This is a genomic window from Pseudogulbenkiania sp. FW507-F1, assembly GCF_058781125.1.
Genome location: NZ_JBYSWM010000005.1, coordinates 113,559 through 169,728, shown reverse-complemented (window position 1 = coordinate 169,728; position 56,170 = coordinate 113,559). Strand labels below are relative to the sequence as shown.

The following is a 56,170-nucleotide window of genomic DNA, read 5'->3' as shown; positions in this document are numbered from 1 at the left end:
GAGACTGCCGTTGAAGATGGTGTAGTTCACTGCCGAACGCAGGGCCTGGCGCGACGCCATGGTGGCACGCCGCATCAGCGCGTCCGGCTCCTGGCCGTGCCCCGGAAACAGCGAGAGTCCGATACGCAGCCGCGCATCGACCTGGATACCGGCCACGGTGAGCGGCTCGTCGAACTGGCGCAACAATCGCAGCGCCTCCTGCGAGGCGCGCTCGGCGTCGGTGTTGGGCTGCAGGATGGCGAACTCGTTGTCGCTCACGCGCCCGAGGAAATACCCCTGGTCGATCTGCGGCTGCAGGCGGGCGGCCACCTGCAGCAAGAGTTCGTTGGCTTGCTGGTAGCCCAGTACGTCGTTGATCTCCCGGAACTGGGTGACGTTGAGGATGCCCACCGCGAACGGGCGGAAGGGGGGGCTCGAAGCAGCAATCATGCGCCCGAGCTGATCGAGAAACAGGGTACGGTTGGGCAGCCCGGTGAGCTGGTCGTAATACGCCATGCGGTGCATGGCCGCTTCGGCTTCCTGGTGGCGCTCCCGGCTGCGCAGGGCGCTGATGCCGTAGGCGACGTCTTCGGCCAACTCGCTGAGCACGCGCAACTCTTCCTCGCCGAAAGCGTTGTATTCGCCGGCGACAATGCTCAGGTTGCCGCCGATTTCGCCGTCGATCACCAGCGGATAGGCGCTCGCCGCGGCGTAGCCGCGCCGTTTTTGCTCCTCGAACAGTGTGGCTAGGGCGGGGTCGTTCAGGACGTCATGCCCGACCTGCGGCTTGCCGGTACGGATGGCGAGGCCGGACGGTGTGGTGCTCTGCTCGGACCAGGTCAGGTCGAGCAGTTGCAGGAAGCCTTCTTCGACGCCGGCATGGGCCATCGGCTTGATGCTCTGGTGCTCGTCGTGCTCGATGTAGCCGATCCAGGCCATGCGGTAGCCGCCTTGCTCGACGATGGCGTTGCACATGTCCTGCAGCAAGGTTTGCTCGTCCGGCGCCCGCGCCAGCGCCCGGTTGCCCGCGCTCAGGGTGCGCAGCGCACGGTACAGGCGAGCGTAGTCGTCCGGGGTGACGCAGCTGGCCCCGATCGCATCGTTTCCCGCAACCTTTGGTGTCGTCATGATCTTTGCCTCCAACCATACTTTTCAGTATAGGTGGTGTACGGCTGGGGGCAGGGAGGCGTGCCGGGCCTCGATCCGGGCGGGGCGGTCTACGGAGCGTTCGCGTCCGAATACGACCCCGCCCCAGATGGCTTACTCCGAATCAGTACTCTAGACTCACATCCGATTTGGCCTTGGTACAGCAAGTGAGCACATAGCCTTCGGCGATTTCTTCGTCCGTGATGCCGCCGTTGTGATTCATCTCCGTCTCGCCCTCCAGCACCCTCACCCGGCAGGTGCCGCAGATGCCCATGCCGCAGGCTTTGGGGATGGTGAGACCGGCACTGGCCGCGGCCGCATGCAGGGTCATCCCGCTTGCCACCTGCACCGACTTGCCGGATTCCTTGAAGCTTACGCAATGAGTGTCCTGTGCAATCTCTTCGTGTTCGTGGGCCTCGGCCGCATGCTCCTCGGCTCGCAGCCGCACCCTACCAACCGTAGGAGAGGCGCTTTCAGAATCACTCGTGATCTGTGTGTAATGCTTGGCTACAGCGTATCAAGTCTGCCCCCAGCATCCAGTTACATTTCCTGCACCCTTTCACTGACTTTTGGTAATGCATCACGGGTGCGGAGTGTTCGCGTAAATGAAGTAGGAGGATGTGGGGTACCTGAAAAGCGTGTATTGACGGGAGATTGCGGTCAGGGAAGACCCGCAACCGTCCCATTGCAGCGGCATGGAGCGTCAACAACCAGTCTCTTGGGGGACACCCCCGGACTTCCAGTGAGAACTTGACTGGCCTTGGCAAGCGTTGCAATTATCGAACGTAACAAACAGAAAGATGCTCACGATTGTGCAGGGGCATCCGGGTCATCGAAGGGAAAGACTTCACCAGCAAATGGCAATCATTTAAAGCTGCGTGGGAGGGCTATCAAGAATGGATAGTATCGTTATGGGTAACAATCATTTAGTGTCCAAGCAGAATGAAGTAGTAAAGCCATTGTCGGTTGCCTTCATACTCGCGCCTCAGTTTACGCTGAGTGCGTTTTCAAACTTCGTTGATGCGCTGAGGCTGGCAGCAGATGACGGCGACTTTAGCCGGCAGATTCGTTGCAAATGGAAAGTTTTAAGCCATGACAGTCGACCGATTGCCTCCAGTTGTGGCCTGGAGGTGATCCCCACCGCAGGGCTGGAAGATCCAAAGTCATTTGACTATATTGTCGTCGTCGGTGGTCTATTGCACTCCGGGAAGAAAATATCCAATCAATTGCTAAGCTATCTGAAAAGCGCAGCGGAATTGGGTATACCGCTTGTGGGTATTTGCACGGGAAGCTTCATATTGGCACGCGCAGGGCTGATGCAAGGCCATAATTGCTGTGTTAGTTGGTTTCACCATCAACATTTTGAGGCCGAATTTCCAAAGCTGCCGGTTAGTTCGGATGAATTATTCATCATAGATGGCAAGAGAATGACGTGTGCCGGCGGGGCGGGGGTAACGCATCTGGCTGCGCATCTCATCGAAAAACACTGTGGAAAATTCGAAGCAGCACGGGCTCTCCGCATTATGCTTGAGGAAATGCCTCTGCCGGCAGCCACTCCTCAGCCACAGCCTGTTTTGACAGAAAAAGTATCGAACCTGGTGGTGCGAAAAGCCATGCTTTTGATCGAACGCAACCTGAGTAACCCGCTTTCAATTGAGGATGTTTCTCGGAAGGTCAATGTCAGCCTTAGGCAGCTCGAAAGATTGTTTCATGTTGAGTTGGGCATGACACCTGCGTCTTTTTCCTTGAAGCTAAGGTTAAACCATGCCCGGCATTTCCTGCTTAACACCAAGCATCAAATATCTTATATTGCATTCGAGTGTGGATTTATCGGGTCTTCCCATTTTACTCGTTCTTTCAAGACGGAGTTTGGTATCACTCCGACCGAAATGAGAAATAGAGGGGCCGTTAAAAATCATGCATCATAGCGGGAGCTGATAATCCCGGGCAGCTTCTTTGGGTGCATCGAAAAGCCTTGCTTTTGAATGAGGTGGCAATCATTCACAATCGAGAGGTATTCGAAGAGCCGGAACGTTTGCATGGTATTTGTAAAAAACAGCCCGATACGGATTTTTCCAACCGTGTTAAAGAGGCTAGGGGCCTCTTTGGTTTTGAGCAGCATCAGTCCTTTCCCGTCAAGCCGCCTTTCGCCTGTGGCGGTTGTACCCTTGCTCCGCACTGTGTGATCACTGCCTTGGGCATCTTCCTGTAGGTTTCGACGTCGTTCGTGGAGAAGTCGGCGAATACGGCGCCCCGCTGCTTGGCGGCAGGGAGCCAGTGCGTGGTGCTCGCAAGGTTTTTCCATGGCCGCGACCCGGTCGAGTGGATGGATCGCCATCCATTTTTTTTTCGGGCACAACGGGTGCGATGTGATCGACAGTAACTACCGTTGCCGACCGGAGTGCGATTATCGATGTGGCTGGAGCAAATGAGGCGACCTAAGCTGGAAGCGCTCACTCCGCATTCCGGGCCGAAAATGGTGTGGGCACCGTCCGAATGGACTCTTTCTGGGGAGGTGGCTATGAAACACTGGTTGCTAGGCGGTTGCGCGGTCTTATTGGTTTGTTTGCCAACGTTGGCCGAAGAGAAGGTCGGCAAGAGCATTTTTGACGGCCCCCCGGAGCAGCGGATCGATGCCTTGGCCGAGATTCAACCCGGCCTCGGGGTCGTCATGAACGAAATCGGTACGCGGTTTGCCAACCTCTACTGGGCGGCCAACGGCGGTAACTGGGGCCTGGCCGATTATCAGTTGAAGGAGTTGCTGGAAGCCCAGGAGGTGGGCGAGGCGACGCGGCCCGGGCGGGCGCCCATGTTGAAAGCGCTTGAAGAGAATTATCTGGTACCGCTCCAGACAGCCATCAACAAGAAGGACCTCAGTCAGTTCAATCCTCGCTTTGCCGAGGCCGAAAGGGGCTGCAATGCCTGCCATACCGCGTTGGGCTATGGATTCATCCGCTATCACGTTCCCCGTAACCCGCCTTCGGGCTGGCTCGACTTCAAGCTGAAAACCTCGCCCGGTTATAAGGAAAAGACCGAGACTCAGTAAACCGATAGTTCGCGAGTACCTGGACCGCCGGGCGGAGGCCGCGGCGTAGGATGATGCTAGCGGGAGGCGGCGACCGAGAGGGCTCCGCTCCCCATATGGCAATGGCTCTCACTGGTACGGTCAGGAGCTGCCGGAATGGCGGTGCCAGCTTGCACCTGGCGGCGCGAGTCCGACATCGAGCGAGGACATCAAGGTTTCCAGCTCGCTGGTGATGTCGGCCTGGCGTTGGCGGAAGTAGGCTCGCTTCAGGCGGGTACCGGTATCATCCAGATGGTCTTGTGCCCGCTGCATCTGCGCCAGACGCCAGCGATTTTCCTGCTGCAGCGACTGGAACAGCGCGCCTAGCAACGCGACGCGCAACCACTCGGTCTGCAGCTTTGGCCGCAAGACGGCATCGGGCAGCGTGCGTAGCGGGGGCGGCCCAGGGGAGGGGGGCGGCAGTGTTGGCAGCGGCAGCAGGCGTTGCTCGCAAAGTTCATGCTCCGCATGGTGCAACACGAACAGTTCGGTCCCGGGTTCGCTGTCACTCCAGCGTGGCCACAGCATATCGAGCCAAGCCTCGATGCAGTCCGCAGCCTCTTCTGCCGTGTTGCAGCCGGGAAGAGCCTCGAACGAAAGAGGCAGCGGTTGAGTGTTCTGGCTCAGACGGTCACCCGACACGAACCAGACCGCATCCGGGTAGCGGGCACACAGCGCTGGCAAGGCGGCTTGCAGGCGCTCGTTGAAGCCGCCACAAAAGCCCCGTTCCGCTCCAATGACCAGCCACAAGGGCCGGCCTTTGCTGCTCGACGCTCCACCATGACTCTCCGCCAAGCCCTGCCGCAGCACTTCCTCCGCCCGAGCTTGCGACTGGGTCAGGCGGTTGAGCCGCTGGACTTCGGCGTAGGCAAGGTTGCGCATGGCGCCAACGATCTTGCCCAGTTCCGCAAGCATGCGCAGGTGCCCGCGCAGGGCCGCGCCGCTCATGGGCGCCCCAGCCAGGTGGCCACGCTCATCACCCACTGTTCGCGCGGCGCGGTCAGCGCCGGAGCGCTGGCGCTGTGCTGGGCCAGTTGAGCGAGAAGCGGCGCCAAGGCATTGGCATCCAGATCCAGCCAGCCTTGGTTCAGGGCAATCAGCCAAGCCATTTGGTAGGTGATCGGGCGGGGCTCCAGCCGGCTTTGCCGGAACAACTCGCGTAGCAAGTGGCCACGTGCAACGCGCTCCGCCATGCCGGGCTCCAGCCGCGTGCCGAAGCGGGTGAACATTTCCAGTTCGAGAAATTGCAGGTAGTCGAGCCGTAGCCGACCGGCTTCCCTGGCAATCGGTTTATCCTGCGCCTTGCCGCCGATGCGGGATACCGAACGGCCGATATCGATGGCGGGCAGCATGCCGGCGGCGAAAAAGGGCTGGCTCAGATAGATCTGGCCGTCGGTGATCGAGATCAGGTTGGTCGGAATATAGGCCGCCAGCTCGCCTTGCTGGGTCGGCACGATGGGTAACGCGGTCAGGCTGCCGCCGCCTTGTTCTGGCGCCAGCGTGGTAGCACGTTCAAGCAGGCGCGAGTGCAGGTAGAAAATGTCACCCGGATAGGCCTCGCGCCCGGGAGGGCGGCGCAGCAGCAGCGACAGTTCGCGATAGGCCTGGGCATGCCGGCCAAGATCATCGAACACGGTCAACACGTCGTGACCCGCGTGCATCCAGTCTTCTGCCAGTGCGCAGCCGGCGAACGGGGCCAGGTATTGAATACCGGGTAGGGCGCTCGCCTCGGCTACCACCACGGTGGTATGGGCAAGCGCGCCGGACTCCGTCAGCAGGTCGATCGCCTCGGTCACGGCGGCGCGGCGCTGGCCGATCAGCACGTAGACGCAGCGCACGTTCTGGCCGCGCTGATTGATCACTGCGTCGAGTGCCAGCGAGCTCTTTCCTGTGCCGTCGTCGCCGATGATGAGTTGGCGCTGGCCACGCCCGATCGGCAGCAGGGTGTCGATGATGGTGTTGCCGCTGTAGAGCGGGCGGCTTACTGCCGTGCGGGCGATGATGGGCGGCGAGGGGGCTTCGAGCGGGCGTCTGGTGTGGGTTTGCGGTTCTGCCTGTCCATCCAGCATGCGCCCGAGCGGGTCGATCACCCGGCCCAGCAGGGTGTCTCCGCACGAAATGGTCAGCCTGCGCCCGGAGCGGCGCACGCGAGTACCGGCGGCGACGCGGCGCGAGGAGTCGAGCAGAATGGCGCCGATCAGCTTTTCGTCGAGCTGGTCGGCGAGGGCGTAACTACCACCTTCCAGTTCGAGCAGCTCGCCGCGCCGGGCCGAGGGCAACCCACCGACCCAGGCGATGCTGTCGGCGATGCCGACGATCTCGCCGCGTTCTTCGATGGTGAGCCCGATGCCCGCGTTGGCGCTCATGCGGCACTGCCCGGGTTCGGTGCTGTCGCGGTGGTGTGCAGTCCATCAATCGACTTGGCCAGGCTGGCTTCCAGTAGGTGGCCGTCGAGCCGTACCGCCAGCCCGGCGATGAGCGCGGGGTCGCGCTGCCAGTCGAATTGAGGCGTAAAGCCGAGCAGCGTGGTCAGGGCGTTTTCGACCTGATTGCGCTGTGATTCCGTCATTTCATAGGCGCTAGCCACCTCGACGCTTGCCAAGGTGCTGGCTTGCAAGGGGCGGCGGGTCTCTTCGGGCAAGGCGGCCAGATCGGCCAGAAACAGAGCGACAATGGCGTGCTCGAGCTCCGGTCCGGCCAACCGGGTGAGATAACCGCGCAGGAAGGCTTCTGCGCGCTGCGCCGCCTCCTCATCCTGTTGTTGCGCCTGCCGGGCCTGCCAGGCCGCGAGCCTTACCTTGGCCTTGGCGCGTTCGCTGGCGAGCTCGGACGAGAGTTCCGTCAGACGCTTGGCGCGCTCGGCGTCGATCTCCGCGGCCAGCTGGTGGCGTGCGTTGTCACTTTGGCTCTCCATCTCGGCGTGCCGAGCCGCCAGTTGCCCCCGCTGGGCTTCCAGTTCGGCGCGCTCGGCCTGCAACGTCTGATAGGCCTGTTCGTGTTGCTGCTGGCGAGCCGCGATGGCTGCCTGCAGCGGTCGGTACAGAAAGCGCGTCAACAGCCACAGCAGGACCAGGAAGTTGACGATCTCCAGGATGAACGTAGTGGCGTCCAGGTCCATGGCCAGATCTCCCTCAATGCAGCAGGTATTCGAGCAGGGGGTTGCGGAACAGGATGATCAGCACCACGACCAGGCAGTAGATTGCCAACGATTCGATCATCGCCAGACCGATGAACAGGGTGCGACTGATCGCTTTCTCCGCTTCCGGCTGGCGCGCCAGCGCATCGAGCGCCTGGGCGATGGCGCGCCCCATGGCGAGGGCGGGAAAAAACACACCCAATGCGATGGCAAAACCGGCCACCACCGTGGATACCATGCTGAAAAGATGGATGTCGGTCATGTTGCGGACTCCGTGGGGGAAGGGGGTTCGGGCGGCTGTGCGGCTTCCAGCGCGCCCCCGATGTAGATCAGCGCCAGCATCCCGAAGATATAGGCCTGCACCAGCGCCTCGATCACGTGCAGCAGCAGCAAAGGCACCGGCACCAGGAAACCGGCCACCAGCAGCACCAGGAGCGCCGCCATTTCCAGGCTCATCATGTTGCCGAACAGACGCACAGCCAGCGCCAGCGTGCGCGTCAGTTCGCTGACCAGGTGAAATGGCAGCAGGATCGGACTGGGTTGAAGATAGTGGCGCAGGTAGCGGTGCCAGCCGGCGGCGCGGATGCCGTACACGTGCACGGCCAGGAATACCAGCACCGCCAGGGCGGCGGTGACCGAGAGATCGCGCGTGGGGGCCGACAGGCCCGGCACCACGCCCATCAGGTTGGCGGCGAGGATGAACAGCCACAGCGTGGCGATGAAAGGCAGTACGCGCGGCACGGCCGGCGCCGGCACGACCTCGGCCACCGCCTCGGTCATCAGCATGAGTACGGCTTCGGCTGCTATCTGCAGGCGATCCGGTCGGCCGGACAGGCGGCGGCCAAGGGCGTAGGCCAGGACGGCGAACAGTGCCGTCAGCGCGGCGGACAGGATCAGCGGCTCGCTCAGGCCGATGCCGGCCACCGTGAGCCAGACGCTGCCGGACAAGCCGTTCATTGGTCCAGCCCCTTCAGAAAGCGGTACACATTGTAGGCGCCGACGACGATGCCGAGCACGATCAGGCTGATGGTCCACCGTACCGAGTAACCCGCCAGATGGGTGTCGAGCCAGCGTCCCAGGTAGGCACCGAGCAGCAGCGGCACCACGAACAGCAAGCCGACGGTGCCGCCGATCAGGATCAGCCCGATCGGCCCGCCGGGCCGGAAGCGCCGGCGGCGCTGGAGTTGCGTTTGCAGGCTGTCGCGCAGCTTGTCGTCGCGCTGGCTCATGGGTGACGTGTCTCCGACCATTCGCGCAGGCGCTTGATCAGGGCGCGCTCGAGTTCATCACGTGCCTGTTGGTCAACGCTGCGTTCGCCTTTCTCGCGCTGGAGCAGGTGCGCCAGCTGGGCCGTCAACTGATCGTCGCGCTCGGCGCTCACGAAGCGCGTGCTCACCAGCTGAACCAGATTATGGCGGCACACCAACGCGCCGCCGCTGCAGGCGAGGTAGCGCCAACGGCCGTCGACGAAGCGGCAGCGCAGCAGGCCGGGCTGCAGTGCGGTGATCAGCGCCTCATGTCCCGGCAAGAGGCCGAACTGGCCCGTTGCATCCTCTGCCACCAGGCTGGCGATGTCTTCCAGTCGCTCCACGCTGCGTCCGTCGAGCAACTCGAGCGTCAGCGTGCTCATGTCGGCATGGCTCCGCGCATATAACACTCCTCCTCCGCCAGACGGTCGTAGGCGCCGTCGAGAAAGCGCTCGCAGTCACCCAGCGTGGTTTCCAGCGCTACCGTCACGCCGGGCTGACCGGTGTGCTCGGCAACGACCTGGAACGGCTGGGTCAGGTAGCGCTGTAGTCGGCGAGCCCGCGCCACCACGCGCCGGTCGTCGGCCGACAGTTCTTCCACGCCGAGCATGGCGATGATGTCTTCCAGTTCCTTGTAGCGGGCCAGGTGCTCTCGTACCGCGCGCGCCAGCCGGTAATGGCGTTCACCCACCCTGCGCGGGTCGAGCAGGCGGCTGCTGGAGGCGAGTGGGTCCACCGCCGGGTAGATGCCGCGCGCCGCCTGCTCGCGTGACAGGATGACACTGGCGTCCAGGTGGGCCAGGATGGCGGTCACCGCCGGGTCGCTCATGTCGTCGGCTGGCACGTACACCGCCTGTACCGAGGTGATGGCCCCGTTCCTGGTGGAGAGAATGCGTTCCTCCAGGCTGGCCACTTCGGTCAGCAGGGTGGGCTGGTAGCCCACGCTGGCGGGCATACGGCCGAGCAGCCCGGAAATCTCGGTGCCGGCCTGAACGAAGCGGTACAGGTTGTCCATCAGGAAAAGCACTTCGGCGTGGCCGTGGTCCCGCAGATATTCAGCATAGGTGAGGCCGGTGAAGCCGGCGTGGTAGCGCACGCCGGGCGACTCATCCATTTGTCCGAAAACCAGCACGGCACGAGCCATCACCTCGCTTTCGCGCATTTCATGCCATAGCTCGTGGCCTTCGCGTATCCGCTCTCCCACCCCGGCGAAGACCGACACCCCTTGGTAGAGGCTGCTCACGGCGTGCATGAACTCCATCATCAGCACGGTCTTGCCCACGCCGGCACCGCCGAACAGCCCGGTCTTGCCGCCGCGTACGAACGGACATAGCAGGTCGATCACCTTGATGCCGGTGGGCAGCATGGTTTCGGCCGGGACCGTATCGGTCAGTGGCGGCGCCGCGGACAGTATTGGGCAGAGGCGCGCCGCATTGAGTGGTGGGCCGTCGTCGAGCGGCCGGCCCAGCACGTCGAGCAGCCGCCCCAGGCAATCGTCGCCGATCGGGACCGCCAGCGGACCGCCGGTGTCGCTTACCGTCAGGCCGCGGGCGACACCGTCGGTCGGATGCAAGGCGATGGCGCGCACGCGTGTTTCGTCCAGATGCTGAAACACGACGAGTGTGATGCTCTCGCCATCCATCTGTAATGCCAGCGCCTGCCCAATGGGGGGCAGGCGCTGGAAGCGGATATCGACCACCGGTCCGCGCACGGCGAGGACGCGGCCGGGCGCGATGCCCGGTGGGGCGGGAGGAGCGGAAGTAGGGGATGTCATCATGTGTACTATAGCCATCCCGGCCGGCTGTCATATGCAGACTGCACAGGAGGAGGTTGCCGATGCCTTCTTCGCCTGACGACACCGCCCTCGTCATCGCCAGTCGCGTTCCCGTGCGGTGTCCAGCAGTGTGTGACACCTATCGCTGTCGACGGGGCGTCAGCGTTCCAGCACGTAGCGGCCGGGGGCGGCGTCCAGCGCGGGGAAGTCCGTCGTCGCCAGCGGCGGGGCGTCGACCAGTGCTCCGGCTTTCGGCTTGAGCCACGCCATCCAGTCTTCCCACCAGCTGCCCGGGTGCTCCTCGGCGCGCTGCTGCCAGTGCTCGGGGCGGTCGGAGCGGTGCGCGATGTCGGCCCAGTAGCGGCGTTTGGGCGGGGTGACCGGCGGGTTGACGATGCCGGCGATGTGCCCGGAACTCGACAGGATGAAGCGCTTCTCGCCGATGCCGTGGTTGATGATCTTGAAGGTCTGGTTCCACGGCGTGATGTGGTCGTCCTCGGCGGACACCACGTACAGCGGCTGGTCGATTGCGGCGAGGTCGAGCATCTCGCCGGCCACCGTCAGCGCGTTGGGCACGATCAGCTGGTTGTGCAGGTAGAGCTCGGTCAGGTACCAGGCGTGCATGGCCTTCGGCATGCGCGTGGTGTCCATGTTCCAGTACAGCACGTCGAAGGCGGGCAGCGTTTCGCCGTACAGCCAGCCATGTACCACGTAGTGCCAGATCAGGCTGTTGGTGCGCAGCAGGCGGAACGCCGCGGCCATGTCCTTGCCGTCGAGGAAGCCCTGCTGCTCCATCCGCGCGCACAGGTGGCGCACGCTGGCGTCGTCGATGAAGACTTCGATGTCGCCCGGTTTGTGGAAGTCGACCAGCGTGGTGAGCAAGGTGGCGTCGGCCACGGGCGTGGCGTCCGCGCCGTAGTGCCGGTTGGCCCAGGCCAGGTACATCGCCAGCGCGGTGCCGCCGATGCAGTAGCCGACGGCGTGGACCTTGGCGGCGCCGCTGAACTGGCGGGCCAGCTGCATGATGGTGTCGACGCCCTCGGTGAGGTAGTCGTCGAAGCGCACCTCGCTCATCGAGGCGTCCGGGTTCTTCCAACTGGTGATGAAAACGTCCAACCCCTGATCGAGCAGGAAGCGGATCATGCTGTTTTTCGGGGTGAGGTCGAGCACGTAGAACTTGTTGATCCACGGCGTGACGATCACCACCGGCTCGGCGTGTACCTGCGGCTGGCGTGGGGCGTAGTGGATCACCTCGAGCAGGCGGTTGCGGTACACCACGGCACCGGGTGTGGTGGCGAGATTGACGCCGACCGCGAAATCCTCCGGGTCGGTCATGCGCACGCTGCCGGCCCGGGCATCGGCGAGGAAGTTCTGGAATCCCTGCGCCAGGCTCTCGCCATGGCTCTCCAACGCCTTGCGCAGCGCCACCGGGTTGCTCCACAGGTAGTTGGTGGGGGCGGCCGCGTTCAGCCAGTTGCGCCACCAGAAGGCGGCGCGCCGGCGTTCCTTGTCCGCGAGGCCGGGGGTGTCGTAGAGCATGTCCTGGGTATGGCGGGTGTAGACCAGATACCACTCCTTGACCAGATCCCACGCCGGCGACTCGGACCAGATCGGGTCGGCGAAGCGGGTGTCGTCGGCCTTGGCCGGGATCGGATCGGCGTCGGCCAAGCCGAGCTGGCGCAGCCAGCTGTGCCGCTGCAGCTGCCACAGGTCGGATGAGAGCCGGGTCAGGCGCGCGGCCAGCTCCTGCGGGTGCAGCAGCCAGCCGAGCTGCGCCTGCATGATCGGGGTGGCGATGCCGAGCGGGTCGAGGGTGCCGGTTCCGTCCATCCGCGCTTCCGACGCGTGCGGGGCGGACTGCGCGTCGTCCGCTGGCATGGCTGGCGGGCGACCCGGTTTGGGCGATGCGCCTGCGGAAGAACGCGGTGTGGTCATGATCGTTACCCTTCAAAGCCGCTTTAAGGTTTGTTCCCGCCGCAAGAAGACCGTGAACAGGCTCTTGGTCCAGGTCTGAGGTGCGACGTTGTGCCTGGGGCATGTGCTTGCCCGCCGGCTGACGACGCCGTGCTCCTGTGCCTGCACCGGGTGTGAGCGGTGCGCGGTATGGTGCGAGAGTGAAGTTAATTAAAGAACCTTAAACTGATTAATTCAATCTGCTGGCACGCCGCCGCTGCACCGGCCCCCCATCCCGTCCTGGCCACCGCGCCTGTCATGTCTGTGGCACCTGTCGCAACCCGGCCGTAGCAATGCGACAGCTGTCGCAGCTTTCCTTCCCTCGTTTTTCCAGATTTCCCCTCCGGGGTTGGCGCTGGCAGTGCGTTCTGGATGCCGGTTCGCCCTGTTTTTTCTATGCAACTATCTGATATTTAAGAAGATAAATGGATTTTCGCGTCGCTGGCTGGCCGTCGCGCTGGAGCTGGCACCGTTCTTGCCATTAAGGGATCAGGAGCTCGGTGTCCGTGACAGTCGCGCAGTGCGTCGACGAGAGGCTCCGGCAACACGTTCGCAAAGGAGGACGAGACATGGAAACGACATCAGACCGCCTGCTCTGGATGTACCGGACGATGGTGGAGATTCGCGAATACGAAGAGACCATGGTCAAGGTCTATCTGGAGGGCAAGCTGCCGCCCAAGATCCAGAAGGGGTTGGCCTTCGATATCGGCGCCGGGCCGGTGCCGGGCGAGATGCACCTGGCAGCCGGGCAGGAGCCGGTGGCGGTGGGCGTGTGCGCCCACTTGCGCGACGAGGACAGCGTGGTCGGCGCGCACCGTCCGCACCACTTCGCCATCGCCAAGGGCGTGCCGCTGAACGAGATGACCGCCGAGATGTTCGGCAAGGTCACCGGGCTCGGGCGCGGCAAGGGCGGGCACATGCACCTGTTCGATCCTGCGCACAAGTTCAGCTGCAGCGGCATCGTCGGTGCCGGTGCGCCGCAAGCCTGCGGCGCGGCGTTGGCGGCGAAGAAGCTCGGCAAGGACTGGGTGGCGATCGCCTTCTTCGGCGAGGGCGCGGCCAACCAGGGTGCCTTCCACGAGGCCTTGAACCTGGCGGCGCTGTGGAAGCTGCCGGTGGTGTTCGTGTGCGAGGACAACAAGTACGGCATCTCGGTGGAGAAGGGCGATTCCACCGCCATCGCTAGCAACGCCGACCGCGCTGCTGGGTACGGTATGCCGGGCGTGCTGGTGGACAAGAACGACGCGCTGGCGGTGTTCGAGGCGGCCGGCGTCGCCATCGACCGCGCCCGCCGCGGCGAGGGGCCGACGCTGATCGAGGTCAAGACCGACCGCTACTACGGCCACTTCCAGGGCGACCCGGAAACCTACCGTCCCAAGGGCGAGGTGAAGGCGCTGCGCGAACACGACCCGATTCCGGCGCTGGGTGCCGTGCTGCGCGAGCAGGGCTTGCTCGACGACGCGCGCGACGCCGAGTTGCGCGAGGCGATCAGGACCAAGGTGCAGGCGGCGTTCGACTTCGCCCGCCACAGCCCCTACCCGGACGTGGCGGAAGCCCACCGGCACGTGTTCGTCGATTAAGTCAGCGCACAGCGAGGAGAGAGAGCATGACTACGCAACAGAAAACCCGCACGCTGACCATGGCGCAGGCCATTTCCGAAGCCATCGGCCAGGAGATGGAGCGCGACGAGCGCGTGTTCGTGATGGGCGAGGACGTCGGCAAATACGGCGGCATCTTCAGCGCCACCACCGGCCTTTACGAGCGTTTCGGCAAGGAACGCATCATGGACACGCCGATTTCCGAGACCGCCTTCATGGGCGCGGCGATCGGCGCCGCCGCCGAGGGCCTGCGCCCGATCGCCGAATTGATGTTCGTCGACTTCTTCGGCGTCTGTTTCGACCAGATCTACAACCATCTCGCCAAGAACACCTACATGGCGGGCGGCAACCTCAAGCTGCCGGCGGTGGTGATGACCGGCATCGGCGGCGGCTACAACGACGCCGCGCAGCACTCGCAGTGCCTCTACGCCAGCTTCGCCCACATGCCGGGGATGAAGGTGGTGGTGCCGTCCAACGCCTACGACGCCAAGGGCCTGATGATCCAGGCGATCCGCGACGACAACCCGGTGGTGTTCTGCTACCACAAGGGCATCATGGGCCTGTCGTGGATGTCCTACTTCGAGGGCAGCACCAACGAAGTCCCCGAGGAAGCCTACGCCATCCCGTTCGGCCAGGCGCGCGTGGTGCGCGAGGGCTCGGATGTCACCATCGTCACGCTGAGCCAGATGGTGCAGAAGGCGGTGCTGGCGGCCGACACGTTGGCCGAAGAGGGCATCAGCGCCGAGATCATCGACCTCAGGACCATCGTCCCGCTCGACACCGAGACCGTGCTCGCCTCGGTCGCCAAGACCGGGCGCCTTTTGGTGGCGGACGAGGACTACCTGCACTTCGGCCTCTCCGGCGAGATCGCCGCGCTGGTGGCCGAGCATCTCGACACCGTTCGCCTGAAGGCCCCGGTGCGCCGCCTCGCGGTCGACGCCGTGCCGATCCCGTTCAGCCGCCCGCTCGAACAGCACGTCATCCCGCAGGTCGACGGCATCGTCGCCGCGGTCAAGGCACAACTGGCAACCTCCATCGGACTGTGAAAGGAACAAACATGATCGACATCATTCTGGACGACGCGGCCTGGGCCGACGTGGAAGACGGCACCGAGGCGCTGGTGGACGAGTGGACGGTGGCGGTGGGCGACCGCGTCGCCGCCGGCCAAGTGCTGGGTACCGTCGAGCTGGTCAAGACCAGTCACGAGCTGATGGCACCGGTAGACGCCACCGTGGCGGCGATCAAGGTGGCGGCGCAGGAGACCTTTCCGCGCGGCGCGGTGCTGATCGTGCTGGAGGACTAGGCCATGTCCACCGCTGTAGAAACGGCACCACCGGCAGTGAAGCGCATCCCGCTCACCGGCCTGCGCGGCGCCATCGCCCGCAATATGAGCCAGGGCTGGCAGGTCCCGCGCGTGGCGATGTGGGCCGAGGTCGACGTCACCGCGTGCCAGCTCAAACGCGCCCGGCTGATGACCGAGCATCCCGGCTTCAAGGTCACGCTCACCGCCTTCGTGCTGCGCGCGCTGGCGCTGACCCTGCGCGAGCACCCGCACCTCAACGCGCTGATGCGCGACAAGGAGGTGGAACTGGTCGACGACATCAACCTCGCGCTGGCGGTGAGCGTGCCGGGCGGACTGATGGCGCCGGTGATCCGCCAGGCCGACAACCTGTCGGTGCTGGAACTGGCCGCCGAGTCACGCTGGCTGGCCGAGGGCGCGCGCAACGGCAGCCTCGGCGCCGGGGTGTTCCAGCGCGGCACCTTCACCGTCACCAACCTCGGCATGACCGACATCGACGGCTTCTCGCCGGTGATCAACCCGCCGCAGGTCGCCATCCTCGGCGTCAGCCGGGTGATCGATAAGCCGGTGGTGCGCCACGGCGGTATCGTCGCGGCGCCGCTGATGGGGCTGAGCCTGGTGTTCGACCACCGCGCCGTGGACGGCTACCCGGCGGCGCTGTTCCTGGGCGACCTCAAGCGCCGCCTGGAAAGCGCCGAGGAGCTCTAGCCATGGACGCGCCGCTGACGCTGGACATCGTCTCGGCCGAGGAGGAGCAGGCCTGGAACCGGCGCCACCTGGCCGAACCGGTGACGGCCCCGGCCATCCGCTTCTGGGGCTATCGCGAGCCGGCGCTGGTGCTGGGCTGCTCGCAGCGCCGCGCCATCTCGGCGGAGACGGTGCGTGAGCGTGCCGGGCTCGATCTCGCCGCGCGCGATGCCGGCGGCGGTGCGGTGCTGGTCGGGCCGTGGATGCTGAGCGCCTCGATCCTGCTGCCGCTCGGCCACCGCTACGCGCAGCAGCCACCGGCGCTGAGCTACCACTGGCTGGGCGAGGCCTACCGCGCGGTGCTGGCAGAAGTCGGCATCGCCAGCGAGGTGCTGACCCCCGAGACGGCGCGCCGCTTGCAGCGCGAGGCCGACCCGGATATCGGCTGGGCCTGCTACGGCGGCTTCTCGCCCGGCGAGGTGGTGGTGGGGCGGCGCAAGCTGGTGGGGCTCGCCCAGGTGCGTCGTGCCAAGGGGGTGCTGTTCGTGGCCGGCCTGCTGTTTGGCCGGACCGACTGGACCCTGCTGTGCCGCGCCTTCGGACGCCCGCCAGGCGAGGCGCAGCGGCTGGCCGACGGCAACACCTGCTGCGTGGACGAGGCCGGAGAGACGTTGTCGCCGCTGGCTTTGCTGTGCTCTTTGCAGCAGAGGCTGTGGGCGAGCCTGGGGGTCCCGTCCGGTCCGGATGAGCCATGGTGACCGGCTTGCCCGGCCCGACCTGAAAGGTGAGTGCAAGGGTAGTGCGAGCAACAGCGGGCGTCGCCGACGCCTGCCAAATCATAAGGAGGGACAGCATGTCTTTGTTGAAAGATCCGGAGTTGAAACAGTCCAGACCGTCCACAGCCGGCCTTCCCGGCATGCGCGGATTGCAGCATATCGGCATCACGGTGCCGAACCTGCAAGAGGCGGTGGATTTCTTCGTCGAGGTGCTCGGGTGCGAGCCGTACTTCACGTTTGGCCCGTTCAAATTCGACGACGACTGGATGACGCGGCACCTCAACGTTCATCCTCGTGCCGAAATCCGGGATTTCCAGATGGTTCGCTGCGGCAACGGCACCAATCTGGAAATCTTCGAATACGCCGCGCCGGACCAAAACACCAGGCTGCCCCGCAACAGCGATGTCGGTGGGCATCATCTGGCTTTTTATGTCGATGATATGGACCAGGCCGTGGCCTATCTCAAGTCACGCCATGTCACGGTACTGGATACACCCAGCACGTTTACGGACGGTCCCGCCGCCGGACTGACCTGGGTCTATTTTCTCGCCCCTTGGGGGTTGCAGCTGGAATTGGTGAGTTTTCCGGCCGGTATGGGGTACGAGCGGGACCAGTCGCGCCTGCTGTGGGACCCCCGGTTCCCGGAAAGATGACCGCTCGTTTAGGCATCGGGTGATGGTGGAGTATTGGGCGCTCGTCGGGGCGCCTTTTTTTACTGCAGGCGGAAAAAGGAGCAGGCCATGGGGTCGTTCAGCATCATGCATTGGGTCGTCGCCTTGCTGGTCATCGTGTTGCTATTCGGGACCAAAAAATTGCGCCATGTCGGTGAGGATTTGGGTGGGGCCGTACGGGGGTTTAAGAAGGGTATGGGGGAAGAAAACAAAGAGGGTGAAAAAGGCGGCAAATAAACCGCGGGTTGCTCTGAAAGATGAGGGCGATGGGCTCGTCCACGCACCGAGGTGGCCGTGGACGAGCATCATTCTGACGAACAGGCCTACTTCGGTTGCGGGCTGACGATAATCTTCACGTTCCTGTCCTTATTGGCGACCAGTTCCTTGAAGCCTTTTTCGACAATATCCTCGAGATGAATCCTGCCGGTAATCAGCGGGGTGACATCGAAGCGGCCATCGCTGATCAGGTCGATGACATGGGCGAATTCGCCGGCGTAGGCGAGGGAGCCAATGACCTGTTTCTCGGTGGCGACCAGATCGAAGAAATTGAACTGGCTCGGCTCTTCGAAAATGCCGACCAGTATCGCTTTGCCGCCCTTGCGGATCACCTCGACCGCAAGCGGCCCGGTGGCCTTGTGCCCGATGCATTCGAAAGAAATATCGGCGCCGTAGCCGCCCGTCATTTCCTTGATGACGGCCACGGCATCGCATTGCGAGGTATCGAGCACCTGCGTGGCGCCGACTTCCAGCGCCTTGCGCTTGCGGGCATCAGCCATTTCCAGGGTGATGATCTTGCTGGCGCCCGCCGCCCGGGCCGCCATGATGGTACACAAGCCGATGGTGCCGGCGCCGATCACCACCACCGTCTTGCCGACCAGCGAGCCGGCCTGCTTGACGGCGTGCACCCCCACGGCCAAAGGCTCGATCAACGCGCCGGCCTCGGGCGGGAAGTGCTCCGGCAAGGGATACAACAGGTTGGCCGGCACGTTCACGTATTGGGCGAAGGCGCCATTGGTCATCAGTCCCGTAAACGCCAGGCTTTCGCATAAATTGTATTGGCCGTGCTGGCAATAATGACATTGGCCGCAATGCTGGCAGGCGTCGGCCGCCACCCGTTGCCCTGTCCTGAAACCACTGACACCGCTGCCGATTTCGGTAATCTCGCCACAAAATTCATGGCCAAGAATGCACTGGCCCTTATGTCCGGTCAGCGGATGCGGCGTGTCGACCGGGATGAAAATCGGTCCAGCCAGATATTCGTGCAGATCCGAACCACATATGCCGCACCATTCGACCCGGATCTGGACGTGACCAGGGCCTGGGGGGAGCGGAAGGGGAACATCGCTGACGCGAATATCGTTTTTACCGTGCCACACCGCTGCACGCATGGTAGGCATCGATTCAGGATGATTCATGGTTGTCTCCTCGATTTGGTTTGAACGGCCACTGCATTAAGGCAGGTTGGCCGAAGAGGCTTTATGCAATCCATATGCCAGATTCGAGCAGACATAAATTAGCACTCACTCAAGCCGGTTAATCCATTCAAAACCGGCATAGAGCGTGGGGCGGTCTAGTGATTCATCTTGTCTCCTGAGTCATTTCATCTGTTACACCTGTCGCATCGAGCTACTGAATAAGCAACAGGTGTCGCTTCCTATTTGGTGGGCGTTGCCATATCAACCTCGCTTCAAGCTTTCTGTACGCCCGATTGATGGGGTTTCGCCGTGTAATCAATTGAAATTCATCACGTTTTCGGCGTTGCTAAGGCGGATGTAAAAACTGGCACCGATTTTGCTGATTGAACTGGGCTTCAGGTTAATTCAGATAAGGCCAGGGTTATTCCCCGTCCCTATTGCCCGGCGCCCACCAAGCGCGGTTGAAGCGAGGAGGGCACCCCTAAAACGGATGGTGCCGTCACGACAGGCTGATTCAGCCTGATTTGGAGATTGGGAGAGACAAAGATGACAACATCGATTGACGAAACCGGCTTGAGCCGGCGCAGCTTCCTCAAGGGCAGCGGGCTGGCCGCGCTCGGCGTCACCCTGGTGCCGCTGTCGGCGCTGCTGGTCAGCCCGAATGCCATGGCGGCCAAGCCGTTCAAGACGCTCAGCCCGGCCACGGCCAAAACCCTGGAAAAAATGGCGCGGGATATCTTCCCCCACGACAAACTGGCCGACCCGTACTACCGCCAAGCCATCGCGCCGCTGGATGCCGAGGCCGGCAAAAATGCGGCGACCGCCAGCTTGCTGGCCGACGGCGTGAGCGCGCTTGATGCCTCCGCACGCCAGCGTTATGGGCGCCCCTACACCGCGGTCGCCAAGGAAGAAGATCGTGTGGCGCTGCTCAAGGCCATCGAATCCGGCCCCTTCTTCCAGAAGGTGCGCGGCAACCTGGTGACCGGGCTCTACAACAACAAGGCGCTGTGGCCGCAGTTCGGCTATGAAGGCTCGTCCTGGGAGAAGGGCGGCTACCTGCATCGCGGTTTCGACGACATCGACTGGCTGTAAGCGGCCAATAAGCACAAGCCGGCGTTCACGGGCGACCGGCACGCTGAGGAGACACAAGCAATGGCAACGCAATTCCGTTTGGATGATGACGAAGTGGTGGTGATTGTCGGCTCCGGTGCCGGCGGCGGCACGCTGGCCAACGAACTGGCGCAAAAGGGCGTCAAGTGCGTGGTACTGGAGGCAGGCAAGCACTACCAGCCCGACGATTTCGAGAACGACGAGTGGGCGATGTTCAACAAGATTTCCTGGCTGGACAAGCGCATCTCGGCGGGTGGCTGGCATCACACCAAGACCTACCCCAATCTGCCCGCCTGGATCGTCAAGGGCGTGGGCGGCTCCACCATCCACTGGGCCGGCCTGGCGCTGCGCTTTTTGCCGCACGACTTTCGCAACAAGTCGACCTACGGCCACGTCGACGGCGCCAACCTGCTCGACTGGCCGATCGGCTACGACGACCTCGAACCCTACTATTTCCGCGCCGAGAAGAAGATGGGCGTGGCCGGCACGGCAGCCAGCGGCCTGCCGCTGTTACCCGAGAACAACCATTACAAGGTGATCGCCGCCGGGGCGCGCAAGGTCGGCTACAAGCAGATCGTGCGGCCGATGGCGATCAACTCGCAGGCGTACGACGGCCGCCCCGGCTGCCAGCAGCTCGGCTTCTGCATGCAGGGCTGCAAAATGACCGCCAAGTGGTCGACGCTCTACACCGAAATCCCCAAGGCGCTCGACACCGGCCGCGTCGAGCTGCGCCCGCAGAGCATGGTGCTGAAGATCGAGCACGACAAGAGCGGCAAGGTCACGGGCGTGGTCTACGTCGACCCGCACGGCCGCACGCAGCGCCAGGCGGCGCGCGTGGTATGCGTGGCCGGCAACTCGATCGAATCGCCGCGCCTCTTGCTCAACTCGGCCTCGTCGCTGTTCCCGGACGGGCTCGCCAATTCATCGGGCCAGGTTGGCCGAAACTACCTCACCCACACCACCGCCGCCGCCGTGGCCATCCACCGGAAACCGGTGCACATGTACCGCGGCACCGCGCTGGCGGCGGTGATCTCGGACGAGGCCGACCCCAACCCGGATCGCGGTTTCTTCGGCGGCTATCACCTCGAAGGGCTGTCACTCGGCCTGCCGTACACCGCCGCCTTCATGAAGCCCGGCGGCTGGGGGCGCGACGTCACCTCGGCGCTGGAGATGTACGACCACATGAGCTGCGTCTGGGTGTGCGGCGAAGACTTCGCGCAGGAGCAGAACGGTGTCACCCTGCACCCCACCGAGAAAGACCAGTACGGCCTGCCGGTGCCCATCGTCAGCAAGACCGACCACGCCAACGATGCCGCCATCCGCCGGCATGGTCTCGCTCAGTTCCGCAAGGTGTCCGAGGCGGTCGGCGCCACCCGCGTCATCGACATGCCGCCGTACCCGGCCAGCCACAACATGGGCACCAACCGCATGAGCGCCAAGGCGCGCGACGGCGTGGTCAATAAATGGGGGCAGGCGCACGACATCAAGAACCTGTTCATCTCCGACGGCAGCCAGTTCACCTCCAGCTCGGCGGCCAACCCGACACTCACCATCGTCGCGCTGGCAATCCGCCAGGCCGAGTACATCGCGGGCGCGATGCAGAGAAAGGAGCTCTGATCACTCCCACCACGTAGGACATCCTCCCCTTTGTCGTGGTGTTTGGGCGCCTGCTGGGGCGCCCTTTTTTTCTGGTGTCACGATACTGAGCCGGGGCGACATTCCGAGGGACTGCTCGGGGAGGGGCGAGGGTGGCTATACTGCAATGCGTGGCCGGCGCACGATGCGAGCGGTTGCGGCAAAGATAAAGAACCCCGGGGCGGCACAGCCCAGGCGCGTAGCGCACACGATGATGGGGTACCCATGGAGGAGAACAGATGGCGAACCTTTCCGAGCGCCAGCACATTGAGCGCGTGCTGGCGGTCGCCACGCACGACAGCGGGCTGAGCCAGGATTCGTCGGCGTACGACCTGATCAAGCGCTCCTGGTCGCGCTGCGTGCACGACTACGGCCTCGACCCGGCTGCCCGCCGCCACGCGCGCATCTTGACCGCGCACGAACTGCGCGACCATCGCGAGCAGGCCGAAGACTTCCTGCACGTCGCCCGCGCCGGCATGGAACAGCTCTACAAGCGCGTCTCGTCGCTGGGCTACGTGCTGCTGCTGACCGATGCCCAGGGCGTCACCATCGACTACATCGGCAACGACGCGCTGGAAACGGACCTGAAAAAAGCCGGGCTCTACCTCGGTGCGGACTGGAACGAAGAGCACGCCGGCACCTGCGCCGTCGGTACCTGCATCGTCGAGCAGGCGCCGCTGACCTGCCACCGCGAGGACCACTTCGACGCCACCCACATCACCCTGAGCTGCAACTCCGCGCCGCTGTTCCAGCCCGACGGCGAATTCATGGGCGTGCTCGACGTCTCCATGCTCGCCTCGCCGCAGGCGCGCGAGAGCCAGCACTTGGCCTTGCACCTGACCCTGCTCTATGCGCAACTGATCGAGGACGCCAACTTCCTGCGCCACTTCGCCAATCGCTGGATTCTGCGCCTGGGCACGGCGGCAGCGCTGGTCGACGTGTGCGGCGAACTGATGCTGGCCTTCGACGCCGACGGCGTCGTGGTGGGGGCCAACTCCGGTGCCCGCCAGCGGCTGGGCCGGACGCGGCTGGACGATGCCGGCGGCGGTCTGATCGGCCATCTCTTGACCGATATCTTCCGTTGCAGCATGGACGACATCATCCAACTCGCCCGCACGCCCGCCATGGGCGACGCGGCCCTCCTGGCCACGTTCGACCACGACCTCTTCCACGCCTCGGTCATTCCGCCGCGCATTGCCCCGCGGCCGGCCGTCTCTGCAACTCCGCGCGAGAGCGTGCCGTTGCCCGCCTGTCCCGCACTCGACCGGCTGGCCGGCGACGATCGCCAGATGCAGCGCATCCTGGATCAGTCCAAGCGCCTGGTGAACAAGGGCGTCAATATCCTGATCCACGGCGAGACCGGCACCGGCAAGGAAGTGTTCGCCAAGGCCCTGCACGAATCGAGCGAGCGCGCGGCGCGCCCGTTCATCGCCGTCAATTGTGCCGCCATTCCCGATTCGCTGATCGAAAGCGAGCTGTTCGGCTACGCCCCCGGCACCTTTACCGGGGCGCGCAGCAAGGGCATGAAGGGCCTGATCCAGCAGTCCGACCGCGGCACGCTGTTCCTCGATGAAATCGGCGACATGCCGCTGCACCTGCAGACCCGGCTGTTGCGCGTGCTATCCGAGCGCGAAGTGCTGCCGCTGGGGGCCGACAAGCCGGTGCGGGTGGAGCTGACCGTGATCGCCGCCTCGCACCGCGACCTGCGCAAGCTGATCGCCGGCGGGCAATTCCGTGAGGATCTCTATTACCGGCTGTGCGGCGCCACGCTGTTCCTGCCGCCGCTGCGCGAACGCCAGGACAAGCGCTACCTGATCGAACGCCTCTTCGCCGAGGAAGCGGCCCAGAGCGGGCAATCTCCCGTCCTCGCCGAAGCGGCGCTGGCCTGCCTGATGGACTACCCGTGGCCGGGCAACGTGCGGCAGCTGCGCAATGTGCTGCGCTTTGCGCTGGCGCTGTCGGACGGCGGCAGCGTCGAACTCGGCGACCTGCCGCACGAACTGATGGAGGGGCGGCCGCCGCTGGAGGAGACCTTGACCCCGCCGAAGGCGGAAAGGGAAGAGAGCCTCCCGGCGGCGCTGGACGAAGCCGGGCTGCTGCTGGCGGCGCTCAGGCGCAACAAGTGGAACGTCACCGCGGCAGCGGCCGAACTGGGCATCTGCCGCGCCACGGTGTACCGCCACATGAAGAAGTTCAGCATCGTCTCGCCGCTCGACCTGTAGCCGGCGTTCAATGCGAGCCGGGCCCTACTGGAACGCCACTTCCGCAAAGCTGCGCAGCTTGCGGCTGTGCAGCTGGTCGACGCCCTGTTCGCGCAGCAGCTCCATCGCCCGGATGCCGATGCGCAGGTGCTGATCGACGCGTTCCCGGTAGAACTGATCGGCCATTCCCGGCAGCTTGATCTCGCCGTGCAAGGGCTTGTCGCTCACGCACAGCAAGGTGCCGTAGGGCACCCGGAAACGGAAGCCGTTGCCGGCGATGGTGGCGCTTTCCATGTCCAGCGCCACCGCGCGGCTCTGGCTGAAGCGGCGTTGCGGGGCATTCTCCGGCAGCAGCTCCCAGTTGCGGTTGTCGGTACTGGCCACCGTGCCGGTGCGCATGATGCGCTTGAGTTCGGACCCCTGGATCTGCGTGATGTCGGACACGGCGGCGGCCAGCGCCAGCTGGATTTCCGCCAGGGCGGGAATCGGCACCCACAGCGGCAGGTCCTGGTCGAGCACGTGATCGTCCCGCACGTAACCGTGCGCCAGCACGTAGTCGCCGAGCTGCTGCGTCTGGCGCAGGCCGGCGCAGTGGCCCAGCATGATCCAGGCGTGCGGGCGCAGCACGGCAATGTGGTCGGTGATGGTTTTGGCGTTGGCCGGGCCGACACCGATATTCACCATGGTGATGCCGCTGCGGTCGCCGCGCATCAGGTGATAGGCCGGCATCTGCGGCAGGCGCGCCGGTGCTTTTCCCAAGGCATCGCCGGCTTCGGCCGCCATCCCCACGCGGCGCGTGATCACGTTGCCGGGCTCGACGAAGGCGGTGTAGTCGCTGTCGGGGTCGGCCATGCATTCGTGGCCGAGGCGGATGAATTCGTCGATGTAGAACTGGTAGTTGGTGAACAGCACGAAGTTCTGGAAGTGCTCGGGCTGGGTGCCGGTGTAATGCCGCAGGCGATGCAGCGAATAGTCGACGCGCGGCGCGGTGAACAGCGCCAGCGGCCGCGGCTCGCCGCCGCGCGGTTCGTAGGTGCCGTTGGCGATGCCATCGTCCATCGCCGTGAGGTCGGGCAGATCGAACACGTCGCGCATCCGTTCGCGGCGCTCTGCGCTCAGGCTGCCCTCGAGGTGATCGCTCTCCGCAAACGAGAAATGGATGGGGATCGGCTGCGAACTGCTGCCGACTTCCAGCGCCACGCCATGGTTTTGCAGCAGCAAGGTGAACTGCTCGAGGTAATAGTCCTCGAACAGGTCCGGTCGCGTCAGCGTGGTCTCGAAGCGGCCCGGTCCGGCCACGAAGCCGTAACTGCGGCGTTTGCTCTCCAGCGGTTTCAGCCGCGACACGGTGCCGGTCTGGATACGGACGAAGGGGTAGCAGGCCCGTACATGGCCGGGCAAGTCTTCACCATCGACAAAGCGCTGCATCGTCTCGCGCAAGTGGGCGAGGCTGTTTTGGTAAATGTGGCGCACTTGGGCCAGCGCGGCGGCGGGGTCGTCGAAACGGCTAGGCGGGATGAACGTAGGTAAATAAGGCATGACGCCAGTCTCCTGGAGACGTGTTCGGTGCAGTGCTGCTCCGTCCAGAGTGTCTGGCGGAGCGGGGACGGGAGCCAACGTGTTGCCGTCATGAGGCCTGTCAGCCCGCAAGCAGAGCGACGTTTTCGCTGGCGATTATTGGGCAAAGCCCTTCCTGCGACAACTACCGTCGGCGGCGCGATGAAGCCAGCGAGTCGAGTGCTGCTTGTCTTCAGCCGTGCCGGGCATGCGCCCGGTGCCGTCGCCCGGCGTGGTAGAACCAGCGTTTGGCCGCCTCCGCGCCGCACAGGTAGACCAGGGTCAGCGCCGCGATCAGCAGCAACAGCTCCGCCGGCGGCGCGACGAAGCCCAGCAGGTCGGCCAGCGAGGTGAACGGCAGCAGCACGGCGGCCCCCACCACCGCGAGCGCCGTGCCGGCCAGCCACGGGTTGGGCCGGCTGAGCCAGGGGACGGCACGGGTGCGGATGATGAAGATCACCAGCACCTGCGTGGCGATCGACTCGATGAACCAGCCGGTGTGAAACAGCGCCTCCTGGGCATGGAATACGCTGAGCAGCAGGTAGAAGGTGAGAAAGTCGAACAGCGAACTCACCGGCCCCAGCGTCAGCATGAAACGCAGGATGAAGCCGGCGTCCCAGTCGTGCGGGTAGCGCAGGTAGGCGGCGTCGACGTCGTCGAGCGGGATCGGGATTTCCGACGTGTCGTAGAGCAGGTTGTTGAGCAGGATCTGCACCGGCAGCATCGGCAGGAAGGGCAGGGCCAGCGACGCGCCGGCCATGCTGAACATGTTGCCGAAGTTCGAGCTGGTTCCCATCATGATGTACTTCATTACGTTGGCGAAGGTGCGGCGTCCCTCGATCACGCCGTCGTGCAGCACGCCGAGATCGTGCTCGAGCAGGATCATGTCGGCGGCGTCCTTGGCCACGTCGACCCCCGAGTCCACCGAGATGCCGACGTCGGCGTCGTGCAGCGACGGCGCGTCGTTGACACCGTCGCCAAGAAAGCCGACCACGTGCCCGCGGCGGCGCAGCGCGCGCAGGATACGGCTCTTCTGCGGCGGCGAGACGCGGCAGAACACGTCGGTGTGCTGGGCTTGCGCCGCCAGCGCGGGGTCGTCGAGCTGGTCGATCTGCGCGCCGGTCAGCAACGTCTTCACCGGCAGGCCGACCTGGGCGCAGACGTGACGCGTCACCCACTCGTTGTCGCCGGTCAGCACCTTGACGTGGACGTGGCTGTGGCGCAGTTCCTCCAGCGCGGTCGCCGCGCTGGCTTTGGCCGGGTCGAGGAAGGCGGCAAAGCCGCACAGCACCAGCCGGGTCTCGTCGTCGACCACGGCGTGCCCATGCTCCGGCGGCACGGCGCGCCAGGTGATCGCCAGCACGCGGAAGCCGTCGCGGCTCAGTGTCTCGAATTGCGCCAGGGCGCGCTCGCGCGTGGCCTCGTCCATCGTCTGCAGCACGGGCGGCGCATCCGGCATACCGGTTTCGACCTCGGCACACAGGCGCAGCATGTCCTCCGGCGCGCCCTTGACGATCAGCAGCCGTTCCCCGGCGCGTTCCACCAGCACCGAGACGCGCCGGCGTTCGAAACCGAACGGCACCTCGTCGATCTTGCTCCAGCCGCCGACGTCGATTTCCTCGTGCTGCAGGATGGCGTCGTCGAGCGGGCTGCGCAGCCCGGACTCGAAAAAGCTGTTGAGGTACGCCAGCTGCAGCACGCGCGCGCTGTCGTGTCCCAGGAGGTCGACATGCTGTTCGAGGCGGATCGTTGCCTCGGTGAGGGTGCCCGTCTTGTCGGTGCACAGCACGTCCATGCTGCCCATATCCTGAATCGCCGCCAGCCGCTTCACCACCACCTTCTTGGCCGCCATGCGCAGGGCCCCGCGCGACAGGGTCACCGACACGATCATCGGCAAGAGTTCGGGGGTCAGCCCCACCGCCAGGGCGACCGCGAACATGAAGGTCTGATGCACCGGGCGGTGCGCCAGCGTGTGCACGAAGACGATGAACAGCACCAGGGCGAAGGTCATCTTGATGATGAGTTGGCCGAAGCGACGGGTGCCGAGCTCGAACGCGGTCGGTTCGGCCGGTGCCCGCAAGGTGTCGGCAATCCCGCCCAGAAAGGTGGCCGGCCCGGTATGGCAGATCAGCAGCGTGGCGCTGCCGCTCAGCACCGACGACCCCATGAACGCCGCGTTGACGGCATCGGCGACCTCGCGCGCCTCCGCCGTCAGCTCCACGGCATGCTTTTCGACCGGGTACGACTCGCCGGTGAGCATCGACTGGCGCACGAAGAAGTCGCGGGCCTCGACGATGCGCCCGTCGGCCGGGATCAGGTCGCCCGCGGCCAGTTGCACTAGGTCACCGGGGACGAGCTGGGCTGCCGGTCGTGGCACGACGTGGCCGTCGCGCAGCACGCTGGCGCGCAAGGCCACCGATTCGCGCAAGCGCTCGGCCGCGTTGCCGGCGCGGTGCTCCTGCACGAAGTCCAGGGTCACGCTGCCGATCACGATCAGGCTGATGACGACAAAGCTGGTGACGTCGCCCAGCTGGGCCGATACCGCGCTGGCGAACAACAACAGCAGCACCAGGGGGTTGCGGAAGTGGGCCAGGTACTCTAGTACCGGGTGGCGCCGGCGCCGGGCGCGCAGCACGTTGTCGCCGTATCGCGCACGCAGCGCCAAGGCGGCTTCTTCCGACAGGCCGCGCTCGTCCGCGCCGAGTTCGGTCTTGAGTGCGGTCAGCGGTCGGGTCCAGAACGGGACCGGCTGTGCGTCGAGCGGTTCGTGCAAGGCGAGTCCTCGGTCAGTGAGTTTGGGGCATGGCATCCATTGCTCCAGCGCCGGAGAACCCGTGGATGGCGCGCCCAAGAGAGGGCCGCTTCGCTACGACGGCGGTGGACGTCGATCCGGCGTTCGGAGCGGGCAGGGTGGCCTCTTCCTTGATACTAGCGCACGCAATGCTCCGTCCCCTGCCAAACCCTTGCGTAGGCTGGGGTCGCCATGCCGCATGGCGCGTTCCCTGATGATCGCCAGCTAATCAGGCGCCTGCGCCTGCCCACCCCCTTCACTGGCAGGGGAATTGCCGTTGCCAGTCCGATTCGAATTCGTCTAATTTTCAAAATAAACACAGCGCGTTTCGCTTCAGCAGCTCGGCATGATCGATCAACGGCAAAAAGAAGAATCAAAGGGGGAGCTAACGGTGAATGCCGGTCATAAATTGCGCTTGAAGTGGCTTGGTATCGACACCTACCAGGAAGCCGTGATCTATATGCGGCGCGACTGCGAGGTATGCCGCTCGGAGGGGTTCGAGGCGCAGTCGCGCGTGCGCGTGGCGCGCAACGGCGTGGAGATCGTCGCCACGCTCAATGTCATCGATTCCGACCTGCTCGCTCCGCATCAGGCCAGTCTGTCTTCGGCAGCCTGGCGTCAGCTGGACGGCCGTGAAGGGGATACCATCCGGGTCCGGCCTCTGCCGCCGCTGGAATCGCTGATTGCCTTGCGCAGCAAGATCTACGGCCATCGCCTGAACGATGAGCAGATGTATTGCATCATCGAGGACGTGGCGCGAGGGCGCTACCCCAACATCTATCTGGCCGCATTTGTCGCGGCCTGCGCCGGCGGCCGCCTGGATGCCGACGAGACCGTATCCTTGACGCGCGCCATGGTGAATGTGGGACAACGACTGGATTGGGGCAGCGCCCCCGTCGTCGACAAGCACTGCGTCGGCGGCTTGCCGGGCAATCGCACCACCCCCATCGTGGTGGCGATCGTGACCGCGGCCGGGCTGATCATGCCCAAGACCTCTTCCCGTGCCATCACGTCGCCGGCGGGCACGGCCGATACCATGGAAACCCTGGCACCCGTCGCCCTCGATCTGCCAGCCATCCGCCGTGTCGTCGGGAAAGAGGGCGGGTGCATCGTCTGGGGCGGCGCCGTCAACCTGAGCCCGGCCGACGATATCCTGATCCGTGTCGAACGCCCGATGGACCTCGACAGCGAAGGCCAGCTGGTCGCCTCCGTCCTGTCCAAGAAAGTGGCCGCCGGTTCCAGCCATGCGCTGATCGACATTCCCGTCGGCTACACCGCCAAGATACGCTCGCAGCACGCGGCGACCGTGCTGAAAACCCTGCTCGAATACGTGGCGGGGAACCTTGGATTGGCCATTCAAGTGGTGTTTACCGACGGCAGCCAGCCAGTCGGGCGGGGTGTGGGGCCCGCTTTGGAGGCCCGCGACATTCTGGCGGTATTGCGCAATGAAGCGGATGCGCCGGCCGATCTGCGCGAGCGCTCGCTGACGCTGGCGGGCACCCTGCTCGAGTTTTGCGGCACCGCCGCGATCGGCACCGGCGTGGCCCATGCCCGGCGCCTGCTCGATTCGGGTCAGGCGTGGGCGAAATTCGTCGCCATTGCCAATGCCCAAGGCGGCTTGCGCACGCCGCCCGTAGCTCCCCACACTCACCCTGTCTGCGCCGTGAAGGCCGGCCGCGTCACCGCCATCGACAATCGCCTAGTCAGCCGGGCGGCCAAATTGGCCGGTGCCCCACGCGCGGCGTCAGCCGGTATCGACCTGCACGTGATGGTCGACAGCCACGTCGACATCGGCATGCCCCTGTTCACGGTGCACGCCGAGACACCGGGCGAGCTCGAGTATGCCCTCAGCTATCTGGACATGCACCCTCAGATCGTGGTGGTGGAGGAGCGATGAAGACCGTGCTGCTGCCTTTGCCCGGCAACGAGGCGATGGCTGCCGCCTTGCTGGCGCAGCCGGCGCTCGCCGGCCAGGCTGAACGCGGGGAGCTCATGGTGCGCTCCTTTCCCGATGGCGAAACCCACCTGCAGCTGTTGAGCGAGGTGGATGGTGCCCGGGTCGTTCTGGTCGCCACGCTGGATCGTCCCGACGGCAAGCTGCTGCCCCTGTTGTTCGCCGCGGCGCTGGTGCGCGACTACGGCGCGGCGGAGGTTGGTCTGCTGGCGCCTTACCTCGCCTATATGCGGCAGGACACCCGCTTCCATCCCGGAGAGGGGGTGACGGCGCGCTATTTCGCCGAGATTTTGTCGCCACGTCTTGACTGGCTGGTCACGGTCGACCCGCACCTGCACCGCATTGCCCGCCTGGAGCAGGTCTACCGCTGCGCCACGTGCGTGGTCCATGCCGCGCCGGCCATGGCCGAGTGGATCGCCGCCAACGTGCCCAAGCCGCTCCTGATCGGTCCGGACGAGGAAAGCCAGCAATGGGTTGCCGAGGTCGCGGCCTTGGCCCAGGCGCCTTATCTGGTCCTGAGCAAGACCCGGCATGGCGACCGGCAGGTGGAGGTTTCCCGCCCCGACATGACCCGCTTGTCCGGCCGCACGCCGGTTCTGGTCGACGACATCGTGTCCACCGCCCACACCATGGCTGAAACCTTGCAGCAGCTGCGGCAACTCGGCGCCAACCCGGCGGTGTGCGTCGCCGTGCATGCCATCTTCACCGAGGGAGCTGTCGAGCTGCTGAACCGTGCCGGGGCAGCACAGGTGGTCAGTTGCAATACGGTGGTCCATCCCAGCAACGCCATCGCTCTGGAGCGTTGGTTGGCCGAAGCGATCCAGAACATGGGCACGCGGTGAGGCGACTGGTTAGCCCTCTTAATCTTGAGGGCTATGGCGTACTGCGTTGATGCCCCGCCATGGCCCTTTCCATCCGTCGATCAGGCACCAGCCACAGCAAGGCGACGCCGACGAAAAAAATCATCCCGCCACAGGGGTAATCCAGCCCGGCGGTCACGATGCCTAGCAGGTAGAGCACGGGCGACGCCTTGCCCTTGAGGTCCCGTCCGATCGCTCGTGCGAGCAGGCTGTCCGGCCCGTGATGGCGGATCAGGGACGTCTGCAACAGGTTATAAGCCACCGCGCACAGCAGCAGATTCAGGCCGTAGAGCATGGTCGGCCAGCGGCCAAAATGATTCTCGCCCATCCAGCCCGTGGTAAAAGGCAGCAAGGACAGCCAGAACAGCAGGTGGAGGTTCGACCACAAGATGGCACCGTTGACGCTTTTGCTGGCGTGCATCATGTGATGGTGGTTGTTCCAGTAGATGCCGACGTAGATGAAGCTCAGCACGTAGCTGATGGCGACCGGCCACAAGGGCAGCAGGGCGGAGAGCGATTCGCCATGCGGCACTTTGAGTTCCAGCACCATGATGGTGATGATGATCGCCAGCACGCCGTCGCTGAACGCTTCAAGCCGATTTTTTTCCATGGCACCCGCTAACAGGAAGAAGGACGAGGGACGGAGCCGTCACCATGGTGTGGTTCCGTGCTTGAGCATACCCTGAGCCGCGCTGGCTTCTCCAGTTGCTTTGTGTTGGTATGCGTATCGGATCGGAGGGCGCGCCTCTCCATGTCCTTTCTCTTTCTGACCGATTGACGGCTCTCGTGGCGTCAGCTCTCTCGATGACGCAATTTGGCCAGTGCAGTACCGGTAAGGACAAGAGGGCGAGCCCCGCATACCTTACAACGGTAACCGTGCAACATTGCCCTGCCCCCACGGGGCAGGATGCACTGTCCGGACAAACAGCAGTTGCCCGGAAAGTCGCGTGGTTTGCCTTTTCGTTGGCTGGCTACAAGGAATGAGAAAAGCCGGCTACATTTCCCTGCATATAAAAATGACTGCCAATACAGGCAGCAAAGGTTTGCGCCTGCGTATCGCGGGCCAAACCATGAAATGCAGCACCAAAGGAGAAAGTGTGAGTTTGCAAGAAGAAGTACTGCCTTTTCCCACAGCAGGCGGTGCCCGGACGCACGTTGCCGGGCAAACCCAGGACCTGCATCGTAACCTCACCTGGAAGGATGCGTTCTGGGTGACCAGCGGCGTGCCCGCCGGTGTACTGTTCACCATCGGTGGCGTGTCTGCCACCATTGGCCAGCCGGCATGGATCATCTGGATTCTGGCCATCCTGGTCGGGTTCGCCCAGTGCTTTACCTATGCCGAAATCTCCGGGCTCTACCCCCACAAGTCGGGCGGGGCGTCGGTGTACGGCGCACTCGGCTGGGTCCGCTACAGCAAGTTCGTAGCCCCGGTATCGGTGTGGTGCAACTGGATCGCCTGGTCGCCGATGCTGGCGCTCGGCACCAGTCTGGCTGCCGGCTACATGCTGAGCAACCTGTTCCCGGCCGATGCCGCCATCAATACATGGCAGGTCACGCTGCTGGATCTGGGCTTCATCAGCAAGGATCTGACGCTGCGGATCAACTCCACCTTCGTTCTGGCGGTGATCTTCCTGCTGATCACGTTCAAGCTGCAGCACAGCGGCGCCTCCGCCGCGGCCCGAACCCAGCGCATTCTCGGCATCGCTTCGCTGACGCCGCTGGTGGTGATTGCGCTGGTTCCCCTGTTTACCGGTGACATGCCGTCGACGCATTTCCTGCCGCTGCTGCCGCTGATGCATGACGCCACCGGCGCCTCGGTGATGGGAAGCTGGAACGCCGCCGGCATCAGTACCGCGATGGGTGCCATGTTCCTGGCCTGCTGGTCGACCTTCGGCTTCGAGACTGCCGTGTGCTACACCCGGGAGTTCAAGAACCCGCAGCAGGACACTTTCAAGGCGATCGTCTCGTCGGGGCTCTTGTGCCTGTTCATGTTCATCGCGGTGCCGATCGCCTTCCAGGGGGAACTGGGCCTCTCCGGCATGCTGGCCCCGGCCATCGTCGACGGCTCGGGCGTCGGCGCCGAGATGGCCAGGTTTGTCGGTGGCGGGGTGGTGGTGTTCAACGTGATCGTGGTGATGCTGGTGTTGTCGATTCTGCTGATCGTGATGACGTCGATGATGGGGTCGTCGCGCACGCTGTACCAGGCATCGGTCGACGGCTGGCTGCCGAAATACCTGTCGCACATCAACGAGCACGGTGCCCCGACCCGCGCGATGTGGACCGACCTGGTGTTCAACCTGTTCCTGCTGTTGATGTCAAACTACATGGCCGTGCTGTCGATCTCCAACGTCTGCTACATGATCTTCGTCTTCCTCAACCTGCAGTCCGGCTGGATTCACCGCCTCGACCGTGCCGACTGGCCGCGTCCGTACAAGTGCGCCAACTGGCTGCTGGCGCTTGGCGTGCTGTGTGGTTATCTCGACCTGGTGTTCGTCGGCGCCGGCGCCAACTTCCAGGGCGAGAACACGCTGCGCAACGGGCTGATCGCCACTTTCCTGATCGTGCCGGTGTTCATCTACCGCCATTACTGGCAAGACAAGGGACAGTTTCCGGCATCCATGCGCAAGGACATGGAGTTGCCGCATGCCCGCGCCGGTGTCCTGCCGTGCCTTGCGCTCCTGCTGGCGGTTGCCGTGATCTGGATTTCGGCTAAGCTGACGGTCATCGGCTAGCCGGGGGTGGCGGTAGAGGATGGGGCAGCGTCTGCCTTCCTCTGCCGCCATGACTCGTCCTAGCTGTTGTCCGCCTGTTGTTGAGCGGCGGCTTCGCGTAGCTTGTCTTTCTTGCTTTTGCGTTTGCCCTTGATGCCGCCGTTGCCGACGTGTTCGGCAGTGTGGCCTAAGCTCGCGACATTCGCGGTGACGGTCGGCTTGAAACCGGCAATCTGTTCGCGCTGCAGCCGTCGCGGTTGGCGCTTTTCGATCAGTTGGAAATGGGCGGCGCAGTCGGCGCTGATGAAACTGATGGCTTCGCCGCGAGCACCGGCCCGGCCGGTGCGGCCGATACGGTGGGTGTAGTCCACCGGCGAGCGTGGCAGATCGTAGTTGACCACCACCGGCAGGAGGGGGATGTCGATGCCACGAGCCGCCACGTCGGTGGCCACCAGTACCTGCAACTGTCCCGACTTGAGATCGGCCAGCACTTGGCCGCGCTGTCCCTGGCTGCAATCGCCATGCAGGGCCGCGGCACGGATACCGGCACGTTGCAGCTTGCCGGTCACACGGTCGGCAGCCTGCCGGCTAGCCACGAACACCAGTACCCGGTCCCATCCATGCGTCTGCAACAGGTGGCGCAGCAGCATCGTGCGCTGGCTGGCGTCCACTTCGATGGCGCGCTGGTGGATATCCGGTGCCGTGGCGGCGGTCTGCGCAATGTCGATGCGCAGTGGCTGGCTCAGGAGTTGTTCCGCCAGTGAGTGAACGGCGGGCGGAAACGTGGCGGAGAACAGCAGGTTCTGCCGGTAGGGGGGCAGCAAGGCCAGCAGGCGGCCAAGTTCGTCGGCAAAACCGAGGTCGAGCAGACGGTCGGCCTCGTCGAGTACCAAGGTACCGACGGTGGAAATATTCAGTGCATTGTACCCGATCAAGTCCAGCAGTCGTCCGGGGGTGGCCACCACGATGTCGGCACCGCTCCGCAAGGCCATCATTTGCGGGTTGATGGAGACGCCGCCATAGACCACGGCCACCTTCACGCTCCGTGGCAGGGACAGGGCCAGTTCACGCAGGGTATTGCCGACCTGAACTGCCAGTTCGCGAGTGGGTAGCAGGATCAACGCCTGGACCTGACGTGGCGAACCCTGGCGACTCGTCAGCCATTGCTGCAGCAGCGGCAGACAGAAGGCCGCTGTCTTGCCGGAGCCGGTCTGTGCGGTGGCCAGTACATCGCGGCCCTGCAAAATGGCAGGAATGGCGGAGGTCTGGATGGCAGAGGGGGCAAGGTAGCCCTGACTGAGGGCGGCCTGGGCCAGAGAGGGGTGCAGGCCCATAGAAGAGAATGGCATGAATGGCGACGGGTATGAGTGTGAGGACCTTGCGGCCTAGGGCCGCAGGAGTATCGGCTGCGCCAGCCACGCGGTCAAGGAAGGCGTTGCGTGGCTGCAGCCGGTGTGCGCCCAGATGGCGGCTCTTGCTTGCCAGGGGGCTGCGGGTGGCAGCGGATCGATGGCCAGTCACTCATCCTGCCAGCGGAAAGTGCCATTTGTGAGTACTATCTGGGCTCGTCACCAAGTAAAGCAATCTGCACATGCAAACAGAAGTCAAAGAGAAGCCTCGTTATGCCCTTGTGACCTCGGTCCAGTTGCCGGATGTCAGCGATAGCGAGTTCGAGGCCTCGCTCAACGAACTGAGCGAGTTGGCCAAGACGCTGGGTTTCCAGGTGATGCAGACCTTTGTTCAAAAGCGTAACAGCTTCGACCGCACGGCCTATCTGGGCGTGGGCAAGCTGGAAGAAATCAGCATGTTCGTCAACCGTGGCATCCGCAACGACGAACTGGAAGAAGACCCACAAGAGCTGGACTCCAGCACGGTTGAGTTCGACGTGTTGCTGGTGGACCACGAAATCTCGCCGTCACAGGCGCGCAATCTGGAGCTGGCCGTTGGTTGCGAGGTGATGGACCGCACCATGGTCATCCTGGAGATTTTCCATCGCAATGCCCGCTCGCGCGCGGCACGTGCACAGGTGGAAATCGCCCGTCTCGGCTATATGGCGCCGCGCCTGCGCGAAGCGGCCAAGCTGGCCGGTCCGCAAGGCCGGCAGCGCAGCGGTACTGGTGGTCGTGGTGCCGGTGAATCGCATACTGAGCTGGACCGTCGCAAGGTGCGTGACCGCATCGCCGAGCTGCAACGCGAAATCATCGCCATGGAACTGGAGCGCAAGACCCAGCGCGCGCGCCGTCTGGAACGTCAGGGCCTGGGCCTGGGCGGGGTGTCGCTGGTGGGGTATACCAATGCAGGCAAGTCCACGCTGATGCGGGCACTGACCGGCAGCGAGGTGCTGGTGGCCAACAAGCTGTTCGCTACGCTGGACACCACGGTGCGTGCCCTTTATCCGGAAAGCGTGCCGCGCGTGCTGGTCAGCGATACTGTCGGTTTTATCAAGAACCTGCCCCACGGACTGGTAGCCTCGTTCAAGTCCACGCTGGAAGAGGCACTGGATGCCGCGCTGTTGCTGCATGTGATTGATGCCAGTGACCCCGGTTTCCAGCGCCAGCTGGAAGTGACCGACGAGGTGCTGCAGGAAATCGGCGCCGACGACGTGCCGAGAATTCGCGTGTTCAACAAGATCGACCATGTCGGCGATGAGGCGGAGCAGGCTGCCTGGACGGCCGAACTGCAGGAACGCTATCCAGGCTGCGTGGTGATGAGTGCGCGTTGTCCGGAGGATGTGGCCAGCCTGCATGCGACCATCGTTTCCTTTTTCCAGCAGGATCTGGTGGAAGACGAGCTGCTGCTGCCGTGGTCGGCACAACAGCTGCGCGGTGAAATCTACAGCCACTGCCAAGTGCTGGAAGAGTGTGCTGAGGAAGAGGGCAGCTGGTTCCGCGTGCGTGGCGAGCCGGAAAAACTGCGCAGCCTGCACGAGCAGCTCAATCCCGGCTTGCAGGGCCGGGAAAAGGAATATTGGGAAGTCTGAGGCGCTGTCGCAGCAAGGCCTGAGCGGTTCGGCCCAGGCCTTGCTGCGATGGTCAGCCTGCAACCAATACGGCAACTGTAGGGAGGCAAAGTTAGTGAAAAATCTTGCCCTTGTTTGATAAGGCTTTTTTCACATAGATGCGCATTGTGTGTTTGGTTCAAAGTGCAGACAAGCTGAAAAAATCCTACCTTTAACCAGAATTCATGAAAAATTCCTTGCGTCAAATCAGATGCCTTGGGCTACCGCCTCCTGTCAGGCGAGGCTGTACTAATACAGGATGGCGTGTTGGCGCAAGACTTGTCCCCTAGAATGTGTGGGCTGATCTCTAGCTTGTTCTTGCCGATAGTGCTGGTATTGCCAAACCATGGATAACCATGTGGGGATCATGCTATTGTAATGTTGTTAGTGTTGATAAATTCCAAGAGGATTGCTTATGATGTCTGCGACTTGTGAAGAGTGTGGCAGCGAAGCCACTCATATTCTTGTAGATTACTACCACAACATCATTACCTACGGTGATGGCACCCCATTTTTCTACTGCACTCTACAACTGTAGGGACGCAAAGTTAGTGAAAACTTCAGCCTTTGCCAAGTAAGGCTTTTTTCATTTTTGTGTGCTTGCAACGAAGCTGAACAGACGCAAAGTTTGTGAAAAAATCCGACTTTTCAGCATAGATGATGAAAAAATCCTATGCATTCATCAGCAGTGTGCATCTCACTAGGTTTACTTGTTCCTTCGCTCCTATGCAGAAGCCTCCTAAGGTGGCCACAGTTAAGCCTTGGCAGCCCTCCGGCATGTCTGCTTTGAGCATCAGTTCTCGACGGGTAACCGGATACCCCCGTTTACTGATGTGGATGTCTGCTTCCTGGCTACTGGACTGCGTATTCCCGACCCAATCCGGACCTTCGTTATCGATCACGTGCAACGGTAGGTGGGGTGGTAGCACTTGCCGGCAGTGTCACGAGCTTGTTCATCTGTTGTGTGAACACATGCAGCTGCTCTGCCAGCGGGTCGTAGGTCTGCTGGAAGCATTTTTCCACTTCCTGGCGAGTGAGATTGGACAGGTGTTCTGCGATCTGCGTCAGTGCAAGCGGGCTGCTAGGCTGCAGCTCGGCACGGCCCGGTTGCAGGCTGGACGGGCGTAGATCGGCCAGGGTCTGGCTACCTTCAAGCAGTTTGAGGATGGCCTGTTCTTCCTTTTCCTGTAATTGCCGCGCCTGGCTGGAGCTTGCTTCGATCGCGTCCAGGATGCTGCGTACGCTTGATGCTGCGCCAGCTTGTCCTTGGCTGGTGGCCTGCTGTCTGGCCTGCTGCAACGCCAGTAGCAGTAGGGCTTCTTGTGATTCTAGCGGGCGATTGAGGTATTGCTCGGCGATTTGGTGTAGTCCGGGGTCGAGGGTGTCGTCAGCCATGGTCAGTTTCCTCCATTGGTGGAAATTAGCGGTTCCAGTCTGCCGCATCTCGACCGCAACACGTGCGCGATGTTGAGTGGCTGTGGGTCGTCGTGACCGGGGCAGGCATTCGCCATTTGAATTCGCCCCTGTTATCCAGATCGCTGCTCAACAACTGGGAGGCGGTGTTGTACAGATTCTGCAGTTCGTTTTGCATGGCAAGATCCCTTTGGAACGCGAGAGTGAGTTCACCTGGGAGATCAGGCTAGGCCTTTGCAAGGAACGAGCACTATCCTGAGTTTGGGGTTGTCAGGCTAATTATCTACCGGTTCTGCTGTGATTCGGAGCCAAGGGCCAAGTACCTCGCTTACGCAATGCTGGCAAAGGTCAATACAGATGAAGTTGCCATCTCCGAAGATTGAATCGTAGCCGCCTTGATAGGATATCGAGATGTGTTCATGCCATTCGCTGTCTTCCGGCGTGAACCGGCGTTTGCAACGATCACACGAAAATCCAGCAACCACCTTTACCGTTTTCGTAGTGTACTCAAGCATGTTCAGCCTCCATCTGCCAGCTTGTGATGCTACAAGCTTAGTCCTTCAGCCAGGGATTACGACTGTCGAAAGTTGGTGATAATAGCCGCAATGCACATCTGTCGGCGCTATGGTCGTTTCTGAAGTTCGCCGCCCACCGTGATGTGTCATCGCTGCAAAGTGATTGAATGTGCCCTCGGCGTTCCCGTGAAACGCTTCGAGCGACCGATGTTCCGCTATCAGAGCAAAGCGGTCGCACAGATGAGCTGCTAATCGCACCACCGAGCGGCGGCAACTGGTCGAGAGCGCCAGTTCAACTATGGCTCCGTAAAGCGGTCACTGGCTCGGCAGGGAGCCTCCCTATCGCCGGTTTCGGATTCAATTGTCGAATACGTGCTCTCGGGCAACTGCTGTCATTTGATGATTCTGGTAAGCAGTCATTCGAATGGCTGCTGTATTTTGAAACCTGTCGGAAAGCCAATGCACACAACTCGGCCGAAGCGGTCTTCCATGCCATCTGCCCTGAGTGGCCGTTCAGGGCCTCATTCCTGCCATTTCTGTTACACCGTAGCCGAAGGGCGGCTTTCTGACTTTTGGAACGCACTTTCTACCCATTGCCGTCGGTCGAGCAGAGAGAGGTTAGATGACAGGTATCAGAGTCGAGCAGTCACTCGGTATGGCCGGCCAAGGACAAAAGGTCGGCCTTTGCTGCCATTGAGCAGCACCCTGAGCTACGTCAGCAATGTGGTCGATTGCTGACGGTGGCTGTACCGGGCAGTTGAGCGGCAGCTTCCAGCACCGACGAACTCACACTTTCGACTCGTAGCTGCCGGTCGATCCGTCAAAAGTTCAGCGACCGGTATCCGAGTGGAGCAGCCGCCCGGCACCTCCACTCACAGGCAACAGTTCGGCCGAAGCGGACGTTCATGCCATTGCGATAGCATGACTGCTATCGGCCAGGAGCAGACATTACCGGGACAGTTGGAGCCGCCATGCGGATGACTGCTTGGGTCAGACACCTGCCTGACCGCCTACGCGTGCAACTCGGCCAAAGCGGTCAACTTCCCCAGAGAGGCTAGTTGTCCGCTTCCGACTCTAACGCCGACAGTTTCACACCCGTCGCCTCAATGGCAGGTATGTAACCTATGTCAGACTTCAATAATCGGTGTAGCCCTTTTCTCCAGGCGTGTAAAAGGTAGAGAAATCAGGTGCCACCAGTTCCTGTCCCAACTTCAGCTTGGCTACCAGATCCGGATTCGAGATAAACGGACGACCGAAAGCTACCAGGTCACCACGCTGCGCATCGAGATCAGCCTCGGCTCGGGCGACATCGTAGCCACCTGAGAGAATGTATTGCCCGTTGAACGCGGCACGGAGCTTGGCTTTCAACTCGGGGCTCACTTCAGGCGCCCCCATGGCGCTGTGATCCACGGTGTGGATATAGAGCAGGCCGAGCGTATTCAACTCGTCGATCAGACGCAGGTACAGCGCATCCATCTCGGCATCCGTCGCTTGGGCATTGAAGACACCGTACGGCGAGATACGTATGCCAACGCGCTCGGCACCAATGGCGGCGATGGTCGCCTTGGCGACTTCGACCGCGAAGCGGATGCGGTTCTCGACCGAGCCACCCCAGCGATCATGGCGCTGATTGGAAGCGGTATTGAGGAATTGGTCGATCAGGTAGCCGTTGGCCGCATGCAGTTCGACGCCATCAAAACCGGCCGCTATCGCCAGTTTGGCCGACGCCGCATATTCGGCGATGCTGTGGGCAATATCCGCCTCGCTCATTTCGCGGGGTACCGGATAGGGCTGCATGCCATCGCTGTCGGTCCATATCTCGCCGGGAACGGCAATCGGCGAGGGTGCCAGCACGCTGGCGCCGTCCGGCATGTTGGCGGGATGGCTCACCCGCCCGGTGTGCATCAACTGCACAAAAATCCTGCCGCCAGCCTGATGGACGCTATCGGTCACCCGCCGCCAGCCCTGCACCTGCGCATCGTCGAACAGTCCTGGGATGCGCGCATAGCCCAGGCCGTTGGGCGATGGCGAGGTGCCCTCGGTAATGATCAGGCCGGCCTCCGCCCGCTGGCGGTAATACTGTTCCATCAGTTCATTGGGCAGGTTGCCGGTCGCGCGGCTGCGCGTCAGCGGTGCCATGACGATGCGGTTCTTCAGCGACAGGCTGCCGAGTCGGGTGGGGGTGAATAGCGGGCTGCTCATGAGAATCTCCAGGATGTCGGATTTGGATCAAGTCGGGTTGCAACAAGGGCGCAGCGACCGGCAGCGCTCAGAGGGCAAGTAGTCGCGGCGCTGGCTGGCCGGTTTGCATCGCGGCAAACAGTTCGGCGCGTGCCGTGTCGTATCGCGCCCAGAGGCCGGCATCCGCCATGGACGGCAACGTAACCGACTCGCCCTGGTCGAAACCGGCCAACGCCGCGTCCACCAGATGCTCGGCAGACATCACCGTTTCTTGCGGCAACGCCGCCAGCGGCACGCCGGAGATATCCCAAAGATCGGTGGCGGTGGCGGCAGGCAGCACCACTTGAACCCGGATACCGGTCTCCGCCAGCTCCTGCTGCAGGCCGCGGCTGAAGTTGAGCACGAAGCCCTTGGTGCCGCTGTAGACCGCGCTTACCGGCAGCGCATGCAGCGCCAGCGCCGAGGCGATATTGATGATGACGCCATCGTTGCGTGCCTTGAATGCCGGCAGTACCGCATGGGTCAAGCGCGTCAGCGCGGTAATGTTCAACGCGATCTGCGACAGCGAGTCCTGCGACGGGGCATCGGTAACCGGGGCCAGTCGGGCAATACCGGCGTTGTTCACCAGCACCCGGATGGCAGGGTTGGTGGCGAGAATGGTTTCCAGCGCAGTGAGGCCGGCGTCTTGCTCAAGATCGGCCACCAGCGTTTCGGCCTTGACGTCGTAAGCCTGCTCCAGCCGTGCGGCGAGTGTCTGCAGGCGCTCACCACGGCGGGCGACGAGCAACAGGTCATAGCCGCGCCGGGCCAGACGATCAGCGTAGATGGCGCCAATGCCGGATGACGCGCCGGTGATAACGGCAATTTTTCTGGATGCGTTCATGGTTTTCTTCTATCTGTCTGGTGGGGGAAAACTGGGGGGTTAATAGCGACGGTTCAGCGCATCTTGACGACCACTTTGCCCTTGGATCGTCCTTGGGCAAGGTACTCAAGCGCCTCCTTGGCCTGCTCGAACGGGAACACCTTGTCGATCACCGGCCGGATGCGTTCCGTCTCGAGGAGCTGGCCAATGTGGCCAAGTTGGCCGCCGTCCGGGCGCACGAACAGAAACGAGTAGCTAACGCCCCGCTGCTTGGCAAGGCGCATGATCTTGCGGCTCATCAGCCCGAACACAAAGCGCAGCACGACGTTCAAGCCTCTGGCGCGCGCGAATGCGGCATCCAGCGGGCCGATGAGCGAGACGACCTTGCTTCCCGGCTTGAGGATGGTGAGGGATTTTTCAATGGTGTCTCCCCGCACGGTGCCCAACACCGCGTCGTACCCATGCAGCAGGTTTTCGAATGCCTGCTGCTTGTAGTCGACCACCTCGTCTGCGCCCAGGCTGCGCACCAGTTCGACGTTGCCGGTACTGGTGGTGGTGCCCACCCTGGCGCCAAGGTGCTTGGCCAGCTGGATCGCAAAGGTGCCGATCCCGCCGGAGCCGGCCGGGATGAACACCTTCTGGCCGGCCTGAAGATTGGCGCGCTCCTTCAACGCTTGCCACGAGGTGAGGCCGACCATCGGGATCGAGGCAGCCTGCACGAAGTCCAGATTGGCCGGTTTCAGCGCGGCAGCGCGCTCCGGTACCACCGCGAATTCGGCAATCGACCCCGTGCCAAGGTCGAATATGCTGGCGAAGACGGCATCGCCTGGCTTGAAGCGAGTCACGTTGCGGCCAACCTCGGTCACCACGCCGGCCAGATCGCTGCCCAATGTGGCCGGAAGCTGGAAATGCAGAACCGGTTTGAACATCCCGGTCGGAACTACGTAGTCGATCGGGTTCAGGCCGGCAGCGTGAACCTGTACCAGCAGTTCGTCGTCCTTGAGCGTGGGGTGCGGCACCTCGCTGAGCCCGATCTCAGGTGACTTGCCGTAGCGTTTGAAAATAAGGGCTTTCATATGGTGATTTTCCATCCTTGGTTTTTCATTCTGGTCGGAGCGGATCAGTCGGCGAGGAAGTCCAGCACGGCGGGGACAAAGGCCCGGTAGTACTGGAACACGCCGCCGTGACCGGAATCGGGGTAGATCGTGAGTCGGGCATTCGGCAACCGGCGCGCCATATCGGCGGACAGGCTGCTGTCGACCATGAGGTCGTTGTCGCCGTTAGCCACGAATACAGGTTGTTTGATGGCGGAGAGATCATGGGGGGTGTTCAAGCCCCAGTGACGAATCGCCTGCAGTTGCGCACGTCGGGCCTGCAGGGAAATGGGCTTGTCACGGCCTTGGGTGCGCTCGTTCAGTGCGGCGAAGTAATCCCGCGCCGCGCGCTTGCCTTCCGAGGTACGGGGGAAGAACAGGAAATTCCTCGCGTCGCTCCAGGTCAACGCCGCCTTGATGTAGGCAAGGACAGCGACTTTGGTGACCTCGTCGATGCCTCCGCCACCCCGTGGGCCTGTTCCTGCGAGGATCATCCTCCGTACGAGGTCAGGCGCCTGCAGAGCCACCGTCTGTGCCACGCCACCGCCCATCGAGAACCCGAGCAGATCGACCTGCGTGAACCCCAGGGCGCGGATGAAGGCGATGGCATCGCGCCCCATCTCTTCGATGGTGTGCGGGACCGCGCCTCCGGAAGCCCCGACCCCGCGATTGTCGAAGGCGATGACCCGGCGCTGTGCGGCGATGCCGTCGATAACCCGCGGATCCCAGTCATCGAGTACGGCCATCAGGTGGTGCAGGAAGATCACCGGCACGCCGGAATCGGGGCCGAGCTCCCGATAGGCGAAAGCCACCCCGCCAACGTCAATCGTGCGGGTCGGTACATCTCTCCATTTCACATTGCCCATCGCCCCCCTCGCGGCGGCGGCTCCGCCGATGCTTGAGGGTGCCCCGGTTACCGGAGCGATACCTGTATTGTTCGTGCCCATTAATGAAATCTCCGTGGCGAGTGGATTGCTGGTCGCCGAAGTGTTAGTATCAAAGTGATACTAACAATACTACCAATTTCCTGGTAAGTCACTATCAAAACAGTATGGACAACGAAAATAGTTGCGATAACCCATGCCCGATCGAGCGCAGCCTGACTGTCGCTGGTGACGCGTGGAGCATATTGATCCTGCGGGATGCCCATGCCGGCCTCTCGCGCTTTGACCAATTCCGGAAAAGCCTGGGCATTGCACCAACGATGCTGACCCGCCGGCTGGCGACACTGACGGAGGAGGGATTGCTGGAGAAACGGCGCTACTCGGAGCACCCGCCGCGAGAGGAGTATCTGCTGACCGTTGCCGGTCGCGATTTTCTGCCGGTGCTGTTCATGATTGGTGCGTGGGGGCGTCAATACCGGGGCGGCGGCAAGCTGATTCGTTTCTTCGACGCGGAAACAGGCACGGAAATTAAAGCTGTCGCCGTGGATGAGGTCACCGGGGCGAAGATCGGGACTCGCCCTATACGCATGGTCACGCCTGATGAAAGCTGACAGGTGAGAAGCTTACGACTAGGTGTGTAAGCCACTACAGCTGACTGCTCAGAGGTGATGCAATTGGGCGTGCAAGTATATGCAATTACGCATTGAATTATTGGCGGCCCAAATCCCGCCTTGGGTCGCCTGTTCGCGTTCCCAAGCCAGAAAGCAGTCCTCCAGCAACGGAGCAAGGGAATGGTCGGTATGTGGCCCTGAACAAACGCTCAGGCCCGATGGGGCGACAGACCGCTTCGGCCGACCAATAGCCGATGCGTTAGCTACGCAGGCAGAAGTTCGGCCATTCCCGCCCTTCGGCTTGCCGACCTGATTGGTCTGCAATGGACCGGTTACCTGCCATTCAAGGCCAAGTTGTGCTGAACGACAGCTCTCAATCTAGCGAACGCGAACTTTCGACCCTTTTCTGTCGTTCCGCTTAGGCCGCAGTAGCGGCCGCTATCGTGTGTAAAGCGGCCTCTGCCTGCCCGCGCGGACGGCTTTTGCGCTCATGCAATGGCCTCGCCCATCAGTCGTCCACGCATCATCCATAGGTTGCTCAGAGCGAACAGCGTATGCAACTTCTGCGTGTTCTTCATCGGCCGCGATGGCATCTTTAGATGCCACCGTGCGCGGCGATGAACATAGCGACGGCCGACCGGCAATAGGATTCGATTTCGTTGTCGTCCTCTGCTCTCGCCTCGTCGAAGCGGGCGATAAGCAGGAGATCGGATCCTTTGAAAAGCGCGGCAAACAAGCGGGCGGACTGGAGAGCATCGGGTACGTTCAGAATCGCTTTCGCGTGCAATTGACGCAACACGGCCTCGATTTGGGCGATGACATGGGCGGGCCCGGCTTCGTAATGGAGCTTGCTTAACGACTTTTGATTCGTCTTGTCGGCCAAAACCATGGCTTCGACACTGCGGACGTCCGGGCTCAACAGCGTGCGAAGCAGGGATGACCCCACCGCCATGAGCTGATCTTCGGCCGACCCGTCGACGCCTTCAAAAAGGGCCTGCGGTGCAAACTGCTCGCAGCGGGCCACCATGGCGGCGCTGAACAGCGCCTCCTTGTTCTCGAAGTACCGATAGATGCTTAGCTTGGATATCTTCGCCCGCTGGGCGACCTTGTCCATGGTCGTCGCTTGAAAACCCAGTTCCACGAAGAGTTCGCAGGCGGTGTCGACTATCGTTTGGCGAAGCGCCTCGTTGGCGGGCCGGCCGCGCCGGCCCTGGCTGTTTTCGGTCACGAAAATTCCAGTACTTGACAGTATTTAAATTAATGCACTACGATACCACTGAGTATCGTAAATGTGCAAGCCAAGGGTAGGTTTCAACCGGTTGTCCAAATCAGCTTTCCCTGGGCCGCCCGGCGATAACGAATGCGGCATTGTCCGGCCGGTCAATACAGCCATGGGCAACTTTCTCGCCAATGCCGAAGCCCTGCTCGCTGACCGTCTCAAGCGCTTATCTCCGGACGTTATTGCGCACCAGGCCCAGCCCCCCCTATCCACAACACGGAGCCCATCACCATGAATGACGTTATCATCATCGGCGGCAGCTTTGCCGGCCTCGCCGCCGCCCTGCAGCTCGGCCGTGCCCGCCGCAAGGTCACCGTTCTCGATACCGGCCGGCCGCGCAACCGCTTTGCCGGCCACTCGCATGGCTTGCTCGGCCACGATCACAAGCCGCCGCTGGACATCCTAGTCGAGGCTCGGCAGCAGCTGGCGCGCTATCCAACGATCAGGCTGGTCACTGCTCGGGCCGAGAGCGTGTCTGGCGCCATCGATGATTTCTGCGTCGTCACTGACGATCACGAAAGCCTAAGGGCGCGCCGCCTCATCCTGAGCTATGGCGTCGCCGACCAGATGCCAGATGTTCCGGGCTTTGCCGAAAGCTGGGGCACGTCCATCGTGCCCTGCCCCTATTGCGACGGCTTTGAAGTCGCAGGCCAACATTGGGGCCTCGTCTGGTCCGGCCCACAGTCGCACCAGTCTGCCAAGCTGTTCCGCGATTGGACTGACAAGTTGACTGTCTTCGCCGATGGTCATGACATTGCGGCCGATATCCAGGCCGATCTGGCGCGCCGAAACATACCTGTCGTCGATGGCCGGATCGTCGAGATCGTCCATCACAAGGGCCATATCACCACCGTCAATCTCGATACCCGCCGCAATGTCGCGGTCGACGTCCTGTTCGCCCATCCGCGCAACAAGCCGTCCGCAAGCCTGCATGAATCACTGGGCCTCGCCACGGTCGATACGCCCACTGGCATCGTCCTCAAAGTCGACGAGCGCCGCGAAACCAGCATCCCCGGCATCTACGCCGCTGGCGACCTCGCCACGCCCTTCTTGCCCTCGGTCACCCAGGCATCATCGCAGGGCGCGATGGCGGGTATCTTCGCCCAGCAGTCGATGGTTGTTTGAGAGCACAGATTCCTTTCTCCCGTTGCGTCGTCGCCTTCGAAAAGGTTGGCGTAGATCGGCGCGGTGAAGGACGGATCGTCGAGTCAAGGAGATGACATGGCAGAGCAAAGTGCCGATCAGGTCGGTGACTGGAATGGTCAAAGTGGGGAGCGCTGGGTCGCCAACCAGGCCCGGCTCGACGCTATGGTGGCGGTGTTCGGCCAGGCCGCGATAGAAGCCGCCGCGCCCGCGACGGGTGAGCGCGTGCTGGACATCGGCTGCGGCGCGGGCGCGTCGAGTCTGGCTCTCGCAGCCCGCGTCGGCGCAGGAGGCCAAGTGCTGGGCGTGGACATATCCGAACCGCTGATCGGCCGAGCGCGCGCGCTTGTGCAACAGGATACGCCGGCCCTGTTTCAGGTGGCCGACGCCAGCAGCGCAGAGCTGCCCGAGGGCGCGTTCGACATCCTGTTCTCGCGTTTCGGGGTGATGTTCTTCGACGATCCGATAGCGGCGTTCGCCCACATGCGACGCGCGCTCCGGCCCGGCGGGCGGGTCGCTTTCGTCTGCTGGCGCGGCGCGGCCGAGAACGATTGGGTGCGCCTGCCGATGGGCGCGCTCAAGGGCATCGTCCCGCCGAGCGCGCTGCCCGATCCCGAAGCGCCCGGCCCGTTTTCGTTCGGCGACCGGGGGCGCGTGGCACGCATCCTGACGACGGCCGGCTTCACCGATATTGCTATCGCCCCCTTCGACGCTTCCGTCCCGTTCGGCGAGGGCGGGACGCGGTACGCTGCGATCGACGACGCGGTGAAGATGACACTCGAGGTCGGCCCGTTGTCGCGTGCGCTCGCTGATCAGCCCGACGACATCCGCGCCCGCGCCTCGGCCGCAGTTCGTGCCGCCTTCGCGGGCCTCCCCGGCGAGCGGTCGGTGATGATCAACGGCGCGGCGTGGATCGTCATGGCACGCAATCCGGTAAGCTGACAGGTGACGTCGACCGATGTGTCAGAACCGGCAATTCCTCGAGTCTCGGGGAGGGCCTACCTTGAGCGCCGAACGGCCGGAACGCGGCGCTGATTGGCCATTGAGGGCGAAAAGAGCAGTGGCTCTTGATGGCCGACAGTAAGCGTTGGCGATAGCTTCTCAAAAGCGGCCACTGGCCTTCCAGACTTCAGTGCGAATGACCGGTATCCGGCGGAACGCCCCATCGGCAGATCCCGGCCAGTTGCGGACATACCAAAGCTTCAATTACTCGGTAGCTGAATGGCCGGTCTTTATCGCAGAGCAGCCATCAACGTTCGACATGAGCGGCAGGCTCAAGCGTAGCTTGAGCCTGTCCGCTCGATGGAGGGGTTAGGCGCCTCAGTCTCCATCGCATACCAGCTTCAAGGAGCCCGACGCGCCTCGGGCCAACGCAAGCAAGGACGAGACTAATTCGATCATCTTCTCCCGCTCCACCACCTGCCACTCTTCGGACTCCTGACAGACCTTCTCACCGGTCCATCCAACCAGCACGGACCAGGATACTCCTTTGTGCTGCACATCCTCGCGCGCCTGTTCAAGCTCGCAGATCAGGCGATGAAGTTGGTACCCCTCGATCACTCCACCACCGTATAGATCGACAAGCTCTCCCTTGTGACGCTCTAAGTTTGCCGACTCGAAGTAGCGATACAAGAACCAGTAATACCCATCTGAATTCAAGAGGACTGGCGGCTGCGAGGCCGTAGGGCGCTGCAAATCGGATGCTTCAGCGAGGTAGAGGGCTGCTGCCATAGGCGCCTAACGTTGGAATTCAGCCGCGCCGAAGGCGTAGGCTGCAATGCACTGTTAGACCGATTAACGCCACTGGTAAGATGCGGCCCTAACGATTGCTTCAATTGTTTCTATTTTTAACTGAGGAAAATTAGCAGCCAAATCTGCTTTCGCAATTTGAGAGCAAGCGGAAAGATCTGCATCTTTCCAATACTTTTCCTCAAGTGCTTTATTCCAGACATCCAACAGGACGTCTATTGCTGCGACAGACAATGACGGATTACTTAAAATATTTTCCATAAACAACCAAGGCATACTCCATTCAGAGAATGCTTCAACAGCCAGGTTAGTTTCTTCAAACGCATCCATATACCTGTCTAACTCTAGAATTCAGCCGCGCCAAAGGCGTCGGCTGCAATGACTTGTTAGAGCCGACGGTAGCCGATGACCTTGACCGTTGACTCTAAAACTTCTGTTTCAAACCCGATTCGCTTACATGCCGTGGCTATCTCAGCCTGAGTAAGGGCATTCTCGCCAGACCTAGGCTGCATTTCACACCACTCGATGTATTTATGTTCGCCGAGACGGAAATGATATGTCCAATCTCCATCCCAGCCCTGAGGCGGATAAATAAACCCATTAGTAGCATGGGTTCTCCAGTAAGGGGCTTTCTGACCAAGCTCAGACATGAACTGCTGAAGCTCACTCCACTTGGTATTGTTGGCTAGGCCAGCCCATTTGTTATCCATATGAGGCTCTAACAGTGTTTATACGGACACGCAGGTCCGTATATTAATTGATATTGCTGACATCCATTATCGTACCCAAACACCATATTTTTCAAGGCGTTCGTCATGGGCTTGTCCGTATATCAACCCCCAATACGCCGGACGCCTTGGCCGTGCCTCCCGTCACACGCTACCCCTGAACAGCAGCACAGGGGTGACTGCTCCACTCGGAAACCTGTCGTTGAGCCTTTGAAGGCTCGACAGGCCGCAGTGGGTCGATAGTGAGCGCTCCCCAAATCAGAAAGCCGCCCTTCGGCTACTGTGTAAGGGAAATGGCCGGTATGTGGCCCTGAACGGAAGCTCAGGGCAGATGGGGTGGAAGTCCGCTTAGGCCGAGAACCGGCCGGTTGCAATAGCCAGTGCACACTTCTGCTTCTGGGTTGAAGGCAGGCTTTCTCTTGCCAGTCCTGACCTGACAGGAGGGAAACATGCCCGATCGCAGGTTTATATCTAGGTGTCCAGTCCCGGACGATTGCTCCCGAGCTTGCTGACAGCATAGGAAGTGACATCTTTGGCCGGGAGCTGCTCCTCAACTAAAGGTTCTTTTCCCGAGCCAAGAAAATCAATACAATATGCTCAGGATAACAGTATGACGGTATTGATCGTCCTGTTTGAAGGGGGCTCCCCCTTGGTTCTGGCCGACCAGTACAGATAGCACCCCCTGCGACTTCCTTATTACGTCGTTAACCCTTCGTCAATCTAGTTAAGCGGCCAGTAGATAGACATCTTAAGGTTTAGCGATGTATTTAACGGAATCTACCCTTGTAGCCACATCTAAGAATTTTCGAGATGCGTTGAAGGCGCGCGGGCTTATTTTGGCATTCTCTACAGCCAATAACGTGTGGGCTCAAATTGTGCTAGGGAAGAACTACTCTTCCGCGATGAGTCAACTTCGGCACCAAGGCCATGCTTTGATGCAGCCGTGCAGTACCGAGCGTATTATCACCATCTTGGCAAAACGTAGCAGATTTCTTGAGCCTGCAGATGCTGCAGGCCTTTTCGCCGATGCACTTGGCCGCTCTTTAGCAACCATCTCACCATTCGTCGATCAACTCAGCCGGATCCTGAAAAAGTTTCAGCATATCTATTTAACTGGGTTTGCATCTGCATCACCGACTGGTATTGGCTTTATTGAACACGATAAACATGGATATGTGCCATTGCCTGCTGACAATCCTTCCTTTGGAATATTGTCATCGGATGCCCAAGCTTGGCTAAAGAGTAGTTCTTCTCTGATGGCAGACGTCATTCAACTCACTGCTGGTCGAACCAAAGAACAGATTACTGAAGCTAACTTTTCGATGATAAGAGCTGACGTAGCCCGTGATGAGCGTGAATTTCTGGCATTTTGTTATCAAAATGCATCCAATCTTTCACAGAAGGTCAAGGATGAGTTTCTCAAGCTTGTTTCAGGGCAATCCGTCCAAGACTGGAACCACGTTATTGACTTCGAAATTACACGGCAGTTAGTCAGCGATGTACTTGAAGATGTATTTACAGAAATACATCGTCGTGCAGGGCGAAGCCTTCTCCATGGAGACAATAGTCGGATTGACCTCTTGTACAACCACCTTGCATCTGAAATTAAACGTGTCCTTAAAATCGCAGAAGACTCAGAGCTCATGGGGTATGAGCAGCCGTTCGATGTTCATGAGGAGTTGAGTATCCGGATACAAAACGCTATGCAACTTGCTTTAGCCTAATACATCACTCGGCAAATTAGCCTCCTTAGCTCGCCGAATTCCGATTGGTTGCTACCTCAATAAAATGGAAAGCCACTAACAAGTGGCCTTCCATTCGATTAAATCTATCTAATTCTGTGTTAACTACTTCCGCAAGCAATAGCGAGCGGTAACCCGATATATCTATCCGAGAGGGTGGCTCTAGTTCGTTGTCCCCCATAGATCAGATCGGCAAGCCGTGCTCAATCGAGGTCAATATCCGCAAAACTCTTTGGATGTCCGCCTCGTTTCCGAGTAGATCTATGGGCTTGGCTTGGAGGGTTTCATTCCAAGTAGATAGCCAATCAAACGCTTTTCCCTGATCGCCAAATACGGTGATAGCGCGTTCTTCTAGTTCGCTCTGTGTCATGGAGGGGCTCTACAAAATTGTTCCCAGTTGAAACCACAAATGCCCTTGCTCTCATCAGCTAGCTGTGTACAGGCGCTGATCCGCCACGGGAGGGGGGCGAATTGATGAACTGGCAAGGATGCTGGTTCGCAACGTCGCGCTGTATGTTCCCTTTTAAGATAGTCTAAGTGGATGCATGGCTAGGCTTCATCCGTAGGGTCCGTGGGGCCTCGTTATTCGGTAAAGTCTGCCATGATCTTGTGACTTTTTACGAAGTGCTGCATTGGAAAGAGTCCCAAGGTTTGCTCAGAGCAGGGACTCTCTATCTTATAGGTGGTTCTGCAGAAGATTCAACCGAGCCATGATTTGTTGGGCAGCCTCCGTTCCGCCGATGGGTGACAAAGGTATCTCGTGGATCGGGGTCTGAAGATCATTCATGTTGAGAACGATTCGGTGGTCGTACTGCCGCGTGTCCTTTTCGGTCCATAGGTGCCGCCAACTGATCAGATCCGTAAGGTCATAGAGCTTGATGTAGCGGCCACCTATCAGTACTGCCAACTTCCTCTTCTGGCTGTCGACGACTGCTGCTTTGGACGATGCTGCCAAGTTGCCAAGCTGGATATCGAAGGTGTAACCGCGTTGCTGTAAGAGCTTGATGCCATCCTGGGTGCCTTTGGCTCTGCTGATGGCGCCACCGAAGCCCCATGTCGCAGCCGCAGCCATACCGCCTACCACCGTCGCGGTCACGATTTCGGTGCCGCGAAATCCATTCAGCAGGAGCCAGGCTGTAGCCGTGCCGGCACCAGCCTGTATCGGCCGCTTGAGAGCGGCTGAAATTGAGTTTTGTCCCGGCTTGAGGTCAATAAGTTCGAAGGCCATGCATACTCCCTGATGCTGTTGTTGTCGATTGTCATTTATGACGATGCCAATATTATCCCATTTTGGGATATTTTCAGGAAGGTGATGCCATCGCAGGATGAAAAGCATCCACGATGGCCGCTACCGCCTACTCATCCAACAACTGATCGCCCTACGAGAGGGCAAAGGCGTTACCCAAGTCCAGTTGGCGGATGCCCTGAACAAACCCCAGTCTTACGTAGCCAAAGTCGAGAACCTTGACCGCCGCCTGGACGTAGTGGAGTTAGTTGACTGGCTAAAGGTCCTCGATGTCTCGTTGGCTGACTTCATCCAAGGGCTGACGTGGGTTTGACCGCCTGAGGCTCTAGGGCCCATCACTCCACCTGTGACGAAAGAAGAGGGATATCGGCCCTCCGGAAAATGTACCCCCTCATCTCGTCGACGGTGGGGCCACAAATCGGATAAATGCCCTGTGCCATGAGTGCCTTGGCGGCGGCATGCTCCGATAGTCCAAGGAGCTGGCCCAGCTTTCTTCCCCAGACATAGTGTTCACAAAATCGATTCAGCTCATCAATGTGGATGCCATGGAGCGGCCGCTTCTCATAGCCCATGGGCCTTTCACTGGCGTGTACGATGCCCCGATGAATCAATTGATAAAGGTAGTTCTTGTCTATATGGATATATGAGGCAGCTTCAAGAATCGTATAGAACCCTTGTGCATGCCGGTAGCGCTGATGCCATTCCTTGAAGCCAGCCCGGGATACGAGAAGGGCTCGTATGCCTTGCTCTTGAGGAGACCGGCCGACCACCTCGAGGTCGCCGGCAACCAGTGCCCTTATCACGGCCAGGAATTGCTCTTTGCCTTGCATCCAGCGCTTGGTGATTTCCCAGACTGAAATAAGACTCATGTCCAGCGGGGTGCTATTCAGGTTGCCGTGGTTCAGTTTCTCAAGGAAAGCACTAATCTCACCATGACGAAATTGCCACGCGGCACGATTTGACGAGCGCGATAGGGCCGTCAATATTCCGTGCTCTACCAAGAGACGGATACGCTGTGGGGTAATCCTTAGCAGTGATTCCACCTCGGTAATGTTCAGCAGCCCTTGGACGTTGCGTTCAAATAGCTCGACCGATGCGCGATCTACCAGCCATATTGCCCGTCCTTTAGCAGGCGTACTGCGGTATCCGCTGATTTCGCCGGCAGCAATCAGCTGTTGCAGTGCCCGAACCGGTATGCCCAAGCGCTTGGCTGCCTCGGCGCCACTCATGACGGGGTGGGTGTCTCGGAGCTGGTGATGGAGGATGAGTTTTTCCTTCCAGCGGGTATGGACATAGCGTTCGTACTCAAGGCGAACGAACTGCAGCTCTGGATGTACCAGCAGTCGCGCCAACGCTTGGTGAAACTCTTGAAGAAACACCCGGAGCGACGCGGTGTCGCCCTCAACGTCCTTCGTGTATTGTTCAAGCAGCTGATAAAAATTACGGGGCCAATCGTCCAGGATATGCACAGCCATACTCAAGAACGGCTGAATAACGTGCATCTCACCGTGATTAGGCAACTTTTGTGGGCGGAGGCATGGCCGGTGCAATGCGTAGGCGCCAAACACCCAGAGAAGGTCACATAACAGTGGCAGATTCAGCGCCTTGAGCAAGGGGGTGTACGCAATCTCCGCCGGCCTGACAGGTTGCTTTAGCCCTGTGGCTTGGTTGAAAGCGAGTGAAAGCTGATTGGCTGCGCTAAGCACGGATGACTCGATCGGCGCCGCCGCAAATGCTAGACGCAGGTTGCCTCCACACTCACATGTCAGCCAGCCTCCCTGTGTCCATTTGAGCGTCTTGTGGCATGCAGGACATTTCTCTTCTAGTTGTCGTTGATGAATAGGGCAAGCGATTTGAAGGGACAGTGCCCATTCGGCTTTCCATATGCCTTGCTGGCTCAGGCACTCCGGACACCAACGCCGGTACTGGCCATTCCAATAGGTTACTTTCAGACCCAGACGGCTTTCGTTGTATTGACCAATAGCCGTTGGCGATGGTCCATACAACTGCTTCAACGCACGTGGTGTGTGCCCCGTCAGCTGTTCAAGTCCGCGTAGCCCGGTTTTCTGCTGCCGACGGGAGTTGCCAAGGACGTGGGCGACCCAGCTCAAATCAGTAAATCCGTTGGCTTCTCCGAGACGGAGACAGTATCCCATGACACTTTCCCCGGGTTCTGGCTTGGGGTGAATAACGAGTAGTGGCGGGCTTTTATTCATTTTTGCTCGCTCCAGCAGGGCCTCCCCGTAGGGGAGGCCCAAATTTGTTACATGAGAGGAGGATTGCCGTTTGGCTTTCTGCGAGTAAATCGTGTTGGCTCAAATGGCTCGCCTGGGCGTGTTAATCGTCGGAACTCAAATTTCGGATTAAAGGGGTTCAACTCATGGACCCCGTCGTGCCAGACATGACGTGTGAAGGAGATCTGTAACCCCTCGTTATCCAGCTCGGTTTTTTGGGTTTCAATCAGGTGCTCTAGCGCGCCAATCACGATCTTGGTCACATAGCCAAGCAATCCGTTGGTGGCGTAGTGCATGCGCCGCACGAGATCCCACTCGGCTAACCCCCAAAGTGGGTGCTCGCGATTGATTCCGCTGTCGAAAGCATGCAGTACATCACGGAACAAATTCTGGTCTGCCGCAGATTGCCAGCCGATGGCTGAGAGAGGTACACGCGCCGCGAAACGGCGACGTAACTGTTGGTTCGACCTCAGAATGGTTTCGCACTCAGGCAAACCAGCCAGAACGGTCGGGATGGCTACGGTGTCGATCAGGATTTTCAGCCACTCCGTGACTTCCTCGAACGTCTTGCGTCCGCTGTCACAGAAATGATGGAACTCATCAAAAATCAAAAACTGCGACTGGGAATTGATGAGTAGCTTCACAATCTGATTGGTTTTTTCTGCCGCGCTTCCCTTCATTTGGCTGCCGGCTCCAAGGGAAATCAGGATCGATTCGGCGAATGCCCGTACGGTAGGACCCGCTGGTACTCGAACATACACGACAGGCATGCGCCGACCATCTTCCGTCGCAAAGGACGGGTGCTGTTTGGCGAACGTTGTTAAGGCCGAGGTCTTGCCGGCGCCCGACTCGCCGATTAGCAGGAGGTTACGGGCGGATGCGCCTTCCAGCCAGAGCTGGTGGAACCTTTGCAGACGCGTCAGGACCTCGTTGAACTGCGGATGCAAGATTTGGATACGCTCCGCCTGCCGTAGATCAGCGATAGTGTAGGGTCTAGGTTGGTTCACGGTCGTCTCCCTCCGCGGGCAGCTGGATTACCGATAAGGGCGATGGCTGGCTCATGGCCCCGCCTTTGGGATGCCAGGATTCAGTTTCAGGTTCTGTCACCAGCCGCAGTGGTTGTTGCGAAAGGATCGCTGCCGAGTTGCTTCCTTTCGCCTTAGCCGCACGTTTCCGGTCCGCAAGCTTTGCACTGGCCATTAACCGTTCAACTACCTCAAACATGTGTTCCTTGGCTTTGGCTAACTGAACCTTATCGGTCACGGCGAATCCCTCGGCCTTAAGTGCCTTTTGAATCAACCTGTGCTGGAACAAACGTAGTCCAGTCGCGTACTCCGGTGTGAGGCATGGGACGGGAATCGCCTCTTTCGACATCGGGTGAATGACATGAACCATCCCCATATCATCAGCGTTGAAACGCACCTGAACCCGCAGACGGCCCCCCATCTGTTTACGCAGGACGAGCATTTCGTCACAGTTGTAGCGCAACCCATGCAATTCGATACCGGCGTGACCGAGTACTCGTGTTTCCTGCTGGGATAACACCAGATTCAAGCGATCCATATCGAAAGGCCGTGGCTCTGACAATTCGGCGCCACGTTGCCATGCAGCATGAGGTGTGGTCTTGAGTCCGCGGTGGTATTTTTGCGCATACACATCAACGATCCAGATGTGCAGCGCGTGGACTAATTCGGACATGGTAACGATGCCTTCCTTTATCGGATCGTATCCATAGCGGTCGAACCAACGGGCGAAAGAGGTACCTGGCATCAGATGGGCAAATTGCTCTGCGAGCATACGCAAAGAGCGTTCGACCATCGGCTTGAACCAGGGAGTTCTTGGTGGGCAGAACTGATAGTTGATTCCTAACTCAAAGGTCGCGCGCAGCATATCCGGGGCATGAAATTCAAGCCCATTATCTACAAC

The 56,170-nt window shown here is 61.6% G+C and carries 52 protein-coding genes and 1 pseudogene (2 of these 53 only partly in view); 21 read left to right on the top strand and 32 right to left on the bottom strand.

Features of this window, described 5'->3' with window-relative positions; genetic code table 11:
- Both AC3WG5_RS05170 and AC3WG5_RS05165 read right to left on the bottom strand, forming a co-directional pair.
- On the bottom strand, positions 1–1,107 hold the 5' portion of the coding sequence (locus tag AC3WG5_RS05170) for a putative bifunctional diguanylate cyclase/phosphodiesterase (protein WP_492568043.1). 789 nt of this gene lie to the left of the window's left edge; the window shows 1,107 of its 1,896 coding nt (coding positions 1–1,107); its start codon is at positions 1,105–1,107; the stop codon falls past the left edge of the window.
- Between the two features lie 142 nt (positions 1,108–1,249).
- Positions 1,250–1,573, bottom strand: a complete 324-nt coding sequence (locus tag AC3WG5_RS05165; RefSeq protein ID WP_492568042.1) for a 2Fe-2S iron-sulfur cluster-binding protein — start codon at positions 1,571–1,573, stop codon at positions 1,250–1,252.
- A gap of 448 nt (positions 1,574–2,021) precedes the next feature.
- On the opposite strand from AC3WG5_RS05165, the gene AC3WG5_RS05160 reads away from it, so the two are divergent.
- Positions 2,022–3,053, top strand: a complete 1,032-nt coding sequence (locus tag AC3WG5_RS05160; protein ID WP_492568041.1) for a GlxA family transcriptional regulator — start codon at positions 2,022–2,024, stop codon at positions 3,051–3,053.
- Here the strand turns inward: AC3WG5_RS05160 and AC3WG5_RS05155 are convergent.
- Entirely contained in the window at positions 3,041–3,247 is a 207-nt protein-coding gene (locus AC3WG5_RS05155) for a hypothetical protein (protein ID WP_492568040.1), read from the bottom strand. The two genes, AC3WG5_RS05160 and AC3WG5_RS05155, sit on opposite strands and share 13 nt — an antisense overlap.
- A gap of 399 nt (positions 3,248–3,646) precedes the next feature.
- Here AC3WG5_RS05155 and AC3WG5_RS05150 point away from each other — a divergent pair, with 399 nt between their 5' ends.
- The gene (locus AC3WG5_RS05150; protein ID WP_492568039.1) at positions 3,647–4,171 is read left to right on the top strand and encodes a hypothetical protein; all 525 of its coding nucleotides are present in this window, start codon (positions 3,647–3,649) and stop codon (positions 4,169–4,171) included.
- A gap of 120 nt (positions 4,172–4,291) precedes the next feature.
- Here AC3WG5_RS05150 and AC3WG5_RS05145 read toward each other — a convergent pair whose 3' ends face one another.
- The 9 genes from AC3WG5_RS05145 to AC3WG5_RS05105 form a co-directional block, all read right to left on the bottom strand.
- A complete protein-coding gene (locus AC3WG5_RS05145) occupies positions 4,292–5,137 on the bottom strand; it encodes a F0F1 ATP synthase subunit gamma (protein ID WP_492568038.1) in 846 nt (281 codons plus the stop codon).
- On the bottom strand, positions 5,134–6,555 hold the full coding sequence (locus tag AC3WG5_RS05140; RefSeq protein ID WP_492568037.1) for a F0F1 ATP synthase subunit alpha: 1,422 nt from the start codon (positions 6,553–6,555) through the stop codon (positions 5,134–5,136). Before AC3WG5_RS05140 ends, AC3WG5_RS05145 begins: the two co-directional genes overlap by 4 nt.
- The gene (locus tag AC3WG5_RS05135; protein ID WP_492568036.1) at positions 6,552–7,307 is read right to left on the bottom strand and encodes a F0F1 ATP synthase subunit delta; all 756 of its coding nucleotides are present in this window, start codon (positions 7,305–7,307) and stop codon (positions 6,552–6,554) included. Before AC3WG5_RS05135 ends, AC3WG5_RS05140 begins: the two co-directional genes overlap by 4 nt.
- Before the next feature lie 13 nt (positions 7,308–7,320).
- Positions 7,321–7,587, bottom strand: a complete 267-nt coding sequence (locus tag AC3WG5_RS05130; protein ID WP_492568035.1) for a F0F1 ATP synthase subunit C — start codon at positions 7,585–7,587, stop codon at positions 7,321–7,323.
- A complete protein-coding gene (locus tag AC3WG5_RS05125) occupies positions 7,584–8,282 on the bottom strand; it encodes a F0F1 ATP synthase subunit A (protein ID WP_492568034.1) in 699 nt (232 codons plus the stop codon). Before AC3WG5_RS05125 ends, AC3WG5_RS05130 begins: the two co-directional genes overlap by 4 nt.
- Positions 8,279–8,554 (bottom strand): AtpZ/AtpI family protein, encoded by a 276-nt coding sequence (locus AC3WG5_RS05120; protein WP_014087530.1) that lies wholly within the window; start codon positions 8,552–8,554, stop codon positions 8,279–8,281. The genes AC3WG5_RS05125 and AC3WG5_RS05120 overlap by 4 nt, the downstream gene beginning before the upstream one ends.
- Positions 8,551–8,955 (bottom strand): FoF1 ATP synthase subunit delta/epsilon, encoded by a 405-nt coding sequence (locus AC3WG5_RS05115; protein ID WP_492568033.1) that lies wholly within the window; start codon positions 8,953–8,955, stop codon positions 8,551–8,553. Before AC3WG5_RS05115 ends, AC3WG5_RS05120 begins: the two co-directional genes overlap by 4 nt.
- On the bottom strand, positions 8,952–10,346 hold the full coding sequence (gene atpD, locus AC3WG5_RS05110) for a F0F1 ATP synthase subunit beta (RefSeq protein WP_492568044.1): 1,395 nt from the start codon (positions 10,344–10,346) through the stop codon (positions 8,952–8,954). The genes AC3WG5_RS05115 and atpD overlap by 4 nt, the downstream gene beginning before the upstream one ends.
- Positions 10,347–10,505: 159 nt before the next feature.
- Positions 10,506–12,176, bottom strand: a complete 1,671-nt coding sequence (locus AC3WG5_RS05105; protein ID WP_492568032.1) for a PHA/PHB synthase family protein — start codon at positions 12,174–12,176, stop codon at positions 10,506–10,508.
- A gap of 692 nt (positions 12,177–12,868) precedes the next feature.
- Between AC3WG5_RS05105 and AC3WG5_RS05100 the strand changes: the two genes are divergently transcribed.
- The 7 genes from AC3WG5_RS05100 (at position 12,869) to tatA (ending at position 17,568) form a co-directional block, all read left to right on the top strand.
- Positions 12,869–13,879, top strand: coding sequence for a thiamine pyrophosphate-dependent dehydrogenase E1 component subunit alpha (locus tag AC3WG5_RS05100; RefSeq protein ID WP_492568031.1), 1,011 nt, complete (start codon positions 12,869–12,871; stop codon positions 13,877–13,879).
- A 26-nt stretch (positions 13,880–13,905) separates the two neighbouring features.
- Complete coding sequence (locus AC3WG5_RS05095) at positions 13,906–14,943, top strand: alpha-ketoacid dehydrogenase subunit beta (RefSeq protein ID WP_492568030.1); 1,038 nt, start codon at positions 13,906–13,908, stop codon at positions 14,941–14,943.
- Between the two features lie 11 nt (positions 14,944–14,954).
- A complete protein-coding gene (locus AC3WG5_RS05090; RefSeq protein WP_014087524.1) occupies positions 14,955–15,200 on the top strand; it encodes a lipoyl domain-containing protein in 246 nt (81 codons plus the stop codon).
- Between the two features lie 3 nt (positions 15,201–15,203).
- On the top strand, positions 15,204–15,905 hold the full coding sequence (locus AC3WG5_RS05085) for a dihydrolipoamide acetyltransferase family protein (protein WP_492568029.1): 702 nt from the start codon (positions 15,204–15,206) through the stop codon (positions 15,903–15,905).
- A 2-nt stretch (positions 15,906–15,907) separates the two neighbouring features.
- Entirely contained in the window at positions 15,908–16,642 is a 735-nt protein-coding gene (locus tag AC3WG5_RS05080) for a lipoate--protein ligase family protein (protein ID WP_492568028.1), read from the top strand.
- A 95-nt stretch (positions 16,643–16,737) separates the two neighbouring features.
- The gene (locus tag AC3WG5_RS05075; RefSeq protein ID WP_482581274.1) at positions 16,738–17,313 is read left to right on the top strand and encodes a VOC family protein; all 576 of its coding nucleotides are present in this window, start codon (positions 16,738–16,740) and stop codon (positions 17,311–17,313) included.
- An 87-nt stretch (positions 17,314–17,400) separates the two neighbouring features.
- Positions 17,401–17,568 carry a Sec-independent protein translocase subunit TatA gene (gene tatA, locus AC3WG5_RS05070; protein ID WP_492568027.1) on the top strand — a complete coding sequence of 56 codons (168 nt, stop codon included), beginning with the start codon at positions 17,401–17,403 and terminating at the stop codon, positions 17,566–17,568.
- A gap of 86 nt (positions 17,569–17,654) precedes the next feature.
- On the opposite strand, the gene AC3WG5_RS05065 is transcribed toward tatA, so the two are convergent.
- Positions 17,655–18,746, bottom strand: a complete 1,092-nt coding sequence (locus AC3WG5_RS05065) for a 2,3-butanediol dehydrogenase (RefSeq protein WP_492568026.1) — start codon at positions 18,744–18,746, stop codon at positions 17,655–17,657.
- A gap of 546 nt (positions 18,747–19,292) precedes the next feature.
- Between AC3WG5_RS05065 and AC3WG5_RS05060 the strand changes: the two genes are divergently transcribed.
- The 3 genes from AC3WG5_RS05060 (at position 19,293) to AC3WG5_RS05050 (ending at position 23,713) form a co-directional block, all read left to right on the top strand.
- Positions 19,293–19,838 carry a gluconate 2-dehydrogenase subunit 3 family protein gene (locus tag AC3WG5_RS05060; RefSeq protein WP_014087518.1) on the top strand — a complete coding sequence of 182 codons (546 nt, stop codon included), beginning with the start codon at positions 19,293–19,295 and terminating at the stop codon, positions 19,836–19,838.
- A gap of 60 nt (positions 19,839–19,898) precedes the next feature.
- Positions 19,899–21,473 carry a GMC family oxidoreductase gene (locus tag AC3WG5_RS05055; protein ID WP_492568025.1) on the top strand — a complete coding sequence of 525 codons (1,575 nt, stop codon included), beginning with the start codon at positions 19,899–19,901 and terminating at the stop codon, positions 21,471–21,473.
- Between the two features lie 257 nt (positions 21,474–21,730).
- Positions 21,731–23,713, top strand: coding sequence for a sigma-54-dependent Fis family transcriptional regulator (locus AC3WG5_RS05050; protein WP_492568024.1), 1,983 nt, complete (start codon positions 21,731–21,733; stop codon positions 23,711–23,713).
- 24 nt (positions 23,714–23,737) lie between these two features.
- On the opposite strand, the gene AC3WG5_RS05045 is transcribed toward AC3WG5_RS05050, so the two are convergent.
- Together AC3WG5_RS05045 and mgtA are read right to left on the bottom strand one after the other, a co-directional pair.
- Positions 23,738–25,231 carry an AMP nucleosidase gene (locus tag AC3WG5_RS05045; protein WP_008952922.1) on the bottom strand — a complete coding sequence of 498 codons (1,494 nt, stop codon included), beginning with the start codon at positions 25,229–25,231 and terminating at the stop codon, positions 23,738–23,740.
- A 211-nt stretch (positions 25,232–25,442) separates the two neighbouring features.
- A complete protein-coding gene (gene mgtA, locus AC3WG5_RS05040; RefSeq protein WP_492568023.1) occupies positions 25,443–28,022 on the bottom strand; it encodes a magnesium-translocating P-type ATPase in 2,580 nt (859 codons plus the stop codon).
- 364 nt (positions 28,023–28,386) lie between these two features.
- Here mgtA and AC3WG5_RS05035 point away from each other — a divergent pair, with 364 nt between their 5' ends.
- Together AC3WG5_RS05035 and AC3WG5_RS05030 are read left to right on the top strand one after the other, a co-directional pair.
- The gene (locus AC3WG5_RS05035; protein ID WP_492568021.1) at positions 28,387–29,937 is read left to right on the top strand and encodes a thymidine phosphorylase family protein; all 1,551 of its coding nucleotides are present in this window, start codon (positions 28,387–28,389) and stop codon (positions 29,935–29,937) included.
- Entirely contained in the window at positions 29,934–30,836 is a 903-nt protein-coding gene (locus tag AC3WG5_RS05030) for a ribose-phosphate diphosphokinase (protein ID WP_492568020.1), read from the top strand. The genes AC3WG5_RS05035 and AC3WG5_RS05030 overlap by 4 nt, the downstream gene beginning before the upstream one ends.
- A 31-nt stretch (positions 30,837–30,867) precedes the next feature.
- Here AC3WG5_RS05030 and AC3WG5_RS05025 read toward each other — a convergent pair whose 3' ends face one another.
- Positions 30,868–31,464: a TMEM175 family protein gene (locus AC3WG5_RS05025; protein ID WP_008952918.1), complete on the bottom strand. Its 597-nt coding sequence runs from the start codon at positions 31,462–31,464 to the stop codon at positions 30,868–30,870.
- A gap of 487 nt (positions 31,465–31,951) precedes the next feature.
- Between AC3WG5_RS05025 and AC3WG5_RS05020 the strand changes: the two genes are divergently transcribed.
- Positions 31,952–33,586 (top strand): trimethylamine N-oxide permease, encoded by a 1,635-nt coding sequence (locus tag AC3WG5_RS05020; protein ID WP_492568019.1) that lies wholly within the window; start codon positions 31,952–31,954, stop codon positions 33,584–33,586.
- A gap of 59 nt (positions 33,587–33,645) precedes the next feature.
- On the opposite strand, the gene AC3WG5_RS05015 is transcribed toward AC3WG5_RS05020, so the two are convergent.
- Complete coding sequence (locus AC3WG5_RS05015; protein ID WP_492568018.1) at positions 33,646–34,914, bottom strand: DEAD/DEAH box helicase; 1,269 nt, start codon at positions 34,912–34,914, stop codon at positions 33,646–33,648.
- Between the two features lie 242 nt (positions 34,915–35,156).
- Between AC3WG5_RS05015 and hflX the strand changes: the two genes are divergently transcribed.
- Positions 35,157–36,545, top strand: coding sequence for a GTPase HflX (gene hflX / locus AC3WG5_RS05010; RefSeq protein ID WP_492568017.1), 1,389 nt, complete (start codon positions 35,157–35,159; stop codon positions 36,543–36,545).
- 909 nt (positions 36,546–37,454) lie between these two features.
- Here hflX and AC3WG5_RS05005 read toward each other — a convergent pair.
- The 5 genes from AC3WG5_RS05005 to AC3WG5_RS04985 all read right to left on the bottom strand — a co-directional run bounded on the left by AC3WG5_RS05005 (position 37,455) and on the right by AC3WG5_RS04985 (position 43,575).
- Positions 37,455–37,958, bottom strand: coding sequence for a hypothetical protein (locus AC3WG5_RS05005; protein WP_492568016.1), 504 nt, complete (start codon positions 37,956–37,958; stop codon positions 37,455–37,457).
- A 1,667-nt stretch (positions 37,959–39,625) separates the two neighbouring features.
- The gene (locus tag AC3WG5_RS05000) at positions 39,626–40,693 is read right to left on the bottom strand and encodes an alkene reductase (protein ID WP_492568015.1); all 1,068 of its coding nucleotides are present in this window, start codon (positions 40,691–40,693) and stop codon (positions 39,626–39,628) included.
- A 67-nt stretch (positions 40,694–40,760) separates the two neighbouring features.
- Positions 40,761–41,555 (bottom strand): SDR family NAD(P)-dependent oxidoreductase, encoded by a 795-nt coding sequence (locus tag AC3WG5_RS04995; protein WP_492568014.1) that lies wholly within the window; start codon positions 41,553–41,555, stop codon positions 40,761–40,763.
- Positions 41,556–41,608: 53 nt separating this feature from the next.
- On the bottom strand, positions 41,609–42,610 hold the full coding sequence (locus AC3WG5_RS04990; protein WP_482580957.1) for an NADP-dependent oxidoreductase: 1,002 nt from the start codon (positions 42,608–42,610) through the stop codon (positions 41,609–41,611).
- Between the two features lie 44 nt (positions 42,611–42,654).
- Positions 42,655–43,575 (bottom strand): alpha/beta fold hydrolase, encoded by a 921-nt coding sequence (locus tag AC3WG5_RS04985; protein ID WP_492568013.1) that lies wholly within the window; start codon positions 43,573–43,575, stop codon positions 42,655–42,657.
- Positions 43,576–43,679: 104 nt separating this feature from the next.
- Here AC3WG5_RS04985 and AC3WG5_RS04980 point away from each other — a divergent pair, with 104 nt between their 5' ends.
- Positions 43,680–44,123, top strand: a complete 444-nt coding sequence (locus AC3WG5_RS04980; RefSeq protein ID WP_492568012.1) for a winged helix-turn-helix transcriptional regulator — start codon at positions 43,680–43,682, stop codon at positions 44,121–44,123.
- A 488-nt stretch (positions 44,124–44,611) separates the two neighbouring features.
- On the opposite strand, the pseudogene AC3WG5_RS04975 reads toward AC3WG5_RS04980, so the two are convergent.
- A pseudogene (locus AC3WG5_RS04975) lies at positions 44,612–44,731 on the bottom strand (IS5/IS1182 family transposase); the annotation flags it as partial.
- Entirely contained in the window at positions 44,719–45,351 is a 633-nt protein-coding gene (locus AC3WG5_RS04970) for a TetR/AcrR family transcriptional regulator (protein ID WP_492568011.1), read from the bottom strand. The pseudogene AC3WG5_RS04975 and the gene AC3WG5_RS04970, both read right to left, overlap by 13 nt.
- Positions 45,352–45,633: 282 nt before the next feature.
- On the opposite strand from AC3WG5_RS04970, the gene AC3WG5_RS04965 reads away from it, so the two are divergent.
- Complete coding sequence (locus AC3WG5_RS04965; RefSeq protein WP_492568010.1) at positions 45,634–46,527, top strand: NAD(P)/FAD-dependent oxidoreductase; 894 nt, start codon at positions 45,634–45,636, stop codon at positions 46,525–46,527.
- A gap of 96 nt (positions 46,528–46,623) precedes the next feature.
- Positions 46,624–47,487: a class I SAM-dependent methyltransferase gene (locus AC3WG5_RS04960; RefSeq protein ID WP_492568009.1), complete on the top strand. Its 864-nt coding sequence runs from the start codon at positions 46,624–46,626 to the stop codon at positions 47,485–47,487.
- A 378-nt stretch (positions 47,488–47,865) separates the two neighbouring features.
- Here the strand turns inward: AC3WG5_RS04960 and AC3WG5_RS04955 are convergent, their stop codons facing one another.
- From AC3WG5_RS04955 to AC3WG5_RS04945, 3 genes are all read right to left on the bottom strand, one after another.
- On the bottom strand, positions 47,866–48,276 hold the full coding sequence (locus AC3WG5_RS04955) for a hypothetical protein (protein ID WP_492568008.1): 411 nt from the start codon (positions 48,274–48,276) through the stop codon (positions 47,866–47,868).
- A gap of 63 nt (positions 48,277–48,339) precedes the next feature.
- On the bottom strand, positions 48,340–48,624 hold the full coding sequence (locus AC3WG5_RS04950) for a hypothetical protein (protein WP_150105022.1): 285 nt from the start codon (positions 48,622–48,624) through the stop codon (positions 48,340–48,342).
- Positions 48,625–48,680: 56 nt separating this feature from the next.
- Positions 48,681–49,004: a DUF6678 family protein gene (locus AC3WG5_RS04945; protein ID WP_492568007.1), complete on the bottom strand. Its 324-nt coding sequence runs from the start codon at positions 49,002–49,004 to the stop codon at positions 48,681–48,683.
- A 779-nt stretch (positions 49,005–49,783) separates the two neighbouring features.
- On the opposite strand from AC3WG5_RS04945, the gene AC3WG5_RS04940 reads away from it, so the two are divergent.
- Entirely contained in the window at positions 49,784–50,746 is a 963-nt protein-coding gene (locus tag AC3WG5_RS04940) for a hypothetical protein (protein ID WP_492568006.1), read from the top strand.
- A 202-nt stretch (positions 50,747–50,948) separates the two neighbouring features.
- Here the strand turns inward: AC3WG5_RS04940 and AC3WG5_RS04935 are convergent, their stop codons facing one another.
- Together AC3WG5_RS04935 and AC3WG5_RS04930 are read right to left on the bottom strand one after the other, a co-directional pair.
- Positions 50,949–51,134: an antitoxin Xre/MbcA/ParS toxin-binding domain-containing protein gene (locus AC3WG5_RS04935; protein WP_492568005.1), complete on the bottom strand. Its 186-nt coding sequence runs from the start codon at positions 51,132–51,134 to the stop codon at positions 50,949–50,951.
- 306 nt (positions 51,135–51,440) lie between these two features.
- Entirely contained in the window at positions 51,441–52,100 is a 660-nt protein-coding gene (locus AC3WG5_RS04930; protein WP_492568004.1) for a hypothetical protein, read from the bottom strand.
- On the opposite strand from AC3WG5_RS04930, the gene AC3WG5_RS04925 reads away from it, so the two are divergent.
- Positions 52,090–52,323: a helix-turn-helix domain-containing protein gene (locus tag AC3WG5_RS04925; RefSeq protein ID WP_492568003.1), complete on the top strand. Its 234-nt coding sequence runs from the start codon at positions 52,090–52,092 to the stop codon at positions 52,321–52,323. The genes AC3WG5_RS04930 and AC3WG5_RS04925 overlap by 11 nt on opposite strands.
- A 22-nt stretch (positions 52,324–52,345) precedes the next feature.
- On the opposite strand, the gene AC3WG5_RS04920 is transcribed toward AC3WG5_RS04925, so the two are convergent.
- The 3 genes in view from AC3WG5_RS04920 to AC3WG5_RS04910 are tightly spaced (at most 47 nt apart) and all read right to left on the bottom strand, a layout consistent with a single transcriptional unit that may run on beyond the window.
- Complete coding sequence (locus tag AC3WG5_RS04920) at positions 52,346–54,226, bottom strand: TniQ family protein (RefSeq protein WP_492568002.1); 1,881 nt, start codon at positions 54,224–54,226, stop codon at positions 52,346–52,348.
- A gap of 47 nt (positions 54,227–54,273) precedes the next feature.
- Positions 54,274–55,251: a TniB family NTP-binding protein gene (locus AC3WG5_RS04915; protein ID WP_492568001.1), complete on the bottom strand. Its 978-nt coding sequence runs from the start codon at positions 55,249–55,251 to the stop codon at positions 54,274–54,276.
- Positions 55,238–56,170 carry the 3' portion of a TnsB C-terminal domain-containing protein gene (locus AC3WG5_RS04910; RefSeq protein WP_492568000.1) on the bottom strand. The gene runs 897 nt beyond the window's last position, so 933 of the gene's 1,830 nt are visible here — the last part of the coding sequence; its start codon lies beyond the right edge, outside the window — the gene reads right to left on this strand; its stop codon occupies positions 55,238–55,240. The genes AC3WG5_RS04915 and AC3WG5_RS04910 overlap by 14 nt, the downstream gene beginning before the upstream one ends.

Coding starts and splice junctions, on each gene's coding strand:
- AC3WG5_RS05160 (WP_492568041.1), top strand. CDS start 2,022: ATGGATAGTATCGTTATGGGTAACAATCATTTAGTGTCCAAGCAGAAT.
- AC3WG5_RS05155 (WP_492568040.1), bottom strand. CDS start 3,247: ATGCTGCTCAAAACCAAAGAGGCCCCTAGCCTCTTTAACACGGTTGGA.
- AC3WG5_RS05150 (WP_492568039.1), top strand. CDS start 3,647: ATGAAACACTGGTTGCTAGGCGGTTGCGCGGTCTTATTGGTTTGTTTG.
- AC3WG5_RS05145 (WP_492568038.1), bottom strand. CDS start 5,137: ATGAGCGGCGCGGCCCTGCGCGGGCACCTGCGCATGCTTGCGGAACTG.
- AC3WG5_RS05140 (WP_492568037.1), bottom strand. CDS start 6,555: ATGAGCGCCAACGCGGGCATCGGGCTCACCATCGAAGAACGCGGCGAG.
- AC3WG5_RS05135 (WP_492568036.1), bottom strand. CDS start 7,307: ATGGACCTGGACGCCACTACGTTCATCCTGGAGATCGTCAACTTCCTG.
- AC3WG5_RS05130 (WP_492568035.1), bottom strand. CDS start 7,587: ATGACCGACATCCATCTTTTCAGCATGGTATCCACGGTGGTGGCCGGT.
- AC3WG5_RS05125 (WP_492568034.1), bottom strand. CDS start 8,282: ATGAACGGCTTGTCCGGCAGCGTCTGGCTCACGGTGGCCGGCATCGGC.
- AC3WG5_RS05120 (WP_014087530.1), bottom strand. CDS start 8,554: ATGAGCCAGCGCGACGACAAGCTGCGCGACAGCCTGCAAACGCAACTC.
- AC3WG5_RS05115 (WP_492568033.1), bottom strand. CDS start 8,955: ATGAGCACGCTGACGCTCGAGTTGCTCGACGGACGCAGCGTGGAGCGA.
- atpD (WP_492568044.1), bottom strand. CDS start 10,346: ATGACATCCCCTACTTCCGCTCCTCCCGCCCCACCGGGCATCGCGCCC.
- AC3WG5_RS05105 (WP_492568032.1), bottom strand. CDS start 12,176: ATGGACGGAACCGGCACCCTCGACCCGCTCGGCATCGCCACCCCGATC.
- AC3WG5_RS05100 (WP_492568031.1), top strand. CDS start 12,869: ATGGAAACGACATCAGACCGCCTGCTCTGGATGTACCGGACGATGGTG.
- AC3WG5_RS05095 (WP_492568030.1), top strand. CDS start 13,906: ATGACTACGCAACAGAAAACCCGCACGCTGACCATGGCGCAGGCCATT.
- AC3WG5_RS05090 (WP_014087524.1), top strand. CDS start 14,955: ATGATCGACATCATTCTGGACGACGCGGCCTGGGCCGACGTGGAAGAC.
- AC3WG5_RS05085 (WP_492568029.1), top strand. CDS start 15,204: ATGTCCACCGCTGTAGAAACGGCACCACCGGCAGTGAAGCGCATCCCG.
- AC3WG5_RS05080 (WP_492568028.1), top strand. CDS start 15,908: ATGGACGCGCCGCTGACGCTGGACATCGTCTCGGCCGAGGAGGAGCAG.
- AC3WG5_RS05075 (WP_482581274.1), top strand. CDS start 16,738: ATGTCTTTGTTGAAAGATCCGGAGTTGAAACAGTCCAGACCGTCCACA.
- tatA (WP_492568027.1), top strand. CDS start 17,401: ATGGGGTCGTTCAGCATCATGCATTGGGTCGTCGCCTTGCTGGTCATC.
- AC3WG5_RS05065 (WP_492568026.1), bottom strand. CDS start 18,746: ATGAATCATCCTGAATCGATGCCTACCATGCGTGCAGCGGTGTGGCAC.
- AC3WG5_RS05060 (WP_014087518.1), top strand. CDS start 19,293: ATGACAACATCGATTGACGAAACCGGCTTGAGCCGGCGCAGCTTCCTC.
- AC3WG5_RS05055 (WP_492568025.1), top strand. CDS start 19,899: ATGGCAACGCAATTCCGTTTGGATGATGACGAAGTGGTGGTGATTGTC.
- AC3WG5_RS05050 (WP_492568024.1), top strand. CDS start 21,731: ATGGCGAACCTTTCCGAGCGCCAGCACATTGAGCGCGTGCTGGCGGTC.
- AC3WG5_RS05045 (WP_008952922.1), bottom strand. CDS start 25,231: ATGCCTTATTTACCTACGTTCATCCCGCCTAGCCGTTTCGACGACCCC.
- AC3WG5_RS05035 (WP_492568021.1), top strand. CDS start 28,387: ATGATCGATCAACGGCAAAAAGAAGAATCAAAGGGGGAGCTAACGGTG.
- AC3WG5_RS05030 (WP_492568020.1), top strand. CDS start 29,934: ATGAAGACCGTGCTGCTGCCTTTGCCCGGCAACGAGGCGATGGCTGCC.
- AC3WG5_RS05025 (WP_008952918.1), bottom strand. CDS start 31,464: ATGGAAAAAAATCGGCTTGAAGCGTTCAGCGACGGCGTGCTGGCGATC.
- AC3WG5_RS05015 (WP_492568018.1), bottom strand. CDS start 34,914: ATGCCATTCTCTTCTATGGGCCTGCACCCCTCTCTGGCCCAGGCCGCC.
- hflX (WP_492568017.1), top strand. CDS start 35,157: ATGCAAACAGAAGTCAAAGAGAAGCCTCGTTATGCCCTTGTGACCTCG.
- AC3WG5_RS05005 (WP_492568016.1), bottom strand. CDS start 37,958: ATGGCTGACGACACCCTCGACCCCGGACTACACCAAATCGCCGAGCAA.
- AC3WG5_RS05000 (WP_492568015.1), bottom strand. CDS start 40,693: ATGAGCAGCCCGCTATTCACCCCCACCCGACTCGGCAGCCTGTCGCTG.
- AC3WG5_RS04995 (WP_492568014.1), bottom strand. CDS start 41,555: ATGAACGCATCCAGAAAAATTGCCGTTATCACCGGCGCGTCATCCGGC.
- AC3WG5_RS04990 (WP_482580957.1), bottom strand. CDS start 42,610: ATGAAAGCCCTTATTTTCAAACGCTACGGCAAGTCACCTGAGATCGGG.
- AC3WG5_RS04985 (WP_492568013.1), bottom strand. CDS start 43,575: ATGGGCACGAACAATACAGGTATCGCTCCGGTAACCGGGGCACCCTCA.
- AC3WG5_RS04980 (WP_492568012.1), top strand. CDS start 43,680: ATGGACAACGAAAATAGTTGCGATAACCCATGCCCGATCGAGCGCAGC.
- AC3WG5_RS04965 (WP_492568010.1), top strand. CDS start 45,634: ATGAATGACGTTATCATCATCGGCGGCAGCTTTGCCGGCCTCGCCGCC.
- AC3WG5_RS04960 (WP_492568009.1), top strand. CDS start 46,624: ATGGCAGAGCAAAGTGCCGATCAGGTCGGTGACTGGAATGGTCAAAGT.
- AC3WG5_RS04955 (WP_492568008.1), bottom strand. CDS start 48,276: ATGGCAGCAGCCCTCTACCTCGCTGAAGCATCCGATTTGCAGCGCCCT.
- AC3WG5_RS04950 (WP_150105022.1), bottom strand. CDS start 48,624: ATGGATGCGTTTGAAGAAACTAACCTGGCTGTTGAAGCATTCTCTGAA.
- AC3WG5_RS04945 (WP_492568007.1), bottom strand. CDS start 49,004: ATGGATAACAAATGGGCTGGCCTAGCCAACAATACCAAGTGGAGTGAG.
- AC3WG5_RS04940 (WP_492568006.1), top strand. CDS start 49,784: ATGTATTTAACGGAATCTACCCTTGTAGCCACATCTAAGAATTTTCGA.
- AC3WG5_RS04935 (WP_492568005.1), bottom strand. CDS start 51,134: ATGACACAGAGCGAACTAGAAGAACGCGCTATCACCGTATTTGGCGAT.
- AC3WG5_RS04925 (WP_492568003.1), top strand. CDS start 52,090: ATGAAAAGCATCCACGATGGCCGCTACCGCCTACTCATCCAACAACTG.
- AC3WG5_RS04930 (WP_492568004.1), bottom strand. CDS start 52,100: ATGCTTTTCATCCTGCGATGGCATCACCTTCCTGAAAATATCCCAAAA.
- AC3WG5_RS04920 (WP_492568002.1), bottom strand. CDS start 54,226: ATGAATAAAAGCCCGCCACTACTCGTTATTCACCCCAAGCCAGAACCC.